General features: G+C 68.8%; 48 protein-coding genes. 23 read left to right on the forward strand and 25 right to left on the reverse strand.

Annotated features, from left to right (window positions below; translation table 11 throughout):
* Positions 1-98: 98 nt before the first annotated feature.
* Together ACWEH3_RS29115 and ACWEH3_RS29120 are read right to left on the reverse strand one after the other, a co-directional pair.
* Positions 99-386, reverse strand: a complete 288-nt coding sequence (locus ACWEH3_RS29115) for a 4a-hydroxytetrahydrobiopterin dehydratase (RefSeq protein WP_450022883.1) — start codon at positions 384-386, stop codon at positions 99-101.
* A gap of 52 nt (positions 387-438) precedes the next feature.
* On the reverse strand, positions 439-615 hold the full coding sequence (locus ACWEH3_RS29120) for a hypothetical protein (protein ID WP_356966658.1): 177 nt from the start codon (positions 613-615) through the stop codon (positions 439-441).
* 230 nt (positions 616-845) lie between these two features.
* Between ACWEH3_RS29120 and typA the strand changes: the two genes are divergently transcribed.
* The 6 genes from typA (at position 846) to ACWEH3_RS29150 (ending at position 8,570) form a co-directional block, all read left to right on the forward strand.
* On the forward strand, positions 846-2,744 hold the full coding sequence (typA, locus tag ACWEH3_RS29125) for a translational GTPase TypA (RefSeq protein WP_450022881.1): 1,899 nt from the start codon (positions 846-848) through the stop codon (positions 2,742-2,744).
* An 878-nt stretch (positions 2,745-3,622) separates the two neighbouring features.
* Positions 3,623-5,401, forward strand: coding sequence for an ABC transporter family substrate-binding protein (locus tag ACWEH3_RS29130; RefSeq protein WP_450022879.1), 1,779 nt, complete (start codon positions 3,623-3,625; stop codon positions 5,399-5,401).
* Positions 5,398-6,282, forward strand: a complete 885-nt coding sequence (mshB, locus tag ACWEH3_RS29135; protein ID WP_379255986.1) for an N-acetyl-1-D-myo-inositol-2-amino-2-deoxy-alpha-D-glucopyranoside deacetylase — start codon at positions 5,398-5,400, stop codon at positions 6,280-6,282. The genes ACWEH3_RS29130 and mshB overlap by 4 nt, the downstream gene beginning before the upstream one ends.
* A gap of 189 nt (positions 6,283-6,471) precedes the next feature.
* A complete protein-coding gene (locus ACWEH3_RS29140) occupies positions 6,472-7,941 on the forward strand; it encodes an amino acid permease (RefSeq protein ID WP_450022876.1) in 1,470 nt (489 codons plus the stop codon).
* Positions 7,942-7,977: 36 nt separating this feature from the next.
* Positions 7,978-8,136, forward strand: coding sequence for a hypothetical protein (locus tag ACWEH3_RS29145; RefSeq protein ID WP_169332723.1), 159 nt, complete (start codon positions 7,978-7,980; stop codon positions 8,134-8,136).
* On the forward strand, positions 8,133-8,570 hold the full coding sequence (locus ACWEH3_RS29150; RefSeq protein ID WP_450022874.1) for a hypothetical protein: 438 nt from the start codon (positions 8,133-8,135) through the stop codon (positions 8,568-8,570). Before ACWEH3_RS29145 ends, ACWEH3_RS29150 begins: the two co-directional genes overlap by 4 nt.
* 1 nt (position 8,571) lies before the next feature.
* Here the strand turns inward: ACWEH3_RS29150 and ACWEH3_RS29155 are convergent, their stop codons facing one another.
* The 3 genes from ACWEH3_RS29155 to ACWEH3_RS29165 form a co-directional block, all read right to left on the reverse strand.
* A complete protein-coding gene (locus tag ACWEH3_RS29155; protein ID WP_450022872.1) occupies positions 8,572-10,404 on the reverse strand; it encodes an APC family permease in 1,833 nt (610 codons plus the stop codon).
* A gap of 61 nt (positions 10,405-10,465) precedes the next feature.
* On the reverse strand, positions 10,466-12,070 hold the full coding sequence (locus ACWEH3_RS29160) for a PH domain-containing protein (protein WP_450022870.1): 1,605 nt from the start codon (positions 12,068-12,070) through the stop codon (positions 10,466-10,468).
* Positions 12,067-12,564 carry a PH domain-containing protein gene (locus tag ACWEH3_RS29165; protein WP_450022868.1) on the reverse strand — a complete coding sequence of 166 codons (498 nt, stop codon included), beginning with the start codon at positions 12,562-12,564 and terminating at the stop codon, positions 12,067-12,069. Before ACWEH3_RS29165 ends, ACWEH3_RS29160 begins: the two co-directional genes overlap by 4 nt.
* A gap of 428 nt (positions 12,565-12,992) precedes the next feature.
* On the opposite strand from ACWEH3_RS29165, the gene ACWEH3_RS29170 reads away from it, so the two are divergent.
* The 4 genes from ACWEH3_RS29170 to pruA all read left to right on the forward strand — a co-directional run bounded on the left by ACWEH3_RS29170 (position 12,993) and on the right by pruA (position 19,112).
* Positions 12,993-15,608 (forward strand): bifunctional FO biosynthesis protein CofGH, encoded by a 2,616-nt coding sequence (locus ACWEH3_RS29170; protein ID WP_450022866.1) that lies wholly within the window; start codon positions 12,993-12,995, stop codon positions 15,606-15,608.
* Positions 15,609-15,915: 307 nt separating this feature from the next.
* The gene (gene fdxA, locus ACWEH3_RS29175; protein WP_014987978.1) at positions 15,916-16,239 is read left to right on the forward strand and encodes a ferredoxin; all 324 of its coding nucleotides are present in this window, start codon (positions 15,916-15,918) and stop codon (positions 16,237-16,239) included.
* Positions 16,236-17,357 carry a succinyldiaminopimelate transaminase gene (gene dapC / locus ACWEH3_RS29180; protein ID WP_450022864.1) on the forward strand — a complete coding sequence of 374 codons (1,122 nt, stop codon included), beginning with the start codon at positions 16,236-16,238 and terminating at the stop codon, positions 17,355-17,357. The genes fdxA and dapC overlap by 4 nt, the downstream gene beginning before the upstream one ends.
* A 120-nt stretch (positions 17,358-17,477) precedes the next feature.
* Positions 17,478-19,112, forward strand: coding sequence for an L-glutamate gamma-semialdehyde dehydrogenase (gene pruA / locus ACWEH3_RS29185; protein WP_450022862.1), 1,635 nt, complete (start codon positions 17,478-17,480; stop codon positions 19,110-19,112).
* Here pruA and ACWEH3_RS29190 read toward each other — a convergent pair whose 3' ends face one another.
* Complete coding sequence (locus ACWEH3_RS29190; protein ID WP_450022860.1) at positions 19,113-19,976, reverse strand: oxygenase MpaB family protein; 864 nt, start codon at positions 19,974-19,976, stop codon at positions 19,113-19,115.
* A gap of 168 nt (positions 19,977-20,144) precedes the next feature.
* On the opposite strand from ACWEH3_RS29190, the gene ACWEH3_RS29195 reads away from it, so the two are divergent.
* On the forward strand, positions 20,145-20,777 hold the full coding sequence (locus ACWEH3_RS29195; RefSeq protein ID WP_450022858.1) for a TetR/AcrR family transcriptional regulator: 633 nt from the start codon (positions 20,145-20,147) through the stop codon (positions 20,775-20,777).
* 2 nt (positions 20,778-20,779) lie between these two features.
* Here the strand turns inward: ACWEH3_RS29195 and ACWEH3_RS29200 are convergent, their stop codons facing one another.
* Both ACWEH3_RS29200 and ACWEH3_RS29205 read right to left on the reverse strand, forming a co-directional pair.
* Positions 20,780-21,499 (reverse strand): hypothetical protein, encoded by a 720-nt coding sequence (locus ACWEH3_RS29200; RefSeq protein WP_450022856.1) that lies wholly within the window; start codon positions 21,497-21,499, stop codon positions 20,780-20,782.
* 111 nt (positions 21,500-21,610) lie between these two features.
* Positions 21,611-22,462 (reverse strand): oxygenase MpaB family protein, encoded by an 852-nt coding sequence (locus ACWEH3_RS29205; protein WP_450022854.1) that lies wholly within the window; start codon positions 22,460-22,462, stop codon positions 21,611-21,613.
* Positions 22,463-22,599: 137 nt separating this feature from the next.
* Here ACWEH3_RS29205 and ACWEH3_RS29210 point away from each other — a divergent pair, with 137 nt between their 5' ends.
* Together ACWEH3_RS29210 and ACWEH3_RS29215 are read left to right on the forward strand one after the other, a co-directional pair.
* The gene (locus ACWEH3_RS29210; protein ID WP_450022852.1) at positions 22,600-24,018 is read left to right on the forward strand and encodes an acyl-CoA synthetase; all 1,419 of its coding nucleotides are present in this window, start codon (positions 22,600-22,602) and stop codon (positions 24,016-24,018) included.
* A gap of 44 nt (positions 24,019-24,062) precedes the next feature.
* A complete protein-coding gene (locus ACWEH3_RS29215; protein ID WP_450022850.1) occupies positions 24,063-24,449 on the forward strand; it encodes a PPOX class F420-dependent oxidoreductase in 387 nt (128 codons plus the stop codon).
* Positions 24,450-24,526: 77 nt separating this feature from the next.
* Here the strand turns inward: ACWEH3_RS29215 and dapD are convergent, their stop codons facing one another.
* Positions 24,527-25,474 carry a 2,3,4,5-tetrahydropyridine-2,6-dicarboxylate N-succinyltransferase gene (dapD, locus tag ACWEH3_RS29220; protein WP_379255967.1) on the reverse strand — a complete coding sequence of 316 codons (948 nt, stop codon included), beginning with the start codon at positions 25,472-25,474 and terminating at the stop codon, positions 24,527-24,529.
* Between the two features lie 330 nt (positions 25,475-25,804).
* Here dapD and dapE point away from each other — a divergent pair, with 330 nt between their 5' ends.
* From dapE to ACWEH3_RS29250, 6 genes are all read left to right on the forward strand, one after another.
* Positions 25,805-26,908 carry a succinyl-diaminopimelate desuccinylase gene (gene dapE / locus ACWEH3_RS29225; protein WP_450022848.1) on the forward strand — a complete coding sequence of 368 codons (1,104 nt, stop codon included), beginning with the start codon at positions 25,805-25,807 and terminating at the stop codon, positions 26,906-26,908.
* A 195-nt stretch (positions 26,909-27,103) separates the two neighbouring features.
* Positions 27,104-27,913 (forward strand): LOG family protein, encoded by an 810-nt coding sequence (locus tag ACWEH3_RS29230; RefSeq protein WP_450022846.1) that lies wholly within the window; start codon positions 27,104-27,106, stop codon positions 27,911-27,913.
* Positions 27,907-28,476 carry an LOG family protein gene (locus tag ACWEH3_RS29235; protein WP_379255965.1) on the forward strand — a complete coding sequence of 190 codons (570 nt, stop codon included), beginning with the start codon at positions 27,907-27,909 and terminating at the stop codon, positions 28,474-28,476. Before ACWEH3_RS29230 ends, ACWEH3_RS29235 begins: the two co-directional genes overlap by 7 nt.
* Before the next feature lie 4 nt (positions 28,477-28,480).
* Positions 28,481-30,250, forward strand: coding sequence for a long-chain-acyl-CoA synthetase (locus tag ACWEH3_RS29240; protein WP_450022843.1), 1,770 nt, complete (start codon positions 28,481-28,483; stop codon positions 30,248-30,250).
* A 228-nt stretch (positions 30,251-30,478) separates the two neighbouring features.
* Positions 30,479-31,363 (forward strand): dihydropteroate synthase, encoded by an 885-nt coding sequence (gene folP / locus ACWEH3_RS29245; RefSeq protein ID WP_379255963.1) that lies wholly within the window; start codon positions 30,479-30,481, stop codon positions 31,361-31,363.
* Positions 31,360-32,298 (forward strand): glucosyl-3-phosphoglycerate synthase, encoded by a 939-nt coding sequence (locus ACWEH3_RS29250; protein ID WP_450022841.1) that lies wholly within the window; start codon positions 31,360-31,362, stop codon positions 32,296-32,298. Before folP ends, ACWEH3_RS29250 begins: the two co-directional genes overlap by 4 nt.
* Positions 32,299-32,326: 28 nt before the next feature.
* Here ACWEH3_RS29250 and ACWEH3_RS29255 read toward each other — a convergent pair whose 3' ends face one another.
* The 8 genes from ACWEH3_RS29255 to sigE all read right to left on the reverse strand — a co-directional run bounded on the left by ACWEH3_RS29255 (position 32,327) and on the right by sigE (position 38,417).
* Positions 32,327-32,662 (reverse strand): hypothetical protein, encoded by a 336-nt coding sequence (locus ACWEH3_RS29255; protein WP_450022839.1) that lies wholly within the window; start codon positions 32,660-32,662, stop codon positions 32,327-32,329.
* A gap of 612 nt (positions 32,663-33,274) precedes the next feature.
* Positions 33,275-33,631 carry a hypothetical protein gene (locus ACWEH3_RS29260; RefSeq protein ID WP_450022837.1) on the reverse strand — a complete coding sequence of 119 codons (357 nt, stop codon included), beginning with the start codon at positions 33,629-33,631 and terminating at the stop codon, positions 33,275-33,277.
* Positions 33,632-33,973: 342 nt separating this feature from the next.
* The gene (locus ACWEH3_RS29265) at positions 33,974-34,831 is read right to left on the reverse strand and encodes a hypothetical protein (RefSeq protein ID WP_450022835.1); all 858 of its coding nucleotides are present in this window, start codon (positions 34,829-34,831) and stop codon (positions 33,974-33,976) included.
* A 51-nt stretch (positions 34,832-34,882) separates the two neighbouring features.
* Positions 34,883-35,299 (reverse strand): Sec-independent protein translocase protein TatB, encoded by a 417-nt coding sequence (gene tatB / locus ACWEH3_RS29270; protein WP_067804157.1) that lies wholly within the window; start codon positions 35,297-35,299, stop codon positions 34,883-34,885.
* Between the two features lie 123 nt (positions 35,300-35,422).
* Positions 35,423-35,638 carry a hypothetical protein gene (locus ACWEH3_RS29275; RefSeq protein WP_450022833.1) on the reverse strand — a complete coding sequence of 72 codons (216 nt, stop codon included), beginning with the start codon at positions 35,636-35,638 and terminating at the stop codon, positions 35,423-35,425.
* A gap of 113 nt (positions 35,639-35,751) precedes the next feature.
* Positions 35,752-37,290 (reverse strand): trypsin-like peptidase domain-containing protein, encoded by a 1,539-nt coding sequence (locus ACWEH3_RS29280; protein ID WP_450022831.1) that lies wholly within the window; start codon positions 37,288-37,290, stop codon positions 35,752-35,754.
* Positions 37,291-37,300: 10 nt separating this feature from the next.
* Complete coding sequence (locus ACWEH3_RS29285; RefSeq protein ID WP_450022829.1) at positions 37,301-37,696, reverse strand: hypothetical protein; 396 nt, start codon at positions 37,694-37,696, stop codon at positions 37,301-37,303.
* A 61-nt stretch (positions 37,697-37,757) separates the two neighbouring features.
* Positions 37,758-38,417: an RNA polymerase sigma factor SigE gene (gene sigE / locus ACWEH3_RS29290; protein ID WP_450022827.1), complete on the reverse strand. Its 660-nt coding sequence runs from the start codon at positions 38,415-38,417 to the stop codon at positions 37,758-37,760.
* A 288-nt stretch (positions 38,418-38,705) separates the two neighbouring features.
* Between sigE and ACWEH3_RS29295 the strand changes: the two genes are divergently transcribed.
* The 3 genes from ACWEH3_RS29295 (at position 38,706) to ACWEH3_RS29305 (ending at position 40,103) form a co-directional block, all read left to right on the forward strand.
* Complete coding sequence (locus tag ACWEH3_RS29295) at positions 38,706-39,338, forward strand: O-methyltransferase (protein ID WP_450022825.1); 633 nt, start codon at positions 38,706-38,708, stop codon at positions 39,336-39,338.
* Positions 39,339-39,414: 76 nt separating this feature from the next.
* On the forward strand, positions 39,415-39,648 hold the full coding sequence (locus tag ACWEH3_RS29300; RefSeq protein WP_356966616.1) for a hypothetical protein: 234 nt from the start codon (positions 39,415-39,417) through the stop codon (positions 39,646-39,648).
* A 224-nt stretch (positions 39,649-39,872) separates the two neighbouring features.
* Positions 39,873-40,103 carry a hypothetical protein gene (locus ACWEH3_RS29305; protein WP_356966614.1) on the forward strand — a complete coding sequence of 77 codons (231 nt, stop codon included), beginning with the start codon at positions 39,873-39,875 and terminating at the stop codon, positions 40,101-40,103.
* Between the two features lie 16 nt (positions 40,104-40,119).
* Here the strand turns inward: ACWEH3_RS29305 and glgC are convergent, their stop codons facing one another.
* Entirely contained in the window at positions 40,120-41,334 is a 1,215-nt protein-coding gene (glgC, locus tag ACWEH3_RS29310) for a glucose-1-phosphate adenylyltransferase (RefSeq protein ID WP_450022822.1), read from the reverse strand.
* A 137-nt stretch (positions 41,335-41,471) separates the two neighbouring features.
* On the opposite strand from glgC, the gene glgA reads away from it, so the two are divergent.
* Positions 41,472-42,626 (forward strand): glycogen synthase, encoded by a 1,155-nt coding sequence (glgA, locus tag ACWEH3_RS29315; RefSeq protein WP_450022885.1) that lies wholly within the window; start codon positions 41,472-41,474, stop codon positions 42,624-42,626.
* A gap of 9 nt (positions 42,627-42,635) precedes the next feature.
* On the opposite strand, the gene ACWEH3_RS29320 is transcribed toward glgA, so the two are convergent.
* The 7 genes from ACWEH3_RS29320 to ACWEH3_RS29350 form a co-directional block, all read right to left on the reverse strand.
* The gene (locus ACWEH3_RS29320; RefSeq protein ID WP_452358420.1) at positions 42,636-43,511 is read right to left on the reverse strand and encodes a putative RNA methyltransferase; all 876 of its coding nucleotides are present in this window, start codon (positions 43,509-43,511) and stop codon (positions 42,636-42,638) included.
* Positions 43,512-43,679: a DUF3117 domain-containing protein gene (locus ACWEH3_RS29325; protein WP_011211259.1), complete on the reverse strand. Its 168-nt coding sequence runs from the start codon at positions 43,677-43,679 to the stop codon at positions 43,512-43,514.
* Between the two features lie 140 nt (positions 43,680-43,819).
* On the reverse strand, positions 43,820-44,413 hold the full coding sequence (locus ACWEH3_RS29330) for a DNA-3-methyladenine glycosylase I (protein WP_450026698.1): 594 nt from the start codon (positions 44,411-44,413) through the stop codon (positions 43,820-43,822).
* Positions 44,410-44,730 carry a DivIVA domain-containing protein gene (locus ACWEH3_RS29335; RefSeq protein WP_039800550.1) on the reverse strand — a complete coding sequence of 107 codons (321 nt, stop codon included), beginning with the start codon at positions 44,728-44,730 and terminating at the stop codon, positions 44,410-44,412. Before ACWEH3_RS29335 ends, ACWEH3_RS29330 begins: the two co-directional genes overlap by 4 nt.
* Before the next feature lie 50 nt (positions 44,731-44,780).
* Positions 44,781-45,917, reverse strand: a complete 1,137-nt coding sequence (locus ACWEH3_RS29340; RefSeq protein WP_450026696.1) for an Mrp/NBP35 family ATP-binding protein — start codon at positions 45,915-45,917, stop codon at positions 44,781-44,783.
* A 19-nt stretch (positions 45,918-45,936) separates the two neighbouring features.
* The gene (locus ACWEH3_RS29345; RefSeq protein WP_450026694.1) at positions 45,937-46,797 is read right to left on the reverse strand and encodes a lytic transglycosylase domain-containing protein; all 861 of its coding nucleotides are present in this window, start codon (positions 46,795-46,797) and stop codon (positions 45,937-45,939) included.
* 114 nt (positions 46,798-46,911) lie between these two features.
* Positions 46,912-47,898, reverse strand: a 987-nt coding sequence (locus tag ACWEH3_RS29350; protein WP_450026692.1) for a lytic murein transglycosylase, incomplete at its 5' end; no start/stop codon positions are given.

Here is a 47,898-nt window from a genome sequence, read left to right on the forward strand (position 1 = left end):
CGAGCGACCGCCGCTGGCGACTGCGTCGCGAACGCGGCGGCCACTCGGACGCGAGCCACAAGAGGGCCGCGAACACGCAGCGCCGCAGGCGCTGCCAATCAACAGAGCCGGTCTATCTCGTGGGCCAGTGCTACATCCAGCGCGGTGAGCCCGCCCGCCGAGTGCGTCGACAAGCTGAACGTGACCTTGCGCCAGCGGATATCGATGTCGGGGTGATGGTTCGCCTCCTCCGCGACTTCGGCGACGCGGCGCACCAGTTCGATGCCCGCGAGGAAGGTGGCCGCCTCGACGGTGCGGGTCAGGTTGTCCCCTGACCTGGACCACTCCGGCAATTCGGTGAGAGCGTCGGCGATTTCGGGTTCGGAGAGCAGTGCCTGCTGCGCCATAACACTCCTTACTACTCGCCTCGGGCCGCCCCGGAAAGGGTGGCGGCGGGGGTCAGGCAGCGCGCGCCTGCTTGAGCGCCTTCTTCAGATCCTTGCCGGTGACACCGGCCGCTTCGCACTTCTTCATCCGCATGATGACCACGGGGCACTTCACGCAGCGCGTCTTCTTCCGACAGCACTTCTTCTTCGGTTTCAGACTCGAAACCTTCTTGGCTTTGACCTTGCCCACGGCGGTTAGCATACCCTTAGTACAAAGGCTGAAACGGTGCCTCGAACCGACTGCCGGTAGGGTATAGCTCGCCGCGATGCCTGGTGAGTTTCGATTCTCCACCTGTTCGCAGGGAGCCCGGCGTGTGCGTCAGGCCCCGGAGGCGGCAGCCTGCGTAATCACGGAGGGTCCGTGCACGCCGGACACCGAGCACCGTCGGCTCCAACACCGAACAGCAGGAGGATTCAGGCGTGTCGTCTGCACGCGATTTTCGCAACGTCGCCATCGTGGCCCACGTCGACCACGGCAAGACGACCCTGGTCGACGCCATGCTGCGCCAGTCGGGCGCCTTCGCCGAGCGGGCCGAGCCCGTCGATCGGGTGATGGACTCCGGCGACCTGGAACGCGAGAAGGGCATCACCATTCTCGCCAAGAACACGGCGGTGCACCGCCACCACCCGGACGGCTCGGTCACCGTGATCAACGTCATCGACACCCCCGGCCACGCCGACTTCGGTGGCGAAGTCGAACGGGGCCTGTCCATGGTGGACGGCGTGGTGCTGCTGGTGGACGCGTCCGAGGGGCCGCTGCCGCAGACCCGGTTCGTGCTGCGCAAGGCGCTGGCCGCGTCGCTGCCGGTGATCCTGGTCGTGAACAAGACCGACCGCCCCGACGCCCGCATCGAAGAGGTCGTCGAGGAGAGCCACGACCTACTGCTGGACCTGGCCTCCGATCTCGACGACGCCGCCGCCGAGGCCGCCGAGCTCGCGCTCGACCTTCCGGTGCTGTACGCCTCCGGTCGTGAGGGCAAGGCGTCCAAGGAGCGTCCGGAGAACGGCAGCGCCCCGGCCGCGGAGAATCTCGACGCGCTGTTCGACGTGCTGCTGGAATACATCCCCGCGCCGAAGGGTGATGCGTCCGCGCCGCTGCAGGCGCACGTCACCAACCTGGACGCCTCGGCGTTCCTCGGTCGTCTCGCGCTGGTCCGCATCCACAACGGCGAACTGCGCAAGGGACAGAACGTCGCGTGGATGCACGCCGACGGCGTCAAGCAGGTGAAGATCACCGAACTGCTGCAGACCGTCGGCGTGGAGCGCAAGCCGGGCGAGCTGGCCGTGGCGGGCGACATCGTCGCCATCGCGGGCATTCCGGACATCATGATCGGCGACACCCTCGCCGACATCGATGATCCGGTCGCGCTGCCGCGCATCACCGTCGACGAGCCCGCCATCTCGGTCACCATCGGCACCAACACCTCGCCGCTGGTCGGCCGGGTGCAGGGGCACAAGTTGACCGCCCGCATGGTCAAGGCGCGCCTGGATCAGGAGCTGGTCGGCAACGTGTCGCTGCGCGTGCTCGACATCGGGCGCCCGGACGCCTGGGAGGTACAGGGCCGCGGTGAGCTGGCGCTGGCCATCCTGGTCGAGACCATGCGCAGGGAGGGCTTCGAGCTGACCGTCGGCAAGCCGCAGGTGGTCACCAAGCAGGTCGACGGCAAGGTGCACGAGCCGTACGAGGAGCTGACCATCGACTGCCCCGAGGAGTACCTCGGCGCGATCACCCAGTTGCTGGCCGCGCGCAAGGGCAAGATGGTGCAGATGAGCAACCACGCCGCGGGCTGGGTGCGGATGGAGTTCATCGTTCCCTCCCGTGGCCTGATCGGTTTCCGCACCGACTTCCTCACCGAGACCCGCGGCACCGGCATCGCCAACGCCGTGTCGCACGGCTACGCGCCGTGGGCGGGCGAGATCCGGGCCAGGCACACCGGCTCGCTGGTCTCCGACCGGTCGGGCTCGGTGACGCCGTTCGCGATGATCCAGCTGGCCGACCGCGGGCAGTTCTTCGTGGAGCCGGGCGCGGACACCTACGAGGGGCATGTCGTCGGCGTCAATCCGCGCGCGGAGGATCTGGACATCAACGTCACGCGCGAGAAGAAGCTGACCAACATGCGCAGCTCCACCGCCGACGTGATCGAGACCTTGGCCAAGCCGTTGCAGCTGGATCTCGAAGGCGCCATGGAGTTCTGCGCCGCCGACGAGTGCGTGGAGGTCACCCCGGAGGTGGTCCGGGTGCGCAAGGTGGTCCTCGGGCAGAACGAGCGCGCACGGGAACTGTCCCGGCGCAAGGCGCGCGACCGCGCGGCACTGTAATAACTTGTCTGCCACCGTATTCGGTGTCACCGCGGGTGACACCGAATACCGGGCCGAACCGCTGGTCGGGCAGTAGCGGGCGCTCGCATCGTGCGGGTGTACCGCGAGCCTCGCGTTCGCCTCGGGCGCCTCGGGTGTGATCGCAATTCCTCGCATCACCAGGCATGGTGGCAATCGGAAGAAATTCGAGACGGCCCCGTGATGCGTGCCCTGCTGAAGTCCGGTGCCATATATTCGAGGGCTGATCGGTTTCGTTGTCTTCAATTTCGATCCGTGACCGTCTGAGCCCTTGGTATGCAGATCCGAAATCAGTTCGTTCGCGTGGAACAAGTTTCTGGGGCGACGGCTGGTGGGAAAATTTCGGTAATTGTCGACCACTACCCGTCATGAGGGTTGTGGTGGCGGGGGAAAATAATTGGCTGTGCCGTGCGCCTGCTTTATATTGTCGGCACCCGTGGTCATCCAGAGTCGTGCACGCAATGAGCTTTCTCGGCTATCGAGGGGCCCCGACGCGCGGTTGTGCCAGCGCGTGTGTGGGTTGTCACCGTGTCGGCCGGATGGTGCGTCGACGAATAGAATTCGTCTCCCGTTCGGCGTGTCGGCGCAATGTTCACTTCATGTCCGAGTCGGCGGCGCGTGTGATTGCGCAAACGACACGGATGGGCATACGAATTGCAGCGCCTCGGGTGCGGCAGCCTATTGTTCCGCGACGGTACGCCGAATATTTGCCGAGGTTCGACACGGTATGTATGGGTGATGTCACGGCCCTGCGCCGCTGCTGTGTTTCCACACTACGCATATCCGTTCGACCGCGTTGTTTCCGCGCTGGTCGGCAGGAATCTGGGAACGGACTCGACCGTACGGTAGAGTTCCCGAGCGTGAAAGTGGGCGCAGGAAAACGCGCAGCGTGGCGCACGTTGTTGCCGGCCGTGGCAGTGCTGACCTTGATCAGCAGCTGTGCGGCGAATCCGCCGCCGCCCATCGAGAGCACCGACAGTCCGAAGACCACACCGGTCAAGCCCGCGGAGACGACCGTCGTCGTCGCTTTGGACACCATCGGCACCGCGTTCAATCCACATCTGCGCTCGGACCAGTCCGCCGCGACCTCGGCGATCGCCTCCCTGGTCCTGCCGAGTCCGTTCCGGCCGGTGCTCGATCCGGCGCGGCCGGGGACGACGGCCTGGGTGCCGGATTCGTCGCTGCTGGTCTCCGCCGAAGTCACCGCGCAGGAACCGTTCACGATCACCTACAAATTGCGCAACGAGGCTTCCTGGTCGGATGGCGCGCCGATCGCGGCCGAGGACTTCCGCTACCTGTGGCAGGAGATGATCTCCGAGCCGGGCGTCGTCGACCCGGCCGGCTACCGGATGATCTCGGACGTCAATTCGTCGGCGGGCGGCAAGACGGTCACCGTCGCGATGACGCAGCCCTACCCCGGCTGGCGGGAGCTGTTCACCGATCTGCTGCCGTCTCATCTGCTCAAGGACGCGCCCGGCGGGTTCGCCAGGGGGATGAACGGTCAGGTCAACGGTGTCCGGGTGTCCGGGGGGCCGTTCGGGATCCGCTCGGCGGACCCTGGCCGTGACGAGATGCTGCTGGAACGCAACGACCGCTTCTGGGGCACACCGGCGATGCCGGGCCAGATCCTGCTCCGCCGTGGCGGCACGACCGCGCAGCTGGCGGGCTCGCTGCGCACCGGCGACGTGCAGATGGCGCTGGTCCACGGGGGCGTGGCGACCCAGGCGCAACTGGGGGCGATTCCCTCCGTGCGCACCACGATCATGCCGCAGTCGCGAGTGCTGCAGATGGCGCTCAACGGACGCAAGGGCGACTTGAGCGATCCCCGGGTCCGCTCGGGTGTGCTGGCCCTGCTGGACCCTGCCCTGCTGGCCACGGTCGGCGCGCAGACCGGCAACTGGGTGGAACCGGCGCGCGCGCAGGTGCTCGCACCATCCGATCCCGGATACGCCCCGACCGCTCCGCCGCGTCCGTCGGCGGAGGAGGCGTTCGCGCTGCTCGCCGCCGCGGGGTACGGCCGGGCGCCGGAGCCGCCGCCCGCGGTTTCCCCGACCTCGCCCGCCCCGCAGCCGCGCACCGTCGGCAAGGACGGCAAGCCGCTGGCCGTGCGCATCGGCGCGGTCGACCGGGACGCCACCGCCTTGGCCGTGGCCAATACCGCCGCCGACCAGCTGCGCAGCGCGGGCATCGACGCCACGGTGCGCAGTGTCGCCCCCGACGAGTTGTACGGCAAGGAACTGCTGGAGGGCACGGTCGACGCGATCGTCGGCTGGGAGGTGGCCGGATCCGATCCGGCGACCGTGCTGGCTTCCAGGTATGGCTGCCCGCCGCCCGCGCTGCCCGGGGTCACCGGCCCGGCGCAGGCCATCGCCGAGGCGGCGCAGCGAGCGCCGAGCAACCTGTCCGGCGTGTGCGACCCGACCCTGCAACCCGCGATCGACGATGCCCTGCGCGGCGGCGACGTGGGACGGGTGCTCGCCGAAGCCGAACCCAAACTGTGGGCCATGGCGACCGTGCTGCCGATCGTGCAGGACAACGCCGTCGCCGCCTCCGGTCCTCGGCTGGACGGCGCCTCGCTCAGCGGCGCGATCCAGGTCGGCATCTTCGGCGACGCGTCGATGTGGCGCAGGATCCCGTGACCGCGGGGACCGGTGGGCTGCTTCTGGTACACGCCCACCCGGACGACGAGTCCATCACCACCGGCGGCACGATCGCGCACTACCGCCGTCGCGGCGTGCCGGTCACCGTGATCACCTGCACCCTCGGTGAGGAGGGCGAGGTGATCGGCGACGACTGGGCGCTGCTCGCGGCGGATCACGCCGACCAGCTCGGCGGCTATCGCATTCTCGAGCTGACCCGCGCGCTGGACGCGCTGGACGCGGGCCCGCCGCACTTGCTCGGGGGCGCGGGACGCTGGCGTGACTCCGGGATGGCGGGCACACCTGCCGCGAACAAGCCGCGCGTCTTCGTGCGCTCCGGAGACGAGGCGGTGCGGGCTCTCACGGACGTCGTCCTTCGTCTGCGGCCGCGCGTGGTCGTCGGCTACGACCCGAACGGCGGCTACGGCCATCCGGACCACATCCGGGCGCACGAGATCACCACGGCAGCGGTGCACGCCGCCGCGGGCGAAGGCTGGGATGTCCCGAAGTACTACTGGACCGTCACCGACGCCGACATGCTGCGTCTGCACACCGCGGCGCTGGCCCGGCGCACGGCCGCCGGCCTGCCCGGCGCGCTGCCGCCCGGTTGGCGACTGCCCGCCGAGGGCGAACTCGCGAGCGTGCCCAGCGACGCGGTGACCACCACGATCGACGTCTCCGAGGTGCTTTCGGCCAAGCGCGCCGCGCTGCGGGCGCATGCCACACAGGTCACGGTCGCGCCGTCCGGCCGGGAATTCGCCTTGTCGAACGGTATCGCTCAGCCGGTGTTGCCCGAGGAGCACTTCATCCTGGTGCGGGGTCGGCGCGGTCCGCTCGGTCCGGACGGGCGGGAGCACGATTTGTTCGCCGCCCCGGAATGACGGATCCCGCCGACGGCGACGCGGCCGCTACCCGCGATTTCCGGACATTTCACGTAATTCGCCCGCCCTTTTCGGAACATGTCCGGGCGGCGAGGTCCTGTCCCCCCAGGGCTGGCGGTTGGCGGTATCGGAGCGGCGGGTACGGTTCGGCGTGATCTCGGCACATCGAAACGGAGGATCCGTCGGTTCATGACAGCGCGCGGCGACAACGCCCACCTCAGCATCGAGGACCACGGATACCACAAGAGTCTGAAGCCGCGCCAGCTACAGATGATCGCGATCGGCGGCGCCATCGGCACCGGCCTTTTCCTCGGCGCCGGTGGGCGGCTGGCCAGTGCCGGACCCGGGTTGTTCCTGGTCTATGGCGTGTGCGGGTTCTTCGCGTTCCTCATCCTGCGCGCGCTCGGCGAATTGGTCCTGCACCGGCCATCGTCCGGGTCGTTCGTCTCCTACGCGCGCGAGTTCTTCGGTGAGAAGGCGGCGTTCGTCGCGGGCTGGATGTACTTCCTGAACTGGTCGATGACCGGCATCGCCGACACCACCGCGATCGCGCAGTACTTCCACTATTGGTCCGGGTTCTCCGCCGTTCCGCAATGGTTGCTCGCGCTGATCGCGCTGGTCCTCGTGCTGGGCGTCAACCTGATCTCGGTGAAGTGGTTCGGTGAGATGGAGTTCTGGGCCGCGCTGGTGAAGGTATTCGCGCTCAGCGCGTTCCTGATCGTCGGCACGATCTTCTTGCTCGGCCGCTTCACCGTGCAGGGCGCCGCGACCGGGACGAGCGTGATCGCCGATCACGGCGGCCTGTTCCCGACCGGCGTCATGCCGTTGGTCGTGGTGGTGTCCGGTGTCGTATTCGCTTATGCCGCCGTCGAATTGGTCGGCACCGCGGCGGGGGAGACGGAGCATCCGGAGCAGGTCATGCCACGGGCGATCAATTCGGTGATCCTCCGGATCGCCGTCTTCTACGTCGGTTCGCTGGTCCTGCTCGGATTGCTGCTGCCGTATACGCGGTACACGGCGGACGAGAGTCCGTTCGTCACCTTCTTCACCATGCTCGGCGTCCCTGGCATCGGCAGCGTGATGAATCTCGTGGTGCTGACCGCGGCGTTCTCCAGCCTGAACGCCGGCCTCTACTCGACCGGCCGCATCCTGCGGTCGATGTCGATGAACGGCAGCGCGCCGAAATTCACCGGGGTGATGGGCAGCAACGGCGTTCCCTACGGCGGCATCCTGCTCACCAGCCTGATCGCGCTGGTCGGCATCGCGCTCAACGGCCTCGTCCCGGATCAGGCGTTCGAGATCGTGCTGAACATGGCGTCGCTGGGCATCGTCGCCTCCTGGGCCACCATCGTGTTGTGCCAGCTGCAGTTGTGGCGCTGGTCCACCCGGGGACGCATCCAGCGGCCCGCCTTCCGCATGTTCGGCGCGCCCTACACCGGTCTGCTCACGCTGGTGTTCCTGTTCTTCGTCGTCGTGCTGACGGGGTTCGACTATCCGGTGGGGACCTGGACCGTCGCGACCATCGCCCTGATCGTCCCCGCGCTGATCGTCGGGTGGTTCGCCGCGCGTAAACGAGTCCTGGCCATAGCGGCGGAGCGTGGCGACCCGACCGGCGAACCTCCGGTGGTCGCCGCCCTGCCTGCCGACCGGGAGAACTGATCGTGCGCCCGATCGCGCCGGAATAGACTCGGCAGTATGTACAACTGGGAGGTCCAGAACGCGATCGCGGCGTTCGTCGACAGCATGCGGCCGCACTGGCAGGAGCAGCACGACCTGTATATGACGGTGCTGTACGCGTTCGCCGACATGCAGAGCCACTTGTTGACCCTCCTCGGCTATCCGCCGGTGCCGTGACGACGAAGATCGACGACCACGCAGGCGATCGCGCTCCCGTGGCATCCGGCGCCCCCCGTATTCCCGTAGGACTCGTCGGCTCGGTGATCCTCGCGATCCTGATCGTGGACGCCCTGCTCACCCTTGCGCTCGAGGTGCTCTACCTGCCGACCTATCTGGGCTCGGTCGTTTTCCCGGTCTCCGCCGCGGTGGCGGGAGTGGTGAACGTCCTGCTCGTCGCGGGTGCGCGAACAGTGACCCGGCGTCCCGCGCTGCTGGGCCTTCCGCTGGTCGCGTGGGCGTTCGGCTTCCTGGTCTGCGCGAGCGCCGGGCCCGGCGGTGACATTCTGCTCGGCAGTGATTGGCGGACGGCGCTGTTGCTGTTCGCCGGGCTGCTGCCGCCGCTGGCCTATCTCTACATCCAGGCGAACGCGCACGTCTTCGGCCGCCGCTGACTCACGCGAGCCGGACGGCCAGGGTCGCGATCACGGCTTCGGTGCGAACGCGCAGCGCGGCTGTGAGCACCGGTCCGCGCGGATTGTGCAGCGGGCGTTGCCACCAGTGCCGGGCTTCGACATGCGCCAGCAGCACGGTGACACCGAGCCCGGCGGCGGTCTGCTTGCGGACGTAGCCGACGAGCGTGGACACCAGGCTGCGATGCGGGCAGGGGAGCACCGCGAGCGGCACGCCGGGATCCCACTCCTTCCACTGGGCGCAGAGCCGTTTGGTCGTGGCCGGATCGATGTCCGCGGCCACCGCGACGATTTCGCCCCGCATGCGCAGCGCGGCTTCCAAGGCGCGATAGGTCACCTCGCTCATGGTGACCACCGGCACGACCACCAACTCCTTGGCCTCCGGCGCCGGTCGCGGCGGCGGCGGGATTTCACGCAGTCGCAGCTGACGCGCGACGCCGGCGTAGTAGTTCTCGATCCGGAAGAAGAGGGCCACCAGCGCGGGAATGATGAGCAGCAGCAGCCACGCGCCCTCGGTGAACTTCTCCGCGAGCAGGACGACGCCCGCGACGGCGGTGAGCGTCGCGCCGAATCCGTTCAGCAGTGCGCGCGGCAGCCACCCGCGGTCGCGCGCTCGCCACCAGTGCAGCACCAGACCGGTCTGGCTGATGGTGAACCCGATGAAGACGCCGATCGCGAAAACCGGCAGCAGCCGATGGGTTTCGGCATCGACCGCCAGCAGCACCAGCCCGGCCGATAAAGCGAGTGCCGTGACCCCGTACCGGAAGACCGGACGCTCGGACCGCAGCGCGAACAGCGACGGCGCCCTGTGGTCCTTGGCCAGCAGCGCCAGCAGCACCGGGAGCCCGCCGAAACTGGTGTTCGCCGCGAGCAGCAGCACCGCGGTGACCGCGAGATTGGTGAGATAGAACAGCCAGCCGGTGCCGAACGCGGCCGCCGCCAGCTGGGCCAAGATGGTCACATTCGGGCGCGGCGTGACGTGGTGCTCGCGGATCAGCACGGCCAGGCCGAGTAGCATCGCGCCCAGCAGGATGCCCAGCGCCACCTCGGTGTGCTGCGCGCGGCGCACCGCGGGGGTGCGGAAAGCGGGCACGGCGTTGGCGATCGCTTCCACACCGGTCAGTGACGAGCATCCCGCCGCGAAGGCCTTGAGCAGCAGGACGATTCCGAGCGCCTCGACCGGCTCGAGCGGACCCGGGTCGCCGCCGATCAACGCGACCGGCTCCGGCCGCAGCAGCCCGACAACGATCACACCGCCGATCAGGACGACGAACAGGATCGTCGGCCCCATCAGCACCCGTGCGGATTCCGCCACTCCGATCAGGTTGATCACGGTCAGCGCCGCGAGGCCGATCAGTGTCATCGGTAGCAGTTCGTGGGCCAGGGCGGGAAAGGCGCTGGCCAGGCTGGCCGCGCCGGCGGCGAGGCTCACCGCGACGGTCAGCACGTAGTCCACGACCAGGCTGGCGGCCGCGAGCAGCGCGGCGGGCCTGCCGAGCTGCTTCTTGGCGACCGCGTACGCGCCACCGCCGTCCGGGTGCACGGCGATCACTTGCCGGTAGGACAGCACCAGCACCAGCAACAGTGCGGCGATCGCGCAGGCGACCGGCAGCGTCCAGGAGACGGCCGCCGCGCCCGCCGCGACCAGCACCAGCACGATCGCCTCTGGTCCGTAGGCCACGCTGGACAACGCGTCCAGGGAGAGCGCGGCGAGCCCGCCCACCGCGGTCAAACGGAACTTGTCCGCTCGCTGCATCTGCCGAACCCGGCGGTCGGCGATCCGCGGCTCCGTATGGTGCGGCTCGGTCTTGGTCACCACAGCGTCCATTGAACTCCGCCGCCGCTCGGCAACCGATCAGCGACACTTGGGGGTGGGTTCAGCGGGTGCCGGGCAGCCCTGGTGTGACGGCTTGGATGAGTTCCCATGCTCGGTCGGCGGGAAGGTCGACCACGGAGTAGCGCTTCTTGCCCGCCGCGGTGGCCGCGACGACCGTGGCGACCCCGGCGCGCCGTTGGAAGAAGGTTTGACGCACTGTCCAGCCGATGATGCCGGGCGCCTCGAGGCAGTCGCGGTCGCGGTCGAGTGATCCGGCCCGGGTGATCAGCCAGGTGGGGCTGGTGGTTGTGCGGGGAAGTACCGCGTGTCCGAGGCCGCGATAGCGGTCCTCCGCGAGGGCGAGTGCGAGGGCGAGCGTGAGGCCGGGCAATAGCCACCACCACGGCGAATAGTGCTGTCCCGCAAGGGAGTTGACGACCATCGCCGCGGCGATGAGCACGACCGGCGCGAGCGCGCGGGTATGCCTGCGTCGCCGTGCGGCCGGGCCGTGCGCGGTCAGCGGGGCGCTGCCCGGCGCCGGAACGGTGTGCGGGTCCGCCGCGCCCGAACCGGTGGGCCTCGCCTCCGGCCGGACGGGAAACTCGTTGTCCCGCACTTCTTCTGGAGCGAGCAGATGGCCGAGGGTGTGCTCCACGGCGTTACGCGGAGCCTGCGGAAGGATTCGCTGCCGGGGGTTCTGCCCGGTCATGATCGCCTCGAGTTCGGCGCCGCCCGCAAGCCGCAGCAGCAGCGGTTCGGAGACCGTCGCTCCGCGCAGCCGGGCTCGGTCGAGGGTGATCTGGCGGGTGGTGAACAGGCCGTGGCGCAGCTGCAAGGTCTTGCCGTCGTCGCGGACGCGCAACCCGAAATAGGTGGTCAGATAGTGCGCGCACGCGGCAGCGCTGACCACGACGACGATGACGCCCAGCAGCGCGGCCGCGGCGAGCGCGAGGACGAGCACGCCGCCGTCTTCCACGTCGTGCACCGCGTCGGACCGGAAAACGATCTCACCGAGCCCGTATTGCAGCGCGAAGCCGACGATCGGCGCGATGATCGCGAACCCGGTCAGCGACAACGGGGCGTAGCGCACCCACGCCGGACTCCAGTGCCCGATCTCCCGCGCCCGGGTACGCGGGGTCGTGAAACCACCGGAGCTGTTCTGCTGCGGCTCTTTTCGTTCTTCGTCCGGACCCATCCTGTCCGCCGTATGGGCGAGCAGCGCGGCGCGCAACGGCGGGACGACGCGGGCATCCAGGGCGTCGAGCTTGAACTTCTCGCCCGATTCCGCATGCTGGCCGGTCCCGATCGCCAGCACCGCCAGGCCGAGAGCCCGATGCAGCAGGTCCGCTTCGATGTCCACCGAGCGGATCCGCGACCGCGGCACCGACAGTTTCTTGCGTTCCAGCAGCCCGGTGCGCAACTCCACGTGCGTGGGCCCGACCCGATACGTCGTGGTGAACCAGCGGGTCAGCGCGAACCCGACGATCAACGCGAGCGGGATGATGCTCCACACGTGGTTGCCGCTGCTGGTCCCGAGGATCACCGAACCGATCAGCACCGGGATGAACTTCACCACTTCGGTGATCGGATGGACCAGCAGCATCCGCTTGTCCAGCCGCTGCCAGGGCGGCCCGTCCTGCTCGGCGCCGGTCGTCTCGGGGTTCATGTCGCGTCTCCACGGTGCTGGGCGGCGATCCGGGTGAGCCGGGCCACGGTTTCCTCGGCGACCGGAAGGTCGAGCGCGCTGATCTGCACCGCACCCGCGGAGGACGCGGTGGTCACGGTGACGGTCGCCAATCCGAGCAGGCGTTCGAGCGGACCGCGTTCGGTGTCGACGGTCTGCACGCGGGAGATCGGCGCGACCCGGCTCTCCTGGGTGAGCCAGCCGACCCGGGTGTAGACCGCCTCGTCGGTGACCTCCCAGCGGTGCACCGCGTACCGCCACCACGGCGCGACACCGATGTTCAGCGCGGCGGGCACGAGCGCGACCAGGAAGAATCCCAGCTGCCACCCGCGATGCGCGGAGTCGACCACCGCCCATACCAGCAGGGCCGCGAACGGGATCACCCAAGTCAGGACGGCCTGCACAGTCCACAGGAGCTTCGCCTTCGGACTGGGGCGCCAGGCCGGATCGGCCATGATCGTGCGCGGCTGCGACATGCCGCCAATCGTTGCACGATCACGCGGTCGCCGTCGGGTCGATGGTGAGCGACGCACGGCGACGGCGCGGACCCGTCGGACGGGTGAGCGCGAGGGCCGCAGAGGGCTTCCTACCGCGAAACGAGCCCCGTTGTAGGACAACCGTTTCGGGCGCCTCGGGCGGTTGCCGATGAGTTGGCGCTCGGCCTCACCCGCAAGGGCCGCGTGTGCCGCAACGAGTCGAATCGGCGGCGCTCACCGAGGCCACGATCGGGGACCGAACGCGGGCAGCGCGGCTCGGGCGCCCCGGAATAGCCTCGGGTACCGGACAGTTGTCAACGCTCAACGGTGCTCCACGTCCCCGTGTGGGCTCCGTGGCGAGCGGAGCCGTGACTCGTCCGCTTCGTCGCAACCAGCACTGGAGGGAGACAGTTCCGGATGTGTAGCGCATGATCGAGGGCGTGACCGACCTACCGAACCCGAGCGTCCCATCCGCGCCGCCCAGTCCATCGGCCATGCGCCGGGCGCTGCGCAGGGCCCGCGACGGCGTCACGTTGAACGTGGACGAGGCCGCGGTGCTGCTGCACGCGACCGGTGACGACCTGGCCGATCTCTGTCGCAGCGCCGCGCGGGTGCGCGACGCCGGGCTGGCGTCCGCGGGGCGTCCGAAGACGATCAGCTATTCCCGCAACGTCTTCATCCCGTTGACCAGGCTGTGCCGGGACAAGTGCCACTACTGCACCTTCGTCACGGTGCCCGGCAAGTTGCGCGCCGAGGGCAAGGGCATGTTCCTCGAACCCGACGAGGTGCTCGACATCGCACGCAGGGGCGCGGCCCTCGGCTGCAAAGAGGCGCTGTTCACGCTGGGTGACCGGCCCGAGGATCGCTGGCCGGAGGCCGCGCAGTGGCTCGACGAGCGCGGCTACGACTCCACGCTGGACTACCTGCGCGCCGTGTCGATCATGGTGCTGGAGGAGACCGGCCTGCTGCCGCACCTGAACCCGGGCGTGATGTCGTGGGAGGAGATCGCGCGGCTCAAGCCGGTGGCGCAGTCCATGGGCATGATGCTGGAGACCACCTCGGCCCGGTTGTTCACCGAGAAGGGCAACTGCCATTACGGCAGCCCCGACAAGGACCCGGCCGTGCGGCTGCGGGCGATCACCGACGCGGGACGGCTCTCGGTGCCCTACACCACCGGGATCCTGGTCGGCATCGGCGAGACGATGGCGGAGCGGGCCGAGTCGATCATGGCGATTCGCAAGCAGCACAAGGCTTTCGGACACATCCAGGAAGTCATCGTGCAGAACTTCCGCGCCAAGGACGACACCGCCATGCGGGACGTGCCGGACGCGGGCCTGGAGGAATTCCTCGCCACCATCGCGGTCACCCGCGTGCTGCTCGGGCCGGACGTGCCGGTGCAGGCGCCGCCGAATCTGGTTTCGCACGCCGAGTGCCGCGCGCTGATCGACGCGGGCATCGACGACTGGGGCGGCGTCTCGCCGGTGACGCCCGACCACGTGAACCCGGAGCGGCCGTGGCCGAACCTGGACACGTTGCGGGAGATCACCGAGGCGGCGGGCTATCAGCTGGTCGAGCGGACCTCCGCGCACCCGAAGTACGTGCGAGCGGGCAATCCGTGGGTCGATCCGCGGATCGGCGCGCACGTCGCCGCGCTCACCGACCCGGTGACGGGGCTGGCGAATCCGGACGCGATCCCGGTCGGCCTGCCCTGGCAGGAGCCGGACGAGTCCTGGGAGTCGGCCGGACGCGTCGACCTCAACACCGCCATCGACACCGAGGGCCGCAACACCGAGGCCCGCAGCGACGCTGCCATCGGGCAGGACATCGTAGGCGCCTTCGGCGACTGGGACACCATTCGTGAACAGGCCCGCGATCTCGCCGTCGCCGTCCCGCAGCGGCTGGACTCCGATGTGCTCGCCGCGCTGCGCGCCGCCGAACGCGATCCGGCCGGGCTCAGCGACGCCGAGTATCTGGCGCTGGCCACGGCGGACGGCGCGGAGCTGGACGCGGTCGCCGCGCTGGCCGATCAACTGCGCCGCGACACCGTCGGCGACGACGTCACCTACGTGGTGAACCGGAACATCAACTTCACCAACATCTGCTACACCGGGTGCCGGTTCTGCGCGTTCGCCCAGCGCAAGGGCGACGCGGACGCGTTCACCCTGAGCACGCACGAGGTGGCCGACCGGGCCTGGGAGGCGCATGTCGACGGTGCCACCGAGGTGTGCATGCAGGGCGGCATCGACCCCGACCTGCCGGTCACCGGGTACGCGGATCTGGTGCGGGCGGTCAAGCAGCGGGTGCCGTCGATGCACGTGCACGCCTTCAGCCCGATGGAGATCGTGAACGGCGCCTCGCGCGGCGGCCAGAGCGTCCGGGAGTGGCTGGTCGCGCTGAAGGAGGCGGGCCTGGACACCATCCCCGGCACCGCCGCGGAGATCCTGGACGACGAGGTGCGCTGGGTGCTCACCAAGGGCAAACTGCCCACCTCGGCGTGGATCGAGGTGATCACCACGGCGCACCAGGTGGGCATCCGGTCCAGTTCGACCATGATGTACGGCCACGTGGACAACCCGAAGCACTGGGTCGGGCATCTGCGGGTGCTGCGTGGAATCCAGGACGAGACCGGCGGTTTCACCGAATTCGTGCTGCTGCCGTTCGTGCACCAGAGCGCGCCGCTGTACCTGGCGGGCGCCGCGCGGCCCGGGCCGACCAACCGGGACAACCGCGCCGCGCACGCGCTGGCCAGGATCATGCTGCACGGCCGGATCCACAACATCCAGACCAGCTGGGTCAAGCTGGGCATCACCGGAACGCGGGTGATGCTCAACAGTGGCGCCAACGATCTGGGCGGCACGTTGATGGAGGAGACCATCTCCCGGATGGCGGGCTCGCAGCACGGCTCGGCCAAGACGGTCGCCGAGTTGGTGGAGATCGCCTCCGGCATCGGACGACCGGCCCGGGAACGGACGACGACCTACGGCGTCCCGAAGCACAAGCGGTTGTCCGGCGCTCCGGGGCTTCAGGCGGTATTGGTCGACTGACGGGGGAGCCGCGCCGGGCGGTCCGGCGACGGCGATAGGTTCCAGCCCGCGGTGCGATCGGATTTCCGGTCGGCCGCGGGCAGCCCGGACCGGCGCAATGCCGGACCCGCCGTGGCAGGTTCCGCCGCTACCTCCCACAACGCGGTCCCCAGCGCGTACGTCGGGTGGCGGAGTCGAATCGGGCCTCGCGTCGGCGTGCGCGATCCCCGAAGTTAGGGCAGGCTGACCAGTAGTAACGTGTGGTTGCCGGGATAGGGTTTCGCCGGGCGGACTATCCCGCAGGCGAGGACAGACTAGGAGAGCGGCAGTGCCGTACATCATCGCTGAACCGTGCGTTGACGTGAAGGACAAGGCATGCATCGAGGAATGCCCCGTGGACTGCATCTACGAGGGTGGTCGCATGCTGTACATCCATCCCGACGAATGCGTGGACTGTGGTGCATGTGAGCCGGTGTGCCCGGTGGAGGCGATCTTCTACGAAGACGACACCCCGGACCAGTGGAGCGGATACGTCAACGCCAACGTCGATTTCTTCGACGAGCTGGGCTCGCCCGGCGGCGCGACCAAGGTCGGCAAGGTCGACTACGACCCGCCGTTCATCAAGGAACTGCCCCCGATGGCGAGTGAGTGAGACCTGACGTGTCACCGCGTGGCCGGGTCAGCAGTCTGCTGCCCGATTTTCCCTGGGACACCATCGCTTCGGTGAAGGCGAAGGCGGCCGCCCACCCCGGCGGGATCGTCGACCTGTCCGTCGGCACTCCGGTCGACCCGGTCGACCCGCTGATCCGGACGGCGCTGAACTCCGTCGCGGCGGTCCCCGGTTACCCGACCACGCATGGCACCCCCGAGCTCCGCGCGGCCGCGGTCGACGCGCTGAAGCGGCGCTACGGGATCACCGGACTCGAGCCCGCGGCCGTGCTGCCCGCGATCGGCACCAAAGAGCTGATCGCGGGGCTGCCCCGGCTGCTCGGGCTCGGCTCGGGCGACCTGGTCGTCATCCCCGAGGTCGCCTACCCCACCTACGAGGTCGGCGCGCTGCTGGCGGGCGCGCGGGTGCTGCGCGCGGACGGACTGACCCGGCTCGGTCCGCAGACGCCCGCGCTGATCTACGTGAACTCGCCGTCCAACCCGACCGGCCGGATACTCGGCATCGAACATCTGCGCAAGGTGGTCGCCTTCGCGCGGGAGCGCGGCGTGATCGTCGCCTCCGACGAGTGCTACCTGGGACTGACCTGGGAGGGTCGCGGCGTCTCCTTGCTCGACCCCGAGGTATGCGACGGCGACCACACCAACCTGCTGGCCGTGCATTCGCTGTCCAAAACCTCCAACCTGGCCAGCTACCGCGCCGGATTCGTGACGGGCGACCCGGAGCTGGTCGCGGAACTGCTCGAAGTGCGTAAGCACGCGGGCATGATGGTGCCGTACCCGATCCAGGCCGCGATGACCGCGGCGCTCAGCGACGACGCGCACGAGGCGCGCCAGCGCGAGCGGTACCGCGCCCGCCGCGAGGTGTTGCGAAAGGCTCTGGAGGCCGCGGGTTTCCGGATCGATCACTCCGAGGCGGCCCTGTATCTGTGGTCGACGCGTGGTGAGCCGTGCCGGACCACGTTGGAATGGCTGGCCGATCGCGGCATCCTCGCCGCGCCCGGCGACTTCTACGGCCCCGGCGCGAGCGAGCACGTGCGGATCGCGCTGACCGCGACCGACGAGCGGATCGCGGCGGCGGCCGAACGGCTTGCCGCGGGCTGACACCACCTTCGTCGCCGCTGCGCGCGAGCGCGGCAATCGCTCGAGGCCGCGGTCGCACAACGGGCACAGCGGGGCGTGTCGGCGTCCGCGCCCGCCCAGCCCGGCGAGCTAGCCTGAGGTATGGACGCTGTCACGGTTGTCCCCACGCCCGGCAACGAGCCGGTGCACTCCTACGCGCCCGGAAGCCCCGAACGGGAGTTACTCCTCGGCAAGCTTGCCGAGCTGTCCGCAGAACCCGTCGACGTGCCGCTGGTCATCGGCGGCAAGCATCGCCCCGGCCTCGGCGAACGGCACGACATCGTCACACCGCATCGGCACAGGCACGTGCTGGGGACCTACACCGACACCACCCATTCGGAAGCGCACGGAGCCATCGACGCCGCGATGGCCGCCGCCCCGGGTTGGCGGGCGCTGCCGTTCGAGGAGCGCGCCGCGGTGCTGCTGCGCGCCGCGGACCTGCTGGCCGGGCCGTGGCGGGAGACGATCGCCGCGGCCACCATGCTCGGGCAGTCGAAGTCGGCCCAGCAAGCCGAGATCGATGCGCCGTGCGAGCTGGTCGACTTCTGGCGGTTCAACGTCGCGTTCGCGCGGGAGATCCTGGAGCAACAGCCCAGCTCCAGCGCCGGGGTGTGGAACCGGATGGACTATCGGCCGCTGGAAGGGTTCGTCTACGCCATCACACCGTTCAACTTCACCGCCATCGCCGGGAATCTGCCGACCGCGCCCGCGCTGATGGGCAACACGGTGGTGTGGAAGCCGTCGCCGACGCAGACGTTGTCGGCGTTCCACACGATGCGGCTGCTGGAGGCGGCGGGCTTGCCGCCCGGCGTGATCAACATGGTCACCGGCGACGGGGTGCAACTGTCGGAGGTGGCCTTGGCCGATGCGCGGCTGGCCGGTATCCATTTCACCGGTTCCACCAAGACGTTCCAGTACCTCTGGCAGCAAGTGGGCACGAATATCGCTCGGTATCAGGGCTATCCGCGCCTGGTGGGGGAGACCGGCGGCAAGGACTTCATCGTCGCGCACTCCTCGGCCGACCCCGGCGCGCTGCGCACCGCCCTGATTCGCGGCGCCTACGAGTATCAGGGTCAGAAGTGCTCGGCGGCCTCGCGTGCCTACATCGCGCGGTCGGTCTGGCGCGCGATGGGCGACGAGTTCCTGCACGACGCCGACCGGCTGAGCTATGGCGACGTCGCGGACCTGTCGAATTTCGGTGGAGCGCTGATCGATCGGCGCGCGTACGACAAGAATGCGGCGGCCATCCGGCGCGCCGCGGACGCGGGCGTCACCATCCCGGTCGGCGGAACCTACGACGACAGCGAAGGCTGGTTCGTCCGGCCGACCGTATTCCTGACCGACAATCCGCACGACGAATCGTTCGCCACCGAGTATTTCGGCCCGATCCTTTCGGTGTACGTCTACGACGACGCCGAACCCGGCTCTTATAGTGCGATACTCGCCGAAGTCGAGTCGGCGGCGCCTTACGCGCTGACCGGCGCGGTGTTCGCGCAGGACCGATACGCTATCGAACAGGCCGACGCCGCACTGCGTTTCGCGGCGGGCAACTTCTACGTCAACGACAAGCCCACGGGCGCGGTGGTGGGGCAGCAGCCGTTCGGCGGCGCGCGCGCCTCCGGCACCGACGACAAGGCCGGCTCGCCGTTGAACCTGCTGCGCTGGGTCGCGCCGCGGACGATCAAGGAGACCTTCGTGCCGCCCGTCGACTTCCGCTACCCGCACATGGAGAGGTGATCACACCAGCGGCTTTCCCTGCCGCAGGCGCCTGCGCAGGTCGAACAGATAGGCGTTGAGCGGGAACATGCGTGCCACCGTGGGCAGCCGACCGTGCACGGCTCCCAGGATGCGCAGCAGCCGGTCCAACCGCCGCTGGTCGCGGTCGGTCCAGGTCATGCCCATCTCGTCGCGCAGGTGCTGCGGAAGCAGACCGGTGACCATGAAGCGCTGTAGCCCGGCGAAGACCACCTGCACCGGTCGCGGCATCATCTTCAGGTCGATCAGGCCGTTGAAGTAGTCCCGCAGCTCCGGCTCGATGCCGCGCTGCTTCAGGTTCTCGTTCCAGTACCGCTGGAACTCCGCGCGATTCGCCGGCCACGTCTCCGGCCGCATCTGCAGGGTGGTGCCCAGGCGGGCGGCGTAGGTGTAGAAGGCGTCGGCGGTCGCGTCGTCCATCGGGCCGTGCATCCGGGTGTAGAGGTCATCGATGCCCCAGTACAGGCACGCGGCGACCCACAGTTGGAGATTCGGGTCGAAGGCGTTGTACTTGACCGGGCTCGCGGCGGTGGAGCGCACCGACCGGTGCGACACGTTGACGGCCTCCCGGTAGGCGTCGCGTTCGTCATCCGACCCGAGCAGCGCCACGGCGATGTAGGTGAGGGTGGTGCGCAGCCGCTTGATCGGATGCAGCGTGACCTTGCCGCTGTCGACGGTGCTCTCCAGCACGCCGCGGCCGACCGGGCGCAGGCTCAACTGCATGATGACGTTCGCCGCGCCGCCGAGGAAGGCGGCGACGCCGTCGACGTACTCCGCGACCGTCTCGGGGGTGAGGGTCTGGCTCGGATCCGGTTCGTGCTCGGCGGTGCGCAGCGGCGCGGTCATCGTCGACCTCGTCTTTCGTGTCCGCCCGATCCCAGAGAATCGGTCGATGAGAAGATAATGCCCTAACTTTCTCATCGACTCGGTGGGCTGTCAATCGCCGGGGATGGGCGGTGATGGTGTGCAATGCTGAAAGTGTCATCGTGTCGCTGTCGCGGATAGGGTTGAGGTATGGCCAGGCTGACCAGACTGCTGCCGCTGGTGCGCAGCGCTGCCCCGGAGGATCGCAACCAGGCGCGGGTACTGGACGCGGCGCTGCTGGCGTTCCTCGACTTCGGTATCAAGCGCACCAGCATGGTGGAAGTGGCGCGTCGCGGCGGATTGTCGCTGGCCACGCTCTACCGCCGCTTCGCGAGCAAATCCGATCTGATCCGGGCCGTCGGACTGCGGCAGACGCGCGACTTCATCGAGGAGGTCGACGCCGCGCTCCAGCGTCAGGTCGATCGCGACGCGAGCGCCGAGGACCAGATCGTCGAACTGTTCGCCGCGTTCATCAACGGCCTGCGAGGAAACCAGCTGATCCACCGGCTGCTGGCCACCGAGCCCGAACTCGTGCTGCCGTACCTCACCACCCAGGGCGCGCCGGTCATCGAACTCGGCCGGGATTACCTGGCCGAGTTCGTCACGCGGTTGCAGCGGGAAGGCAAGTTGCCGGAATACGATCCGGAGCCGCTGGCCGAGATGATCGCTCGCACCGCGCTGTCACTGGCGCTGACCCCGCAGACCGTCATCCCGCTCGGCGACGACGCGTCGATCCGGCAGTTCGCCCGCGATCACGTCGTGGTGTCGTTCCGGGTGCGCTGACTTCAGCGGTGCTGCGGAAGGCCGAAGAGCATCGCCCCGAGCGCGGCCATGACATCCGCGGTCTGCTCGGCCGCGGTGCCGTGGGTGTGCGCGGTCACCGCGAAACCGGGGCCGTAGGACGTCGAGGCGACCTCCGGCTCGCCGAAATCCGACCAGCCCCATTTGCTGCCCTGGACGAAGGGCCATCGTGCGGTGCCCCAGTTCTGTTCGGTGCCGTCTCGGGCCGTCGATCCCGCTGCGGCCATCCATCCGAAGATCGGCGATCCGGGATCGGTACGCAATTTGGTGGCGAGGAAGTCGGACACGTTCGTCGTGCTGGTCGCCCCCGCGCCCCAACTGGGTCCCGGCACCGTCTGGGCGAGGCCGTATTCGGCGGCGATGGCCGCGATGGCCTGTGGATACTTGGCCTCCATCACGGTCGCGGCTCCATCATCTGAGTAGCGGATCATTTGCTCTCCCAGCATGCGGTCCTCGGCCGAGCCGTCGCCGTGGCGCAGGGCGTAGTCGGCCAGGAAGAGCTTGGACAGCGACAGACTCGAGCGTGACTCGTGTTCGTTCGGTGTTCCCCAGCCGATGCCGACCGAGGTGCGTACGGAGATCGCTGTGCGCGGCGGCACCGCGGCCACTTCGGTTTCGGCGGATTCATCGGCACGGGCGACCGGCGCGGCCAGTGCCAGGAACCCGCAGGCGATCAGCGCGGTCAACGTCGTTCGGTAGCCCATCGTCTCCTCCTGGCTGGTGGCGTCACGTCGCGTCGGACGGCGCTGTGCAGGCACGATCAGCAATACGAGATGCGATTGCCCATCAGTAACTGGAATGAAACGAGGGTTGGCTCAGACGAGACGAAGGCCGAGTCGACGCCGGATGCGCATATCAAGGAGATAGGCGTTCAGCGGGAATGCGCGGATCGGTCGCGGCAGCCGGGATTCGGCGGCCCCGACGGCGCGCAGGAGGTGGCCGAGTACGCGTTCGTCGCGGTCGGTCCAGGTCATTCCCATCTCGTCGCGCAGGTGCCGGGGCAGCAATCCGGTCACGAAGAAGCGGTGCAGGCGCCCGAAAGCCAGCTGCGCGGGTCGCGGCAGCATGCGTAGGTCGACGAGGTCGTCGAAGTAGGCACGGACCGTCGGATCGATGCTGGTCGCGGCGAGATTCGCGCTCCAGTACTCGGCGAAGGCGCGGCGGTCGGGAGGCCACATCGCTGCGGGCATCTGGAGGGTGGTGCCGAGCCGGGCGCCGAGACGGTAGAACGCGTCGGCCGTCGCTTCGTCCATCGGGCCGTGCATGCGCTCGTACAGATCCCGCGCTCCCCAATGCAGGCAGGCCGCGACCCAGAGTTGCAATGTGGGATCGAAGGCGTTGTAGTGCACCGGGCTCGAGTCGGTGGAGTGGACCGGACGATGCGAGACGTTGATCGCTTCGCGGTAGGCGGCGCGTTCCTCGTCGGTGCCGAGCATCGCTACGGAAAGGTAGGTCAACGTGGTGCGCAGCCGTTTGACCGGATGCAACATGACGTTTCCGCTGTCGACGGTGCTCTCCAGCACGCCGTAACCGACCGGCGGAGCGCTCAACTGCATGATGACGTTCGCGACGCCGCCGAACAGGCCGGCCACGCCGTCGAGGTACCGCCCGACGTCGAAGGAGTCCGGCGATTCGGGACGATGCGTCGCGGGAAGTGGCCTCGTCATCGTCGACCTCGCAGTGCTGAGAAAGCTATGCACCAACCTTCTCACCACGTCAGCGGGAGTGTCAACCGTCACATTCGACGCCGGTCGGCGCGGGATGCCGCGACACCGCCGCTGATCCGCCGAAGTAGCGTGAGCGAATGCCGTTCGGTCCGCCGCTGCTGCTCAGCTCCCTGAACCCGCTCGCCGTCGCAGGCGGAGCGGACATCCCCGACGCCGTCACCATCGACGGCGCCACCCTCTCGCGCAGCGATCTGCTGGGCGCCGCCACTTCGGTGGCCGAACGAGTCGCACGCGCGGAACGGGTGGCGGTGTTCGCCGAGCCGACGGTGGAAACCGTGCTCGCGGTGGTGGGCTGCCTGATCGCGGGCGTCACGGTGGTTCCGGTGCCCCCGGACTCCGGAAGCGCGGAACGGGCGCACATCCTGGCCGATTCGAGCGCTCAGGCGTGGCTGGGGAAAGCGCCGGAGGGCGCCGACCTGCCCGTGGTGCCGGTGCGGCGGCACGCCAGGTCCTGGCACACCTACCCCGAACCCGACCCGGCCACCACGGCTTTCGTGCTGTACACCTCGGGAACCACCGGCCTGCCCAAGGGCGTGCTACTCAGTCGCGGCGCGATCGCCGCGGGTCTGGACGCCCTGGCCGAGGCATGGGCTTGGACCGCGAGTGACACGCTGGTGCACGGGCTTCCGTTGTTCCATGTGCACGGGCTGATCCTCGGCCTGCTCGGTCCGCTGCGCGTGGGCAGTCCGCTGATCCACACCGGCAAGCCGACGCCACAGGCATACGCGGCGGCCAAGGGTTCGCTGTACTTCGGCGTGCCCACCGTGTGGTCGCGGGTGGTCGACGACCCCGACGCGGCGAAGCAATTGGCCGACGCGCGGCTGCTGGTCTCCGGTAGCGCGCCGCTGCCGGTGCCGGTGTTCGAGCGACTGCGGGAGCTGACCGGGCACGCGCCGGTCGAGCGCTACGGCATGAGCGAAACCATGATCACGCTGTCCACCCGGGCCGATGGTGAGCGCAGGCCGGGCTGGGTCGGATTGCCGGTGCGCGGTGTGCGCACCCGGATCCGGGACGAGTCCGGTGCTCCGGTGCCGCACGACGGCGAGAGCATCGGGGGCTTGGAAGTGTCCGGACCGATGCTCTTCGACGGTTACCTGAATCGCCCGGAGGCGACCGCGCGGACCTGGACCGAGGACGGGTGGTTCCGGACCGGCGACGTCGCCGCCATCGACCCGGAAGGCTTTCATCGCATCGTCGGCCGGGAATCGGTGGATCTGATCAAGTCCGGTGGTTACCGGGTCGGCGCGGGCGAGGTCGAGACGGTGCTGCTCGGTCACCCTGCGGTCGCGGAAGCCGCGGTGGTCGGCCTGCCCGACGACGATCTCGGCCAGCGCATCACCGCCTTCGTCGTGCTGCGCGGCGCCGCGACCGAGCGTGAATTGATCGACCATGTGGCGGGCGAACTCTCGGTGCACAAACGCCCGCGCGAGATCCGGGTGGTCGACGCGCTGCCGCGCAACGCCATGGGCAAGGTGCAGAAGAAGAAGCTGGGCTGACCGCGGGGACTCCTCGAGTTAGGTAGAGGTTTTATGGTCGGCGCATGACTGCGACTCTGACCACCGAACACATCGACTACCTGCACACCCAGCGGCTGGGCCGGCTGGCCACCGTCCGGCCCGACGGCACCCCGCAGAACAACCCGGTCGGCTTCCGCTACAACGCCGAGCTGGGCACCATCGACATCGCGGGCTGGAACATGGGCGACTCGTGGAAATTCCGCAACCTCGCCACCAACGACCACGTCGCCTTCGTCGTCGACGACGTCGCGTCGGTCCAACCGTGGCGCGTCCGCTGCCTCGAGATCCGCGGCACCGCCGAAGCACTCACCGACGTCGACCCGTACATCCCCGGCGTCTCCCGCGAAATGATCCGCATCCATCCCCACCGAGTCATCGCCTTCGGGCTCTCGGAAGCGGCTTCGGCCTGATCCGGACTCCGTGAGTGGCACATGGTTGCGCGGAAGTGCGAGAAGGATTCTCCTCCATGTGCCGCTCGCGGAACGGTTCAGTCGTTGGCGTGGAGGTCGGCGTTGAGTTCGATGCCGGTGCCCTTGCGGGGGACTACTTCGACCGCGCCGGTGGTGGAGTTGCGGCGGAAGAGGAGGTTGTCGCGGCCTGCGAGTTCGGCGGCCTTGACCAAGGTGCCGTCGGGGGTGGTGACCTTCGTGCCCGCGGTGAGGTAGAGGCCTGCCTCCAGGACGCAGTCGTTGCCGAGGGGGATGCCGAGGCCGGAGTTCGCGCCGAGCAGGGACCGTTCGCCGATGGAGATGACCGTGGTGCCGCCGCCGGACAGGGTGCCCATGGTGGACGCGCCGCCGCCGATGTCGGAGCCGTCGCCGACCACGACGCCCGCGGAGACGCGGCCCTCGATCATGGACGCGCCGAGGGTGCCCGCGTTGAAGTTGACGAAGCCCTCGTGCATGACCGTGGTCCCGGAGGCCAGGTGCGCGCCGAGGCGGACCCGGTCGGCGTCGCCGATGCGGACGCCGGAGGGCAGCACGTAGTCGACCATGCGCGGGAACTTGTCCACGCTGTACACCGTGACGGGGCCGCGGGCGCGCAGCTTGGCGCGGGTGGCCTCGAAGCCCTCCACCGCGGCGGGGCCGTGGTTGGTCCACACCACGTTGGTGAGCAGTCCGAACTGGCCGTCCAAGCTCACCTCGTGCGGCTTGACCAGGCGGTGCGAGAGCAGGTGCAGGCGCAGGTAGACGTCGTGCGCGTCCACCGGGGCGGCGGACAGGTCGGCGATCGTGGTGTGCACCGCGATCACGTCGACCCCGCGGGCGTCGTCGAAGCCGAGCAGAGCCGCGTATTCCGCGGGCGCCTCGTCCAGCCGCTTGCTGCCGGTCTCGGCGAACTCGCCCAGCTGCGGGTTCGGGTACCACGTGTCCAGCACGGTCCCGTCCGCGGTCACGTTGGCGATACCGATTGCTGCTGCTCCCTGGATACTCACGGCTTAGAGGTTACCGACCCGCGACCGGCAATGGTTCGGCTGCTCCGGAGACCGCGATCACCGGGTTCGATACGCGTCCAACTCCGGGACCGGTCGGCCGAGTGCCCTGGTCGGAAGCTGCCGCTGCCACGGTCAGCGCTTCACGAAGACCACCGCGTCCACCGAGTGCTCCGCGCGGGCCCGCGCCACCTCACGCACCTTTCCCGCGCCGAAGAGCGTCCGGGCCGAGTGCGGCCGCGACCAACGACTGTTCCCGGACGAGGGGCGGCGCACCGACCGGTGCGGACTGGCGTGCGGGCGTGGCGGGTGAGCGGTCGTAGGGTGAAGCGCGTGACCATCGACCTGCATGCGGACCCGATCACACTGACCGCCGCCCTCGTCGACATCCCGAGTGTCTCGCGCGACGAGGCCGCCGTCACCGACGCGGTGGAGCGGGCACTGCTGGAGCAGACGACGGGCTTCGAGATCCTCCGGCACGGGAACGTGGTGCTGGCACGCACCCACCGCGGGTTGCCGACCCGGGTGATCCTGGCCGGGCACTTGGACACCGTGCCGATCGCCGACAACGTGCCCGGCCGGTTCGCGGTGGGCCCGACGGGCGAACAGGTCTTCTACGGCTGCGGCTCGGTGGACATGAAATCCGGCGATGCGGTCTTCCTGCATCTGGCCGCCACCGTCGCCGACCCGGTGCACGACCTGACCCTGATCTTCTACGACGGCGAGGAGATCGCCGCCGAGTTCAACGGCCTCGGGCACATCGAACGCGACCTGCCCGACTGGCTCAGCGGCGACCTCGCGGTGCTCGGCGAACCGTCCGGCGGCTGGATCGAGGCCGGTTGCCAGGGCACGCTGCGCGTGCGGCTGAGCACCTCGGGCGTGCGCGCGCACTCGGCGCGAGCATGGCTGGGCGACAACGCGATTCACCGCTTGGCCCCGGTCTTGCAGCGGCTCGCGGACTACCGCGCCCGGGAAGTGGACATCGACGGCTGCGTCTATCGCGAGGGACTGTCCGCGGTCCGGGTCACCGGCGGCGTGGCGGGCAACGTGGTGCCGGACGCCGCCGAACTGGACGTCAACTTCCGTTTCGCGCCCGACCGCACCGTCGACCAAGCCGTCGAGCACGTGCGCGAGGTCTTCGCCGGGCTCGAGTTGTCCTTCGAAGTGACCGACTCGGCGCCGGGCGCGCTGCCGGGGCTGACCGCTCCGGCGGCCAAGGACCTGATCGCGTCGGTACAGCGCCACGGCGGCGGCGGTGTGCGCGCGAAGTACGGCTGGACCGACGTCTCGCGTTTCGCGGCTCGCGGCATCCCCGCCGTCAACTTCGGCCCCGGCGATCCCAACCTCGCGCACAAGCGCGACGAGCACGTGCCGGTCGACCAGATCACCGCCGTAACCGCCATGCTGCGCAGCTACCTGAGCGGCACCGGGGACTGACCGGCTGCGCGCACAAGAGTCTCGGGCCTTCCTGCCTTCGGCAACAGCTCGCCGCCCGCGCGATTCGCGCGGTGACGTGCGCCCAGGCCGCCGAGATTGCGACTGCGTCTCGCCCCGCCCGCGTCCGGCTGAACGTCGGACGACTTCTCCCGTCCAGCCCGTGAGACGCTCTTGCCGGGCGGTAGCGTGGAACGCATGTCCACCGACGCCGCGGACCGTGAGGTCGCCAACCAGCCGAAGTCGACACCGAAGTTCCGCGGGCCGATCATGTTCCGCCGCGACCGTGCCGACGGCGTCAGCACCGCCGACCGCAATTTGCTGGACAGGCGCGGCGACACGGACTGGGTGCACACCGATCCATGGCGCGTGCTGCGCATCCAGGCCGAGTTCGTCGAAGGCTTCGGCGCTCTCGCCGAGGTGCCCCGAGCGGTGACGGTCTTCGGTTCGGCGCGCACCTCCGCCGACCACCCGGAGTACCAGGCCGGACTTGCCATCGGCGCCGCGCTGGCGCGGGCGGGTTTCGCGGTGATCACCGGCGGCGGTCCCGGCGCGATGGAGGCGGCCAACCGAGGCGCCTGCGAGGCGGGCGGCTACTCCATCGGTCTCGGCATCGAGCTGCCGTTCGAGCAGAGCCTCAACGACTGGGTCGACCTGGGCATCAATTTCCGGTACTTCTTCGTCCGCAAGACGATGTTCGTGAAGTACTCGCAGGCGTTCATCTGCCTGCCCGGCGGCTTCGGCACGCTCGACGAGTTGTTCGAGGCGCTGACGCTCGTGCAGACCCACAAGATCACCCGGTTCCCGATCATCCTGTTCGGCACCAGGTATTGGTCCGGGCTGGTCGATTGGCTGCGCGATTCGCTGGGCGGGTCCGGCAAGATCTCTCCGGGCGACCTCGGACTGCTGCACGTGACCGACAGCGTCGAGGAGGTCGTGAACATCATTCAGGCGGCCGCGATAGCGGGCGGCGCCGAGGACGCGATCGGGACGGAGGATCAGTGGTGAGCGAGCGGCCTTTCGCCGTCTGTGTCTACTGTTCGGCGAGCACGACCGACCAGGACTATCTTTCGCTGGCCGCCCGGGTTGGCACCGAGATCGCCCGGCGCGGTTGGCAACTGGTGTCCGGCGGCGGTCACGTCTCGATGATGGGCGCGATCGCCACCGCGGCGCGCGCCGGCGGCGCGAACACCATCGGTGTGATCCCCAAGCACCTGGTGCACCGGGAGGTCGCCGACGTCGACGCCGACGAACTCGTCGTCACCGACACCATGCGCCAGCGCAAGCAGGTGATGGAGGACCGCGCCGACGCTTTCCTCACCCTGCCCGGCGGCATCGGCACACTCGAGGAGTTCTTCGAGACCTGGACCGGCGGCTATCTGGGACAGCACGAGAAACCCGTTGTTGTGCTGGATCCCAATGGATTCTTCCGCGGGTTGTTCTCCTGGCTGGACGAGCTGTATGAGCGGAAGTTCGTGCCCCAGACAGCGTTGTCCCGGATTACCGTGGTGACCGATCTCCCGTCCGCTTTCGCGGCATTGGAGGCGCGCCTACCCCGTGAGGAGAGCTGAAGACGTGAGCACCGATGCCCGCTCGACGGTGAGTTTGGTCGACCTCGCCAGGCATCTCCCCGCGATGGCCCTGGATGCGCCCGGCATGCTCCGCAACGCGTTGAACATGCTCGTGACGCCGGATTCCAAGTCGTCGGTCGGGCTGTATTTCCAGCGCAACGCCCACCGGCATCCGGACCGCCTGTTCCTGCGGTTCGAGGGCGCGAGCTACACCTACGGCGAGGCCAACGCGGAGGTGAACCGGTACGCGAGCGTGCTCGCGGCGCGCGGGGTGCGGCGCGGCGACGTGGTGGGCGTGCTGATGACCAACCGGCCGGAAACCCTGTTCGTCGTGCTGGCGACGGTCAAGCTCGGGGCCACCGTCGGATTGCTCAACCATCATCAGCGCGACCAGGTGCTGGCGCACAGCCTCGGCCTGCTCGACAGCGTGCTGAACGTGGTGGGGGCGGAGTGCGCCGAGGCGATCGACTCGCTGCCCGAACCGCCCGCCAACGTGCTCGCGGCCGACGAACTCCGCGACGCGGCCCGCGACGCCGACGACGGCGACCCGGCGAGCTGTGCGGAGGTCACCGCGCGCGAGCGGGCGTTCCTCATCTTCACCTCCGGCACCACCGGGCTGCCGAAGGCCAGCGTCATGACCCATCTGCGCTGGACCAAGAGCATGGGCGGACTCGGTGGCCTGGGAATCCGCCTGCGCGGCAACGACACCCTGTACTGCTGCCTGCCGCTCTACCACAACAACGCGCTCACGGTCGCGTTGTCCGCGGTCCTGGCCGCGGGCGGCACGTTCGCCCTCGGCCGGAGTTTCTCCGCGTCCCGGTTCTGGGACGAGGTCATTCGCGAACAGGCCACGGCGTTCATCTACATCGGCGAACTGTGCCGCTACCTGATCAACCAGCCGGCCGAGCCGACCGACCGGCAGCACTCGATCCGGCTCGCCGTCGGCAACGGATTGCGTCCGGAATTGTGGGACGAGTTCAAGTCCCGGTTCGGCATCGAGCGCATCGTGGAGTTCTACGGTGCGAGCGAGGCGAACATCGCCTTCGTCAACGCATTCGGCGTGGACCGGACGGCGGGTTTCGGTCCGCTGCCGTATGCCGTCGTGGAGTACGACGAGGAGACCGGGAAGGCGAAGCGCGACAGGAACGGCCGCCTGCGCAGGGTCGGCGCCGGTGGCGTCGGCCTGCTGTTGGCCAAGGTCACCGACCGCTCCCCGTTCGACGGTTACACCGACAAGGCCGCCTCCGAGGCCAAGCTGGTGCGCGACGGCTTCGAATCCGGGGACGTCTGGTTCGACACCGGCGACCTGGTGCGCGACCAGGGCTGGCACCACATCGCGTTCGTGGACCGGCTCGGCGACACGTTCCGCTGGAAGGGGGAGAACGTGGCGACCACCGAAGTGGAGGGCGCGCTGAGCAAGGCGGAGTCGATCGAGCAGGCGGTGGTCTACGGCGTCGACATCCCAGGAACCGACGGCAAGGCAGGCATGGCCGCGGTGACGCTGCATCCGGGCGCGGAATTCGACGGTGCGGCGGTGGCGAAGCTGGCCTACGACCAATTGCCGGGTTACGCCGTGCCGCTGTTCATTCGCATCGTGCACGAGCTGGAACAGACTTCGACGTTCAAGAGCCGCAAGGTGGACCTGCGCAAGCAGGGCTACGCCGACGATCCCGACAGCACGCGGTACGTGCTCGCGGGCCGCACCGAGGGATACATCCCCGCCTACGCCGATTACGCCGCCGACGTAGCCGCGGGCCGCGCCCCGAAGAGCTGACGGCGTCTCCGGAAAGAGCCTGGTGGCGGTGGTTCCCCCGCCTCCGCCGCAGGACTGCGGGCTGATCTTGTGGCACTCGACTGGTACGGTCTGAGAATTAGGAGACCACTGGTTTCGCGAGCACACGGGTTACTCGTCGGGTACGCCCATGCCCCGGCGGCACGACCTGTCCGCGATCCCTGTCTCCTGATTTGTACGGCCTGATTCGCGGAGAGGCGGGAGAGCGACATGTTCAGCTCGACCGCGGCGCCGCTTCCCACGCTGTGCGGGCGGCCGGTGGCGACGGATCGGGCGCTCGTGATGGCGATCGTGAACCGCACCCCGGACTCGTTCTACGACCGCGGCGCCACGTTCACCGATGCGGCGGCCATGGATGCCGTGGCGCGCGCGGTGGACGAGGGCGCCGATCTCGTCGACATCGGCGGGGTGAAAGCCGGGCCGGGTGATTCGGTGGACGCGGCCGAGGAGACGCGCCGGGTGGTGCCGTTCGTCGCGGCCATTCGGGCGAAGTACCCGGAGCTACTGATCAGCGTCGACACCTGGCGCGCCGATGTCGCGCTGGCGGCGGTGGGCGAGGGGGCGGATCTGATCAACGACACCTGGGCCGGCGCCGACCCCGATCTCGTTCCGGTGGCCGCCGCGCACGGTGCGGGTGTGGTGTGCAGCCATACCGGTGGCGCGGTGCCGCGCACCAGGCCGCACCGCGTCCGCTACACCGACGTGGTGGAGGAGGTCACCGAAACGGTGGTGCGGGCCGCCGAAGAAGCGCTGGCCGCGGGAGTGCGCCGGGATTCGATCCTGATCGATCCGACGCATGATTTCGGCAAAAACACTTATCACGGTCTCGAACTGTTGCGCCGAGTGGACGTTCTTGTAAAAACCGGATGGCCAGTCTTGATGGCGCTGAGCAACAAGGATTTCATCGGGGAGACTCTAGGTGTCGGTCTTTCCGAACGGCTGGAGGGCACATTGGCGGCGACAGCGTGGTCGGCGGCGGCAGGCGCCAGAGTCTTTCGTGTCCACGAAGTCGCAGCGACCCGGCGGGTCGTGGACATGATCGCCGCTATCCAGGGCATCCGGCCCCCCGCACGAACCTTGCGAGGTCTGGCATGACATTTCAACACCGTGAGCCCGCCTGGGCGACGACCAATACCTGGGACACCCCCAACTGGCGCGTGGACGAACTCGTCTCCGCGAAAGCCGGGCGCACCGTGTCGGTGGTGCTGCCCGCGCTGAACGAAGAACGGACCGTGGCCGACGTGGTGGCCAGCATCCGGCCGCTGCTCGGCACGCTGGTGGACGAGCTGATCGTGCTGGACTCCGGCTCGACCGACGCCACCGCGGAGCGGGCCCGCGCCGCGGGCGCCGAGGTGATCAGCCGCGAGCAGGCGGTTCCGGAGCTGGAGCCGGTTGCGGGCAAGGGCGAGGTGCTGTGGCGCTCGCTGGCGGTGACCAGCGGGGATCTGATCGCCTTCGTCGACTCCGACCTCATCGACCCGGATCCCGCCTTCGTGCCGAAGCTGCTCGGTCCGCTGCTCACGGTGGACGACATGCACCTGGCCAAAGCGTATTACCGCAGGCCGTTGCGGCAAGGCGGCGCGGTGGACGCGCACGGCGGCGGCCGCGTCACCGAACTGGTCGCCCGGCCCCTGCTGGCCGCGCTGCGACCGGAGCTGTCGCAGGTGTTGCAGCCGCTCGGCGGTGAGTACGCGGGCACCCGCGAACTGCTCACCTCGGTGCCGTTCGCCCCGGGCTACGGGGTGGAGATCGGGCTGTTGCTCGACACCTACGACCGGCTCGGCATGTCCGCGATCGGCCAGGTCAACCTGGGTGTGCGCACGCATCGCAACCGCCCGCTGGCCGACCTGGGGGTGATGAGCCGCCAGATACTCGGCACCGTGCTCGGTCGCAGCGGTATCCAGGACTCCGGCGCCGCGCTGACCCAGTTCCCGCTGGTCGGCGACGAGTTCACCGCGCACCGCACCGAGGTCTCCCTGCTGGACCGCCCGCCGATGAACACCCTCCGGCCCGCCTGCGCCGCGGCCTGATCCGTTCTCGCGCCGCATGCGGAGGGGGTCAGGCCCCTTCCGCATGCGGGTCGCGCATGTATCCCGCCTCGATCAGAGTCCGGAAGGCCGCGTACTTGTGGACGCACTCGGAGGGTTCACAGATCCGGTGCCGCTGCATGAGTTCGTGCGCCTCCGCCACCGTCAACGGCTCGACGGGTAGTCGCTGCGGCCTGCCGATCGGACAGACCGGGAGCGCGGGGGCGGGCAGTTGTTCCGCGATCACGTGCTCGGTGACGCCGACCCGGCGCCGCCGGTTCGCCGGTCCGTGCAGCAACCCGATGGTGGCGAGCAGGCTCGCCGCGCCGACGAGCGAGCAGAGGACGGCGATCTGGGTGGCGGTCACGGCGCATTTCTCCTCTCGGTGGGGCGGGCCGGGCAGAACGTGGCGGAGCCGAAGCGCAACGCACCGTCACCAACGTGCAGTTAATTTTCAGCAAATCAAGTGTGGGCCGAGTGAGCTCGTCGTGCAAGTGGGATTGGACGCGCCGCCGACCGGTATGTGCGGCTCTGTGGCCGGTTATTCCCGCCGCCGGGCGGTCCAACCCGCCTGATCAGCGGTGAATGGGTCCCCCTCGATGCGCTGCGTCGGGGAAGTGGAGTGCCGCCGCGCTCGGCCGGAACCTGGGCGACGAGGGAGATGGCCGTCTCGTCCGCGCGTGGAGTTCCCGTCGCTGTTCCGCGCTTTTGCCCCGACGTCAGGACGACTGCCTCGGCGTATCCGACGGCTTGTGGCCGTGGACGCAGGACCGGTCGACGCGGCTCCGAGCTCCCGGGGTCCGGGGATGATCGTTCCACTACATGTGCCGACGTGACCGCCTCGTGCGACAGCAGGGTGAGCAATTACCCGAGTTACGCGCGCTTGGAGCCGGTGCTTCGCGCATCGGGTCCGGCCGCGGCGCGTTGAGCCCGAGAAATCGGTGAACTCCCGCGGTGCCGGTCGCCGGTTAACCGAAGGCTATTGGTTGCGGCGACGATGATCCGGCAGCAGTACCTGGTTCGCCTCGTCCTCGGGCGCCGAACCCGCGGCGGCGTCGCCGGGCTCGTCGGCATCGGTGCCGGATTGCTCGCGTTCCTCGCGCCCGGGATCGACCGACTCGGAGTCGGCGGTATCCGGCGAGCCGGATTCCGGTTCACCGTCCACCGGGCCGTCCGCTTCGGGTGACGGAGCCGACTGCTCCCGCGCGAGCCGGGCCTGGAGATCGGCGACGGTCACATGAGCCTTCGACCCGCTCGGCCGCAGCAGCACACTGATGATCAGGCCGACCAGGCCCACCGCCAGGACGGCCCCGCCGATCAGCAATAGCGGATTCACGATTTCCTCCTTGCCGGACGCCTCACGCGGCCGTTTCTCGGAGAGCGGTTATCGTCCAGCTATTCAATCATCCGCGTATGAACACACTCGAGAGAGGGGTGGTGACCTGGGACACATAATGGGCGGCTGCTTTCTTGAATCGACAGAGCCGCTTTGACCAGGTGATCGGCGGAGGCAGTGGTACCCGTTCGGCGGCCCGGGCCATTTCTGCTGCTGCATTGATTGCGCGCGTTCTGCGCTCGGTCATGATGACCAGATATTTGCTGAAACTTGTTGTGTCAGTATGTCCGACGCCCCGGGCATCTCGGGGCGGATCCGCAGCGCCTTTGCCCGGGTCGCGGCTCAGCGGCGCAGACCCGTTGCGGGCGACCTGTTCTCGGGATCGTGGCGGTAGACCGGCGTGAGCAAGTCGGCCTCCAGCGGTTCGCCGGTGGCACGGTCGAAGCGACAGGCGATCAGCACGGAGAACAGGTGATTGCTCGCTCGTTCGTGCAGGGTGGCCAGCCGGGTGGCGAGCAGCCGGATCGCGCCGAGCGAGCCCGGCGGATGCATGCCATCGATCATCAGTACGCTGCCCCCCCCGTCGGGCCTGGGAAGCCTGCCCAGGTAGGCGATGTCGTGTGGTTCGGGTCCGCCCGGCCGGTAGACCCGCCGGGCCGCCCGGTCCTCGATGCCCCGGCGCGCGTCGCCCATTCTGGCTACGGCGCGGCGCAATCGTGGGTCCGCGGCGACCAACTGACGCAAGCTCGGGGACAGTTCCGGCCCGCCCAACACGATCAAGCCGTCCCGCCGCAGGTCGACCGGACGGCCCGGTAGGAAATGCTCGATCGCCACGCTGAAACCGAGTTCGCGTAGCAGCTCGGCCAATCGTTGCGGCGCCGCGGGATCCGGCGCGCCGATCACCCGCCCCGCACGCACCTCCGGGACGAGCACGGTGAGCGTGCCGTGCCCGAAGAACAGTCCTTCCGGCGCGGGTCCCTGCGTACTCACCTGGTGGATACGGGCTCGGGAAAGCCCGGCCGCCGCACCGATTCTGGCGAACGTCCAGCCTTCGGCGTGGAGCTCCCGGATCACGGCACGCCGAATCCTGGTCAGTTCGTTGATGGTCTGCTGGGCCGCCGCCACCCCGTCGGTGGCCGCCTTCAGTCGCTCGACCTTGTCCTCGATCGCGAACACGCGCGCCACGTCATCGGCCGACATGTGCGAAGTCTAGACAGCTGAACAGCTCAATGCGTCTAGTCTTCTTGACGTTCAGGTGGCGTCGGTGTCGATCGGAGGACGTTCGTTGCGCTCCAACGGCTTATCCAACTTGGGCATCGGATAGTCCGGCATCCCGCTGTTCGTGCTGTAGAGGTCCTTGGGATCGGGCAGCGCGCTGTCGAAATCCCGGAACAGCGAATCATCGCCGTTGAGAAGATGTTTGGTCACCATCGCCCGCGGCGTCATACCGCGCAGTTGGTTCAGGTCGGCCAGCGGTTTACGCAGATCCTCGAACTCCGGCCCCAACTCCTCTTTCAGCTGGGACGTGGCGCCACTCGCGTAATCGCGCACCTGCCGCAGGCTGCGCGTGGTCCAGCGCACGGCACCGGGCAAGCGCTCCGGGCCGAGAATCACGAGGGCGGCGACGAGCAGGATGACCATCTCGCTCCAGCCGATGTTGCTGAACACGTAACCAGGCTACCTGGCCCGGTCAGCGGGTCGTCCATTGATAGCCGACCGGGAAATGAACGGTGGGTGTTGTCGGGGCTTTCCAGGCCGTACAGCACCCACCGCAGGCACAAGAAAAGAAATCTATGTGGGGTAGATCACAATCTTGCCGTTGTGTATTCCGCCGTAGCAGTACTCCACGCCGTCCATCGCGACCGCGGTGTGCCCTCCACCGGGGCGGCAGTCGAACCAGTCGACGTAAGTGTCGTTCGTGGTAGCGCCGGCCGGTGCTGCGGACAGCCCCACGGTGGCGACCGCCGCCATAGTGGATCCGAGAATGGAAATGGCGAGATGACGCATCACGGCCCTCCCCGTGCTGCTCGATTTCGACAGCGTGACTCTATCCGACGCGTTTTTGCGGCGTCCAGCGAAAATAACTGGGGTTCTGCGTTATTCGTTGGCGCGGGGAACTGCTAGTCGGATTCCAGGGTCACCGGGACGTCGACTCGGCGGCCGTCGCGGATGAGCTGGACGACCACGGTCTGGCCGATCTTGCTGGACTGTTCGGCCACCGTGAACTCATCGGAGCTGGTGACCTCCCGATCGCCGACGCGCACGATGACATCGCCTTCGACGATGCCCGCCCGCGCGGCCGGGCCGTTCGGCGACACGTCGGCCACCGCGGCTCCGCTCATGACGTCATTGGCGACCGTCTTGGTGCGGAGGGACAGACCCATGGTCGGATGGTGCACGACACCGTCGTGGATCAAGGTCTGCGCGACCTCGGTCATCTTGTCCACCGGGATGGCGAAGCCGAGGCCGACCGAGCCGCCGGTCTCGCTGCGGATGGCGGTGTTGATGCCGATGACGCGGCCGTCCATGTCCACCAGAGCGCCACCGGAGTTACCCGGGTTGATCGACGCGTCGGTCTGCACGGCGTCGATCACGGCCTTCGTGTCGCTGCCCTCGCCCTCCAGTTTCACCGGGCGGTGCAAGGCGCTGACGATGCCGGAGGTGACCGTCTTGCTCAGGCCGAGCGGCGATCCGATGGCCAGCACGTCGTCGCCCACCTGCACGTTGCCGGATTTGCCGAGCTGGGCGACGGTGAGATTCTTCACATCGACCTTCAGGACGGCCAGATCGGTCTTCGGGTCGCGGCCGACGATCTGGGCGGGCACCCTGGTGCCGTCGGAGAACTGCACCTGGATCGCGGATCGGTTGGTCTTGTCCTGGGCGGCCATCGAGACGACGTGGTTGTTGGTGACGACGTAGCCGCCGCCGTCGATCACCACGCCGGAGCCGGTGGCGCCGTTCTCACCGACGGTCACGCGGATGGAGACGACCGAGGGCAGCACGGCGTTGGCGACCTGTGCGATCAGGCCGTGCGGGCGGCCGCCGTCGCCGCCCTGTTCGAGGGCCACCTTGCGGGAGGTGAGCGTCGAGGCGGTCTCCGCGGTCAGGCGGCCGACCAGCCCGCCGAGCAGGCCGATGACGAGTGCGACGAGCGCGAGCATGGCCAGCGCCTTGGGCGCGACTCGGGAGCCGAACAGCACTTCGCGGGCGCTGAGCTTCCCGGCCTGCGGCAGCGCCTGCGGTTTGGGTGTGGGCACCGCGGGGGCTCCGAGGCGCGCGACCGCCTCGGGGTCGCGCCATGGATCGGCCGGTCCCGAGGCGGGAGCCTGGCCACCGGCCGCGTCGGGATCGCGCTGCAGGAGTTCGCTGGAGCCTTCTGGACGGCCGAAAGCCTCGGCCAGCACCGCGTCGGGCGGACGGTTCTGCAGTTCGGGACCGGATTGCGGCGCCGCGCCCGCCTGACGACGTGGCAGCGGCTCGGCGAACGAACCGGACAGGCCGGAAGGTCTGCGGAAGGCCCGCGCCGTGTGCGTGTCGACATGGGGCCGGTAGACCGGGCGCGGACCGAGCACGGGTGCGTCCGGTGGACGGAGATTCCCGCGGTTGGCCGCCGAATCCGAGGTGTCGGCCGATCCGGAATTCGTCGATTCGGTGGTCACTCGGGAAACTCTACTTGCGCCACCACGTGGTCCACCGGGTCGCGGTGAACGAATCGGTCAGAAACCCGAAAACCGCTTCGTTACGCCCGGACTGACCGGAGGTCGAGGGCGTCCGGCCACTGGACGCGCCGCCCGGCAACTCCGCGAGGGGAATCCTGGTCAGGCTGTCGTGCAGCCCGGTCGGAATCGCGACCTGGCCTGCATGCCGCAGTGCGATGCGCGCCTGTTGCTGGGCATCGACCTCTGCCGCGCATTCTGGACACAGCGAGAGATGCTGAGCGGCACGCAGGTAGGCGTTCATCCGCAACTCACCGTCCACGTACGCCGCGATCGCCTCGCTCGCCAGATGCTCGGTGGGGCGAAAACGGGGCGGACGACGACCGGACGTGCTGAAGTCGCCACTCATTCGGTGCTCACCCTTCCAACCGACATCGACCGATGTTCGGGCGATGCCGGCTTCCGACGAATCACCCTATGTTCGCGTCAGCGGCGAACCGCTGCTCACTTCCATTATGCGCAAGGTAGTCGCGCAGGGCTTGGCGTCCACGGTGGATCCGACTGCGCACAGTGCCCAGTTTCACGCCGAGCGTGGCGCCGATCTCCTCGTAGGACAGCCCCTCGACATCGCACAGGACCACGGCCGCGCGGAACTCCGGCGCGAGCGAATCCAGGGCCGTTTGCAGGTCGGGATCCAGCCGGGCATCGTGGTAGGCCTGTTCCGGCCCCGGGCCCTCGGCGGGCACCCGGTCGTAGTCCTCGGGCAGCGCTTCCATCCTGATCCGGTTGCGGCGGCGCACCATGTCCAGGAACAGGTTGGTGGTGATGCGGTGCAGCCATCCCTCGAAGGTGCCCGGTTGGTAATTCGACAGCGAACGGAACACCCGGATGAACGTCTCCTGGGTGAGATCCTCCGCGTCCTGTGCGTCACCGGAGAGTCGGTAGGCCAGGCGATAGACCCGGTCCGCGTGCTCGCGGACGAGTTCGTCCCAGGTGGGCATCGCCGTCCGGTCACCGGTGGCATCGAAGGCAGCAGTCCCGGTCAGCTCGACCGCGTCCTCGGCGGACTCGGCCTCGACCGGCAGGATCTGCTCGGGCAGGGTGGCGTATTCGCGCGCCGCATCGACCATGTGGATGGGGCTACCTCCTACTAGGGACCGCAAACGTCGGGAACTCGCTCGGGGCCGGGTCTACGGTCCGTCACGTACGGATACAACCGACAACCGGTATGTCGTTGTTCCCGCGTCCCGTGTTAAGGCACGGTCGGTGGTCTTGCGTTGCCCATACTCTTTCTGGTCCTGATATGGCCGGGTTATGGAGATGCTGAGGGTCACCTGAGAAAACCGGCGGCGGAAATGGCGGGCGGCGCGTGTTGTCCGGAACGCCGAGATCACCCGCCCGGCGTTAGCCTCATACCCGTGGCATCGAATCTGGAGCGGAATCTCGCCTATGTGGAGGAATCCGTCGTGGAAGACGAAATCCTCGTCAGCGCGCGGGAACGGGCCGCCGAACTCGGCGCGATACCCGTGCCGCCCTCGGTGGGTGCGCTGCTGAGCATGTATGCGCAGTTGCTCGGTGCGCGCGCGGTGGTCGAGGTCGGCACCGGCGCGGGCATCAGCGGTCTGTGGCTGCTCGACGGCATGCGCGAGGACGGCACGCTCACCACCATCGATTCGGAGCCGGAACATCAGCGCGCGGCCAAGGAGGCGTTCCGCGCCGCCGACATCCCGCCAGCGCGCACCCGCCTGATCAACGGGCGGGCGCTGGACGTGCTGCCCCGGCTGGCCGACGGCGCCTACGACCTGGTCTTCATCGACGCCGCGCCGCTGGAACACCCGGAGTACGTCGCTCAGGCCGTGCGGCTGCTGCGCAACGGCGGCGCCATCCTGCTGCACAACGCGCTGCTGGGCGGGCGCGTACCCGATCCGGCGCAACGTGATCCGGCCACACAGGCGGTGCGCGCCGCCACCCGCGCCATCGCGGAGAATCCGGAACTCACCTGTGTGCTGATTCCGGTCGGCGACGGATTGCTTTGCGCCTCACGCGGTTAGCGATTCGCGTGACAGTCTGATTCCACCCCGGAATCCGGGGTATGCGCTGAGAAAGAACTCAGTGAGGAAAACAGTTATGCGTGAACTAACACCCCTCGAAGTAGCGGCCATGGGGGAAGTCGTGACCGAACGGCGCACGAGTTGGTTGCGGCCGACGATGATGGCCCTGCTGCTCGTGATTCTGGGAGCGGTGCTGGTGATGGTGGTGGTGAGCAACACCGATTTCGACACCGGCCCGGCGAAAACCACGCCGACGCCCGGTCCCTGTGAGCCGTTCTGCACCCAGAACGTCGCCCCGCCGGCCCCGTAATCCCGCCGTCGACCGCGCGCGTAATCCGGCCGAATACGTCTGCTGCCGAAGTTTTTCCGGAATCGCTGGCCGCCGTGCCGTTTCTCATCGCAATCGCACCACCCGGCGGCGTGCGCGAAACAGCCACCGAACGAGCACGGTTCGGCGCATGATGCCGCGAAAGACCGAAGATCCCCGATACTGGTGGAAGTCATGTTCCGAGTGGATCCGGAGGCGGGTGCGGCATGGTGATGATGATGTTTCTCTGGGACGAGGACGAGCGTCGTCCGAAGCCGATTCATTGGGGCCGGACCATGATCGCTTTCGCCGCGGTGCTGTTGTTCGCCGTGCTGGTGGTCTATTTGGTGAGTACCGCCGATTTCGGTGGCGCCTCGAAATCCACCGTGCCACGCACCCCGGGCCCTTGCGCGCCGTTCTGCATCAATTCGCCCGCGCCCGAGCCGGGCGCGCCCTAGCCCGGTCCAGGCGGTACTACACCCAGACGCCCTTGCCGACCGTGACGACACCGCCGTTGCTCACGGCGAAGCGGCTGCGGTCGCGCGCCAGGTCCACCCCGATGATCTCGCCCTCGCCGACGACGACGTTCTTGTCCAGAATGGCGCGCCGCACCACCGCGCCGCGCCCGATCCGCACGCCGGGCATGAGCACGCACCCCTCGACGGTGGCGCCGTCGTCGACCATGACGTTGCCGCTGAGCACCGAATTGCGGACGGTGGCGGCCGACAGGATGCTGCCCGCGCCCACGATGCATTCCTGCGCCAGCCCGCCCTGGGCGAACTTGGCGGGAGGAAGGTTCTCCGCCGCCCCGCGGATCGGCCAGTGACGGTTGTAGAGATTGAACACCGGATGCACCGAGACCAGGTCCATGTGCGCGTCGTAGAACGCGTCGATGGTCCCGACATCGCGCCAGTAGCCGCGGTCGCGGTCGGTGGCGCCCGGCACGTCGTTGTCGGCGAAGTCGTAGACACCGGCCTGCCCCGCCGCGACGAGGGCCGGGATGATGTCGCCGCCCATGTCGTGGTCGGAGTCGGAGTTGTCCGCGTCCGCCCGGATCGAGTCCACCAGCACCTTGGTGGTGAAGACGTAGTTGCCCATGGACGCGAACGTGACGTTCGGGTCGTCCGGGGTGCCGGGCGGATGCGCGGGCTTCTCCAGGAACTGCGTGATGCGGCCGGACTCGTCGCTGTCGATGCAGCCGAACGCGCTCGCCTGGCTGCGCGGCACCCGGATGCCGGCCACGGTCACGCCGGCGCCGGAATCGATGTGATGGCGCACCATCTGCTCCGGGTCCATCCGGTAGACGTGATCGGCGCCGAAAACCGCGATGTATTCCGGGTCCTCGTCGTAGATCAGGTTCAGCGATTGCAGGATCGCGTCCGCGCTGCCGGTGTACCAGCGCGGTCCCAGCCGCTGCTGCGCGGGCACGGGGGTGATGTACTCGCCCGCGAAACCGGACAACCGCCAGGTCTGCGAGATGTGCCGGTCGAGCGAATGCGACTTGTACTGGGTGAGCACGCACAGCCGCAGGAAACCCGCGTTGACCAGATTGCTGAGTACGAAATCGATGAGACGGTAGGCGCCGCCGAACGGGACGGCGGGCTTGGCGCGGTCGGCCGTGAGTGGAAAGAGTCGCTTGCCCTCACCACCGGCGAGCACGATTCCGAGTACGTGCGGCTGGCTCCTCACACCTGCCAAACTACCGGGTGGAGCGCCCGTGAGTGGCCGCCGCGGACGCGAACGTTTAGTTTGGATCGGTGAGTTTCGGCACGAGTGGCGGACGTTCGCCGGTGGATTCCGGCGAACGGGACCGGCTTCGCGTCGCGATGCTGACCCGCGAGTATCCGCCCGAGGTGTACGGCGGGGCCGGGGTGCACGTCACGCAGTTGACGGCGCATTTGCGTCAACTGTGCGAGGTGACCGTGCATTGCATGGGTATCGACCGCGCCGATGCCGTGGTCCACCAACCGGATCCGTCGCTCTACGCCGCCAACGCCGCGCTGCAGATGATGTCCGCCCAGTTGCGGATGGCCGACGCGGTGGGCGATGTGGACGTGGTGCACTCGCATACCTGGTACAGCGGCTTGGCCGGTCATCTGGCCGCGGCCCTCTACGGCATCCCGCACGTGCTGACCGCCCATTCCCTGGAGCCGCGCAGGCCGTGGAAGGCCGAGCAGCTCGGCGGCGGCTACCGGCTCTCGTCCTGGTCGGAGCGCAACGCCGTCGAGCACGCCGACGCCGTCATCGCGGTGAGCGAGGGCATGCGCCACGACGTGCTCGACGCCTACCCCGCGGTGGACCCGGACCGTGTGCACGTGGTGCACAACGGCATCGACGGGGCGGTCTGGCATCCCGGCCCCCCGGCGGACGACGAGCCGTCGGTGCTCGCCGAACTCGGCGTGCGGGCCGACCTTCCCCTCGTCGCCTTCGTCGGCCGCATCACGCGCCAGAAGGGCGTCGGCCACCTGCTGGCCGCCGCCCGCGACTTCGACCCCGACATCCAACTCGTGCTGTGCGCGGGCGCGCCGGACACGCCGGAGCTGGCGCAGGAGGTCGCCGCGGCGGTCCAGGAGCTGCGACAGCGGCGCGGTGGGGTGTTCTGGGTGCGCGAGATGCTGCCGACCGAGCGGATCCGGCAGATTCTCGCCGCGGCGGCCCTGTTCGTGTGCCCGTCGGTGTACGAGCCGCTGGGCATCGTCAATCTGGAGGCGATGGCCTGCGCGACCGCGGTGGTCGCCTCCGACGTGGGCGGCATCCCCGAGGTGGTCGACGACCGCAACGGCCGACTGGTGCACTACGACGCGGGCGCCGCCGAGGACTACGAGCACGGACTCGCCGCCGCCGTGAACGAAGTGGCCGGTGATCCGGAGCTGTCCGCCCGGCTGGGCGTCGCGGGGCGTGAGCGCGCGATCTCCGAATTCGACTGGTCACGCATCGCGGCGCGCACGGTCGCGGTCTACGACGAGGTCAGGAAAGGCTGAGCCGGGCGATCACGCCGCCCGGCGGTAGGTGCCGACGACGACCGACGCGGTGACCTCGACGGTCTCCGGCAACCGCGCGAGACGCTCCGCTCCGGCGGCCTTGTGATGCGCGGACGGACCCATGCCGACCACGTGTTCGACATCGGTTCTGGCGAGCGTCATCGGATACTCGATCAATGTCCGGTCCACGGGTTCGAGATGCCCCGTCATCGCGGCGTCGAGCCTGCTGTTCTTGTCGGGGTCGACCCGCACCATGTCCAGCCGCTCGATCAGTTCGCCCAAATGGCGCTCGGTGGGTGTGGCGACAACGAAGCGACCGTCCTCGGTGAGCACCCTGGCGATCTCGCCGGGATTGCGCGGAGCGAAGACGGAGAGTACGCAGGCCAGCGCGCCGTCGCGGATCGGTAACCCGCGCCACGCGTCGGCCAGCACCGCCGCGGCGCGCGGGTGCGCGCGGGCGCACCGCCGGACGGCGGGTTTGGCCACGTCCAGCCCGATGCCGACAGCCGGGGGAGCGGCGTCGAGTGCCCGAGCGAGGTAGTAGCCGGTGCCCGCGCCGACCTCCAGCACCGGACCGTCCGTCCGGCGCGCCGTGGCGGCGCGCGCCACAGCGTCGGCGATCGGCCTGAAGTGGCCCTCGCTCTGGAAGGCGGCGCGGGCGTCGAGCATGGCCGCCGTGTCCCCGGTCATCTTGGTCGACGCGCCGGTCAGCAGGCTGACGTAACCCTGCCTGGCGACGTCGAAACTGTGGCCGCGACCGCAGCGCAGTGCTCGATCCCGCGGTTCGAGCGCGAGCGACGCGGCGTCCCGGTGCGCCCGCAGGCATTCCGGGCAGGCCAAGACGTCGGCCGCGTCGGCGAGGGCCGAGTGCTCAGCCGCGGCCACTCAGCTCGTGACGCTCTTCAGTTCGTCACCGAGCGCCGCTGCTTCGTCCGGCGTGAGCTCGACGACCAGACGCCCGCCACCCTCGAGTGGAACCCGCATTACGATTCCACGCCCTTCTTTGGTTGCCTCGAGGGGACCGTCCCCGGTACGGGGCTTCATGGCCGCCATCCTCTGCTCCCTCCAGATCTGCGCGGTCCTTGCGCACTTTCTTGGAACTCCAGTTGTCACCAACCAGCGAGCTCGCCGGCGTTTGGCGAGCTACACCCGTCCCATTCTTCCCTATCGCCGATAGGGACGGATAGCTGAGTTCAAAAAGTGACCGGTCGGCCCGTCTCGGGCCGGGCGCTGCCCACCCAGCAGTCGGCCACATGATCATCGACCATTCCGGTCGCCTGCATCAGGGCGTACGCCGTGGTCGGTCCGACGAACCGGAATCCGCGCCGTTTCAATTCTTTTGCCATGGCGGTGGATTCGGGCGTGGTGGCGGGCACCTCGGCGCCGGAGCGCGGGCGCGGGCGCGGCAGCGGGGCGAACGACCAGAGCAACTCGTCCAAGCCGACGTCGAGGTCACGCGCGACGCGTGCGTTGGCGATGGCCGCGTCGATCTTGAGGCGGTTGCGGACGATGCCCGCGTCGGCCATCAGCCGGGCGACGTCGGCGTCACCGAACTCCGCGACTCGCGCGATCGAGAAATCGGCGAACGCCGCGCGGAAGGCCGGGCGTTTGCGGAGGATGGTCAGCCAGGACAACCCGGATTGGAACGCCTCCAAGCAGAGCCGCTCGAACAAGGCGTCGTCGCCGTGCAGGGGCTTGCCCCACTCGTAGTCGTGATAGTCCCGGTAGAGCTGGGAATCCAGCGGCCACGCGCAGCGGATCAGTCCGTCGTCGGCGAGGGCGCTCATTTCGACTCCGGCGCGATCGGCGTCTGCCATCGCGCGGCCTGCGCCTCGGCCAGCTGGTGCTGGAGCTCATCGATCCGCGCGGCCAGCCGGGCCAGCGCCCAATCCACCTCTCCGGCTTTGTAGCCGCGCACCACCTGCTGGAATCGCAACGCGCGCACGTCCGCCCCGGTGATCCCTTCCACCGGCAGCACGGTGGCCGTCGTACCCTCCGGCAGCGGCCCGAGTTCCTCCGCACGCCCGAACACCGCACTGGCCAGTAGGAACAGCACCGCGGCGACCAAGCCGACGATCAGCACGTACAACAGCATGGTGAGCATGGGACCGAGCTTATTCGCGAGCACCGACAGGCGGGCTCAGGCGTGCCCCCCTACAAATGCCGGGTGGTGTCGATGCCGAGGGACATGCCCGCGAGGCCGCGGCGGCGGACGGCGAGCTTGTCGGCGACCTCCAGCAGGGCCTTGGCGGCCGGGTTGTCCGGATCGCGCAGCACGATCGGAGTGCCTTCGTCGCCCGCTTCGCGCAGCGCCTGTTCGATGGGGATCTGACCGAGCAGCGGCACGGTCGCACCGACGGCGCGGGTGAGCCGGTCGGCGACGGCCTGGCCGCCGCCGGAGCCGTACAGGTCCATCCGGGTGCCGTCGGGCAGGTCCAGCCAGGACATGTTCTCCACCACGCCCGCGATGCGCTGCCGGGTCTGCAACGCGATCGCGCCCGCCCGCTCGGCCACCTCCGCGGCGGCGGGCTGCGGGGTGGTGACGACCAGGATCTCGGCGTTCGGGATCAGCTGTGCGATGGAGATCGCGACGTCGCCGGTGCCCGGCGGCAGATCCAGCAAAAGGATGTCGAGGTCGCCCCAGAACACGTCGGCGAGGAACTGCTGCAACGCCCGGTGCAGCATCGGGCCGCGCCAGACCACGGGGGTGTTTCCCTGGGTGAACTGCGCGATCGAGATCATCTTCACGTCGTGCGCGACCGGCGGCATGATCATCCGCTCCACCTGCGTCGGCCTGGCGTCGGTGCCGAGCATGCGCGGGATGGAATGACCGTAGATGTCCGCGTCCAGCACGCCGACCGACAGGCCGCGCGCGGCCATGGCCGCGGCGAGGTTCACCGTCACGCTGGACTTGCCGACGCCGCCCTTTCCGGAGGCGACGGCGTAGACGCGGGTCAGCGAGCCGGGCTGGGCGAAGGGGATGACCGGATCGGCGGAGTCGCCGCGCAGCTGCTTGCGCAGTGCGGTGCGCTGCTCGTCGTCCATCACGTCGAGGTCGACGCTGACGGCGCCCACACCAGGCACGTCGGCGATGGCCTTGCTCACCCGCTGCGTGATCTCGGTGCGCAGGGGGCAGCCCGCCGTCGTCAGATAGATCTCCACGTGGACATCGCTATCGGCGCCGATGACGACGCTTTTCACCATGCCCAGCTCGGTGATCGGCTTGCGGATCTCCGGGTCGTCGACCTTCGCGAGGGCACCCCGCACATCCGATTCCGTAACCACTGGCATGGCCGAAATTTTAGGCGTGTCAAATTTTGGGCAGGTCCCCGGCCCGGGGTGCGACCCCCGTGCTGTAGGAGGTCTCCCATGCCATGACGTTCGCGACGTACGCCATGGAGTGGTTGTAACGCAGGATCGCCTTGGACTGTTGCGCCAGGTCGCGCATGTTCAGGCCGCCGTCGCAGAGGTACCTCCCCGCCGTGAGCGCGGCGTCGAAGAGGTTCTGCGGATCGGCGATGCCGTCGCCGTTGCCGTCGGCCCCGTAGCGCTTCCAGGTGTCGGGCAGGAACTGCATCGGGCCGATCGCGCGGTCGTAGCTGTCCAAGCCGTCCAGCGCGCCGCCGTCGGAATCCCGGACGACGTGGTTGCCGTTGAGCGAACCGTCCAGCACGGGGCCGTAGACGGGGCTGAGCGGGTTGCCGTCGGCGTCGGCTTTGCCGCCGTACGCGTGGGTGGACTCGACCCGGCCGATACCGGCCAGCAGCGACCACGGCATGCCGCACACCGGGTTCTCGGCGGCCAGGACCCGTTCCGCGTTCTGATAGGCGGCGACGGCGATGCCGGGGACGCCCAGCGGCCCGGCCTGCATGGCGGCGGCCTGCCGACCACTGGGCAGCGCAACGGTTTTCACCACGGGTGTCGCTGTGGGCGCGGCCTTGGCCATTGCGTGAGCGAGGAATTCGGTCCCGGCCACGGGCTCGACCACCGATTGCGCGGCGCCCTGAACGTCCTGGCCTTCCGGCGTATGTACGGCGGTCGCGAGAGGCGCTGCCTCGCCTACCTCGGAGGCGGCCGTGACGGATACGAGCCCTGCGGGAACCAATCCGGTCAACGCGATGACGGAACTCCGTCGAACGGTGGCAGGCGGTTGTTTTCGATGACGCCCCACGGTGTGGTGACCCTCCCATGGCTCGCTGTGAGCCCGTTGTTATGGAACCAAGAGGAAGGGTACCGCATCCGAGATCTGTTTGTTACTGCTTCGTGATCTGATGTCAGGTTTGAATCACTGCTGGGGCGCGGGTGGCGCGGGAAGGGGGATGACGATGCCGAACGGCAGGGTGATTCCGGGCGGCGGCGTGGGTGTGGGTTCGGCGGCGGTCGCCGATTCGGGTTCCGGTGCGGGTGGTGTGGTGGTGGCGGGTTCGGGTTCGGATTCGGATTCGGCGCGAGACTCGTTGTCGCGGGCGGGTAGGTCACCCGGGATGGGGGCGGGTTCGGCGGTGGCGAGCGTGGTGTCCGGCTGTCCGCATCCGGCGGCGAGCTGGTCCTGTGTGCCGGGTTGTCCTGCGGGGGCGGGTTGTCCCGCTACGCCGGGTTGTCCCGCTGTAGCGGCCTCCGCGGGTTTGTCCGCCCCGGCGGGACCGGTGGAACCCGGGTTGCGCGGCTCGGTCGGTGTGGCGCCGTAAGGCTGCTGCGGTGCGAGCGGTACGCGGGCGGTCCCGGGTAGGTCCGGGAACGGCATCGGAGCGGGAACCGATTGCCCGACACAGGGATTCACCGGCGCTGGAGCCGGGCAGAAGATCCCGCACGGGATCGGCGGCAGACCTGGGAGCGTGATCATCACCTGCGTCGGCTGCGGCCGCGGCCGGGGCGCCCGATACTGTCCGGCCGGATCGGTGGTCGGGGTGGTGGTGCGCACCGCGGTCATGTCCGTGCCCGGTCCCACCGGCGGCAACGACCCCGGCGCCACCAGATCCGGCGACACCCGCACCTGCGTCGGCGAACCACCCGACCGATACGCCCGAGCCCAGCTCAACACATTCGCCGCATACGCCATCGAGTTGTTGTACCGCAACACCGCCCGCAACTCCTGCGCCGGATCCCGCAGATCCAAACCCCCCGAACACAAATACTTCCCCGCCGCCAACGCCGCATCGAACACATTGTGCGGATCGGCCACCCCGTCCCCGTTACCATCCGCCGCATACACCCCCCACGTCCCCGGCAAGAACTGCATCGGACCCACCGCCCGCGCATACCCCCCCTCCGC

The sequence above is a fragment of the Nocardia sp. NPDC004718 genome (assembly GCF_053601535.1).

Bases quoted from the DNA above. Each gene is read 5' to 3' on its own strand.
- ACWEH3_RS29115 (WP_450022883.1), bottom strand. From the start codon at position 386: ATGGCGCAGCAGGCACTGCTCTCCGAACCCGAAATCGCCGACGCTCTC.
- ACWEH3_RS29140 (WP_450022876.1), top strand. From the start codon at position 6,472: ATGACAGCGCGCGGCGACAACGCCCACCTCAGCATCGAGGACCACGGA.
- ACWEH3_RS29145 (WP_169332723.1), top strand. From the start codon at position 7,978: ATGTACAACTGGGAGGTCCAGAACGCGATCGCGGCGTTCGTCGACAGC.
- ACWEH3_RS29160 (WP_450022870.1), bottom strand. From the start codon at position 12,070: ATGAACCCCGAGACGACCGGCGCCGAGCAGGACGGGCCGCCCTGGCAG.
- ACWEH3_RS29165 (WP_450022868.1), bottom strand. From the start codon at position 12,564: ATGTCGCAGCCGCGCACGATCATGGCCGATCCGGCCTGGCGCCCCAGT.
- ACWEH3_RS29170 (WP_450022866.1), top strand. From the start codon at position 12,993: ATGATCGAGGGCGTGACCGACCTACCGAACCCGAGCGTCCCATCCGCG.
- pruA (WP_450022862.1), top strand. From the start codon at position 17,478: ATGGACGCTGTCACGGTTGTCCCCACGCCCGGCAACGAGCCGGTGCAC.
- ACWEH3_RS29190 (WP_450022860.1), bottom strand. From the start codon at position 19,976: ATGACCGCGCCGCTGCGCACCGCCGAGCACGAACCGGATCCGAGCCAG.
- ACWEH3_RS29195 (WP_450022858.1), top strand. From the start codon at position 20,145: ATGGCCAGGCTGACCAGACTGCTGCCGCTGGTGCGCAGCGCTGCCCCG.
- ACWEH3_RS29200 (WP_450022856.1), bottom strand. From the start codon at position 21,499: ATGGGCTACCGAACGACGTTGACCGCGCTGATCGCCTGCGGGTTCCTG.
- ACWEH3_RS29205 (WP_450022854.1), bottom strand. From the start codon at position 22,462: ATGACGAGGCCACTTCCCGCGACGCATCGTCCCGAATCGCCGGACTCC.
- ACWEH3_RS29210 (WP_450022852.1), top strand. From the start codon at position 22,600: ATGCCGTTCGGTCCGCCGCTGCTGCTCAGCTCCCTGAACCCGCTCGCC.
- ACWEH3_RS29215 (WP_450022850.1), top strand. From the start codon at position 24,063: ATGACTGCGACTCTGACCACCGAACACATCGACTACCTGCACACCCAG.
- ACWEH3_RS29230 (WP_450022846.1), top strand. From the start codon at position 27,104: ATGTCCACCGACGCCGCGGACCGTGAGGTCGCCAACCAGCCGAAGTCG.
- folP (WP_379255963.1), top strand. From the start codon at position 30,479: ATGTTCAGCTCGACCGCGGCGCCGCTTCCCACGCTGTGCGGGCGGCCG.
- ACWEH3_RS29250 (WP_450022841.1), top strand. From the start codon at position 31,360: ATGACATTTCAACACCGTGAGCCCGCCTGGGCGACGACCAATACCTGG.
- ACWEH3_RS29265 (WP_450022835.1), bottom strand. From the start codon at position 34,831: ATGTCGGCCGATGACGTGGCGCGCGTGTTCGCGATCGAGGACAAGGTC.
- ACWEH3_RS29275 (WP_450022833.1), bottom strand. From the start codon at position 35,638: ATGCGTCATCTCGCCATTTCCATTCTCGGATCCACTATGGCGGCGGTC.
- ACWEH3_RS29285 (WP_450022829.1), bottom strand. From the start codon at position 37,696: ATGAGTGGCGACTTCAGCACGTCCGGTCGTCGTCCGCCCCGTTTTCGC.
- sigE (WP_450022827.1), bottom strand. From the start codon at position 38,417: ATGGTCGATGCGGCGCGCGAATACGCCACCCTGCCCGAGCAGATCCTG.
- ACWEH3_RS29300 (WP_356966616.1), top strand. From the start codon at position 39,415: ATGCGTGAACTAACACCCCTCGAAGTAGCGGCCATGGGGGAAGTCGTG.
- ACWEH3_RS29305 (WP_356966614.1), top strand. From the start codon at position 39,873: ATGGTGATGATGATGTTTCTCTGGGACGAGGACGAGCGTCGTCCGAAG.
- glgA (WP_450022885.1), top strand. From the start codon at position 41,472: ATGCTGACCCGCGAGTATCCGCCCGAGGTGTACGGCGGGGCCGGGGTG.
- ACWEH3_RS29325 (WP_011211259.1), bottom strand. From the start codon at position 43,679: ATGGCGGCCATGAAGCCCCGTACCGGGGACGGTCCCCTCGAGGCAACC.
- ACWEH3_RS29330 (WP_450026698.1), bottom strand. From the start codon at position 44,413: ATGAGCGCCCTCGCCGACGACGGACTGATCCGCTGCGCGTGGCCGCTG.
- ACWEH3_RS29335 (WP_039800550.1), bottom strand. From the start codon at position 44,730: ATGCTCACCATGCTGTTGTACGTGCTGATCGTCGGCTTGGTCGCCGCG.
- ACWEH3_RS29340 (WP_450026696.1), bottom strand. From the start codon at position 45,917: ATGCCAGTGGTTACGGAATCGGATGTGCGGGGTGCCCTCGCGAAGGTC.